At 42.9% G+C, this 57,510-nt stretch carries 54 protein-coding genes and 5 pseudogenes (1 of these 59 running past the window's edge); 32 read left to right on the top strand and 27 right to left on the bottom strand.

Features of this window, described 5'->3' with window-relative positions:
• Together crtC and MAS10914_RS0124935 are read right to left on the bottom strand one after the other, a co-directional pair.
• On the bottom strand, positions 1 to 446 hold the 5' portion of the coding sequence (gene crtC / locus MAS10914_RS0124940) for a cyanoexosortase C (RefSeq protein WP_017318671.1). Its footprint begins 439 nt before the window's first position; the window shows 446 of its 885 coding nt (coding positions 1-446); the start codon lies at positions 444 to 446; its stop codon lies off the left edge, out of view.
• A 306-nt stretch (positions 447 to 752) separates the two neighbouring features.
• On the bottom strand, positions 753 to 1,028 hold the full coding sequence (locus MAS10914_RS0124935; protein ID WP_017318670.1) for a PTPA-CTERM sorting domain-containing protein: 276 nt from the start codon (positions 1,026 to 1,028) through the stop codon (positions 753 to 755).
• 308 nt (positions 1,029 to 1,336) lie between these two features.
• On the opposite strand from MAS10914_RS0124935, the gene MAS10914_RS0124920 reads away from it, so the two are divergent.
• From MAS10914_RS0124920 to ggt, 5 genes are all read left to right on the top strand, one after another.
• The gene (locus MAS10914_RS0124920) at positions 1,337 to 2,086 is read left to right on the top strand and encodes an ATP-binding cassette domain-containing protein (protein WP_017318668.1); all 750 of its coding nucleotides are present in this window, start codon (positions 1,337 to 1,339) and stop codon (positions 2,084 to 2,086) included.
• Positions 2,083 to 2,724, top strand: coding sequence for an ABC transporter permease (locus MAS10914_RS0124915; protein ID WP_017318667.1), 642 nt, complete (start codon positions 2,083 to 2,085; stop codon positions 2,722 to 2,724). The genes MAS10914_RS0124920 and MAS10914_RS0124915 overlap by 4 nt, the downstream gene beginning before the upstream one ends.
• A 142-nt stretch (positions 2,725 to 2,866) precedes the next feature.
• Complete coding sequence (locus MAS10914_RS0124910; RefSeq protein ID WP_017318666.1) at positions 2,867 to 3,778, top strand: glycine betaine ABC transporter substrate-binding protein; 912 nt, start codon at positions 2,867 to 2,869, stop codon at positions 3,776 to 3,778.
• 24 nt (positions 3,779 to 3,802) lie between these two features.
• On the top strand, positions 3,803 to 4,540 hold the full coding sequence (locus MAS10914_RS0124905) for a phytochelatin synthase family protein (protein WP_017318665.1): 738 nt from the start codon (positions 3,803 to 3,805) through the stop codon (positions 4,538 to 4,540).
• Positions 4,541 to 4,725: 185 nt separating this feature from the next.
• Positions 4,726 to 6,525 carry a gamma-glutamyltransferase gene (gene ggt, locus MAS10914_RS0124900; protein WP_017318664.1) on the top strand — a complete coding sequence of 600 codons (1,800 nt, stop codon included), beginning with the start codon at positions 4,726 to 4,728 and terminating at the stop codon, positions 6,523 to 6,525.
• 50 nt (positions 6,526 to 6,575) lie between these two features.
• Here ggt and MAS10914_RS0124895 read toward each other — a convergent pair whose 3' ends face one another.
• Together MAS10914_RS0124895 and MAS10914_RS0124890 are read right to left on the bottom strand one after the other, a co-directional pair.
• A complete protein-coding gene (locus MAS10914_RS0124895; RefSeq protein WP_026082796.1) occupies positions 6,576 to 6,827 on the bottom strand; it encodes a hypothetical protein in 252 nt (83 codons plus the stop codon).
• Between the two features lie 255 nt (positions 6,828 to 7,082).
• Entirely contained in the window at positions 7,083 to 7,679 is a 597-nt protein-coding gene (locus MAS10914_RS0124890; protein WP_017318662.1) for a DUF1802 family protein, read from the bottom strand.
• A 96-nt stretch (positions 7,680 to 7,775) separates the two neighbouring features.
• On the opposite strand from MAS10914_RS0124890, the pseudogene MAS10914_RS33185 reads away from it, so the two are divergent.
• From MAS10914_RS33185 to MAS10914_RS0124840, 9 genes and pseudogenes are all read left to right on the top strand, one after another.
• Positions 7,776 to 8,735 (top strand): annotated as a pseudogene (locus MAS10914_RS33185) (aldo/keto reductase).
• Between the two features lie 197 nt (positions 8,736 to 8,932).
• Complete coding sequence (locus tag MAS10914_RS0124875) at positions 8,933 to 9,490, top strand: 1,2-dihydroxy-3-keto-5-methylthiopentene dioxygenase (RefSeq protein ID WP_017318659.1); 558 nt, start codon at positions 8,933 to 8,935, stop codon at positions 9,488 to 9,490.
• Between the two features lie 12 nt (positions 9,491 to 9,502).
• A complete protein-coding gene (gene mtnB / locus MAS10914_RS0124870) occupies positions 9,503 to 10,153 on the top strand; it encodes a methylthioribulose 1-phosphate dehydratase (RefSeq protein WP_017318658.1) in 651 nt (216 codons plus the stop codon).
• Positions 10,154 to 10,568: 415 nt separating this feature from the next.
• On the top strand, positions 10,569 to 11,342 hold the full coding sequence (locus MAS10914_RS0124865; protein ID WP_017318657.1) for a class II glutamine amidotransferase: 774 nt from the start codon (positions 10,569 to 10,571) through the stop codon (positions 11,340 to 11,342).
• A gap of 229 nt (positions 11,343 to 11,571) precedes the next feature.
• The gene (locus tag MAS10914_RS0124860; protein ID WP_017318656.1) at positions 11,572 to 12,720 is read left to right on the top strand and encodes a sulfate ABC transporter substrate-binding protein; all 1,149 of its coding nucleotides are present in this window, start codon (positions 11,572 to 11,574) and stop codon (positions 12,718 to 12,720) included.
• Between the two features lie 46 nt (positions 12,721 to 12,766).
• Positions 12,767 to 13,654, top strand: a complete 888-nt coding sequence (gene cysT, locus MAS10914_RS0124855) for a sulfate ABC transporter permease subunit CysT (RefSeq protein ID WP_026082795.1) — start codon at positions 12,767 to 12,769, stop codon at positions 13,652 to 13,654.
• Positions 13,641 to 14,531 carry a sulfate ABC transporter permease subunit CysW gene (gene cysW / locus MAS10914_RS0124850; RefSeq protein ID WP_017318654.1) on the top strand — a complete coding sequence of 297 codons (891 nt, stop codon included), beginning with the start codon at positions 13,641 to 13,643 and terminating at the stop codon, positions 14,529 to 14,531. The genes cysT and cysW overlap by 14 nt, the downstream gene beginning before the upstream one ends.
• Positions 14,532 to 14,585: 54 nt before the next feature.
• Entirely contained in the window at positions 14,586 to 14,849 is a 264-nt protein-coding gene (locus MAS10914_RS0124845; protein WP_017318653.1) for an NIL domain-containing protein, read from the top strand.
• Between the two features lie 86 nt (positions 14,850 to 14,935).
• Complete coding sequence (locus tag MAS10914_RS0124840; protein ID WP_017318652.1) at positions 14,936 to 15,223, top strand: NIL domain-containing protein; 288 nt, start codon at positions 14,936 to 14,938, stop codon at positions 15,221 to 15,223.
• 15 nt (positions 15,224 to 15,238) lie between these two features.
• Here the strand turns inward: MAS10914_RS0124840 and MAS10914_RS0124835 are convergent, their stop codons facing one another.
• The gene (locus MAS10914_RS0124835) at positions 15,239 to 15,826 is read right to left on the bottom strand and encodes a Crp/Fnr family transcriptional regulator (RefSeq protein WP_017318651.1); all 588 of its coding nucleotides are present in this window, start codon (positions 15,824 to 15,826) and stop codon (positions 15,239 to 15,241) included.
• A 75-nt stretch (positions 15,827 to 15,901) separates the two neighbouring features.
• Between MAS10914_RS0124835 and MAS10914_RS0124830 the strand changes: the two genes are divergently transcribed.
• The 3 genes from MAS10914_RS0124830 (at position 15,902) to MAS10914_RS0124820 (ending at position 20,538) form a co-directional block, all read left to right on the top strand.
• On the top strand, positions 15,902 to 16,921 hold the full coding sequence (locus tag MAS10914_RS0124830) for a sulfate/molybdate ABC transporter ATP-binding protein (RefSeq protein ID WP_017318650.1): 1,020 nt from the start codon (positions 15,902 to 15,904) through the stop codon (positions 16,919 to 16,921).
• Between the two features lie 510 nt (positions 16,922 to 17,431).
• A complete protein-coding gene (locus tag MAS10914_RS0124825; RefSeq protein ID WP_017318649.1) occupies positions 17,432 to 18,625 on the top strand; it encodes a substrate-binding domain-containing protein in 1,194 nt (397 codons plus the stop codon).
• 314 nt (positions 18,626 to 18,939) lie between these two features.
• Positions 18,940 to 20,538 (top strand): iron uptake porin, encoded by a 1,599-nt coding sequence (locus tag MAS10914_RS0124820; RefSeq protein WP_017318648.1) that lies wholly within the window; start codon positions 18,940 to 18,942, stop codon positions 20,536 to 20,538.
• A 271-nt stretch (positions 20,539 to 20,809) separates the two neighbouring features.
• On the opposite strand, the gene MAS10914_RS34635 is transcribed toward MAS10914_RS0124820, so the two are convergent.
• The 9 genes from MAS10914_RS34635 to cysE all read right to left on the bottom strand — a co-directional run bounded on the left by MAS10914_RS34635 (position 20,810) and on the right by cysE (position 27,777).
• Positions 20,810 to 20,977: a hypothetical protein gene (locus MAS10914_RS34635; protein ID WP_156818237.1), complete on the bottom strand. Its 168-nt coding sequence runs from the start codon at positions 20,975 to 20,977 to the stop codon at positions 20,810 to 20,812.
• 97 nt (positions 20,978 to 21,074) lie between these two features.
• A complete protein-coding gene (locus MAS10914_RS0124815) occupies positions 21,075 to 22,058 on the bottom strand; it encodes a TauD/TfdA family dioxygenase (protein ID WP_017318647.1) in 984 nt (327 codons plus the stop codon).
• A 451-nt stretch (positions 22,059 to 22,509) separates the two neighbouring features.
• Positions 22,510 to 23,304, bottom strand: a complete 795-nt coding sequence (locus tag MAS10914_RS0124810) for a phosphosulfolactate synthase (RefSeq protein WP_017318646.1) — start codon at positions 23,302 to 23,304, stop codon at positions 22,510 to 22,512.
• A 191-nt stretch (positions 23,305 to 23,495) separates the two neighbouring features.
• Entirely contained in the window at positions 23,496 to 24,104 is a 609-nt protein-coding gene (cysC, locus tag MAS10914_RS31005) for an adenylyl-sulfate kinase (RefSeq protein WP_269635095.1), read from the bottom strand.
• Positions 24,105 to 24,155: 51 nt separating this feature from the next.
• Positions 24,156 to 24,965 carry a hypothetical protein gene (locus MAS10914_RS0124800; protein ID WP_017318644.1) on the bottom strand — a complete coding sequence of 270 codons (810 nt, stop codon included), beginning with the start codon at positions 24,963 to 24,965 and terminating at the stop codon, positions 24,156 to 24,158.
• 5 nt (positions 24,966 to 24,970) lie between these two features.
• The gene (locus MAS10914_RS0124795; RefSeq protein WP_017318643.1) at positions 24,971 to 25,507 is read right to left on the bottom strand and encodes a chromate transporter; all 537 of its coding nucleotides are present in this window, start codon (positions 25,505 to 25,507) and stop codon (positions 24,971 to 24,973) included.
• An 11-nt stretch (positions 25,508 to 25,518) separates the two neighbouring features.
• Positions 25,519 to 26,088 carry a chromate transporter gene (locus MAS10914_RS0124790; RefSeq protein ID WP_033366519.1) on the bottom strand — a complete coding sequence of 190 codons (570 nt, stop codon included), beginning with the start codon at positions 26,086 to 26,088 and terminating at the stop codon, positions 25,519 to 25,521.
• 232 nt (positions 26,089 to 26,320) lie between these two features.
• A complete protein-coding gene (locus MAS10914_RS34630) occupies positions 26,321 to 26,497 on the bottom strand; it encodes a hypothetical protein (RefSeq protein ID WP_017318641.1) in 177 nt (58 codons plus the stop codon).
• A gap of 554 nt (positions 26,498 to 27,051) precedes the next feature.
• Positions 27,052 to 27,777, bottom strand: coding sequence for a serine O-acetyltransferase (cysE, locus tag MAS10914_RS0124780; protein WP_026082793.1), 726 nt, complete (start codon positions 27,775 to 27,777; stop codon positions 27,052 to 27,054).
• A gap of 390 nt (positions 27,778 to 28,167) precedes the next feature.
• Between cysE and MAS10914_RS0124775 the strand changes: the two genes are divergently transcribed.
• On the top strand, positions 28,168 to 28,635 hold the full coding sequence (locus tag MAS10914_RS0124775) for an RrF2 family transcriptional regulator (RefSeq protein ID WP_156818236.1): 468 nt from the start codon (positions 28,168 to 28,170) through the stop codon (positions 28,633 to 28,635).
• A gap of 19 nt (positions 28,636 to 28,654) precedes the next feature.
• Positions 28,655 to 28,908, top strand: a pseudogene (locus tag MAS10914_RS0124770) (cysteine synthase A); the annotation flags it as partial.
• A gap of 126 nt (positions 28,909 to 29,034) precedes the next feature.
• On the opposite strand, the gene MAS10914_RS0124765 reads toward MAS10914_RS0124770, so the two are convergent.
• Positions 29,035 to 29,475 (bottom strand): YidH family protein, encoded by a 441-nt coding sequence (locus MAS10914_RS0124765; RefSeq protein ID WP_017318638.1) that lies wholly within the window; start codon positions 29,473 to 29,475, stop codon positions 29,035 to 29,037.
• A 494-nt stretch (positions 29,476 to 29,969) separates the two neighbouring features.
• On the opposite strand from MAS10914_RS0124765, the gene MAS10914_RS0124760 reads away from it, so the two are divergent.
• Together MAS10914_RS0124760 and MAS10914_RS0124755 are read left to right on the top strand one after the other, a co-directional pair.
• Positions 29,970 to 30,893 (top strand): LysR substrate-binding domain-containing protein, encoded by a 924-nt coding sequence (locus MAS10914_RS0124760; RefSeq protein ID WP_017318637.1) that lies wholly within the window; start codon positions 29,970 to 29,972, stop codon positions 30,891 to 30,893.
• Between the two features lie 500 nt (positions 30,894 to 31,393).
• Positions 31,394 to 31,831, top strand: coding sequence for an RrF2 family transcriptional regulator (locus tag MAS10914_RS0124755; protein ID WP_017318636.1), 438 nt, complete (start codon positions 31,394 to 31,396; stop codon positions 31,829 to 31,831).
• A 62-nt stretch (positions 31,832 to 31,893) separates the two neighbouring features.
• On the opposite strand, the gene MAS10914_RS0124750 is transcribed toward MAS10914_RS0124755, so the two are convergent.
• A complete protein-coding gene (locus MAS10914_RS0124750) occupies positions 31,894 to 32,571 on the bottom strand; it encodes a cadmium resistance transporter (protein WP_017318635.1) in 678 nt (225 codons plus the stop codon).
• A 70-nt stretch (positions 32,572 to 32,641) separates the two neighbouring features.
• On the opposite strand from MAS10914_RS0124750, the gene MAS10914_RS0124745 reads away from it, so the two are divergent.
• The gene (locus MAS10914_RS0124745) at positions 32,642 to 33,310 is read left to right on the top strand and encodes a cadmium resistance transporter (protein WP_017318634.1); all 669 of its coding nucleotides are present in this window, start codon (positions 32,642 to 32,644) and stop codon (positions 33,308 to 33,310) included.
• Here the strand turns inward: MAS10914_RS0124745 and MAS10914_RS0124740 are convergent.
• Positions 33,293 to 34,090 (bottom strand): sulfite exporter TauE/SafE family protein, encoded by a 798-nt coding sequence (locus MAS10914_RS0124740; RefSeq protein WP_017318633.1) that lies wholly within the window; start codon positions 34,088 to 34,090, stop codon positions 33,293 to 33,295. The genes MAS10914_RS0124745 and MAS10914_RS0124740 overlap by 18 nt on opposite strands.
• A 273-nt stretch (positions 34,091 to 34,363) precedes the next feature.
• On the opposite strand from MAS10914_RS0124740, the gene MAS10914_RS0124735 reads away from it, so the two are divergent.
• Positions 34,364 to 35,128, top strand: a complete 765-nt coding sequence (locus MAS10914_RS0124735; protein ID WP_017318632.1) for a phosphatase PAP2 family protein — start codon at positions 34,364 to 34,366, stop codon at positions 35,126 to 35,128.
• A gap of 81 nt (positions 35,129 to 35,209) precedes the next feature.
• Here the strand turns inward: MAS10914_RS0124735 and MAS10914_RS0124730 are convergent, their stop codons facing one another.
• Positions 35,210 to 36,376, bottom strand: coding sequence for a zinc-dependent alcohol dehydrogenase (locus MAS10914_RS0124730; RefSeq protein WP_017318631.1), 1,167 nt, complete (start codon positions 36,374 to 36,376; stop codon positions 35,210 to 35,212).
• A gap of 296 nt (positions 36,377 to 36,672) precedes the next feature.
• Between MAS10914_RS0124730 and MAS10914_RS0124725 the strand changes: the two genes are divergently transcribed.
• Both MAS10914_RS0124725 and MAS10914_RS0124720 read left to right on the top strand, forming a co-directional pair.
• The gene (locus MAS10914_RS0124725; protein ID WP_017318630.1) at positions 36,673 to 37,509 is read left to right on the top strand and encodes a sulfite exporter TauE/SafE family protein; all 837 of its coding nucleotides are present in this window, start codon (positions 36,673 to 36,675) and stop codon (positions 37,507 to 37,509) included.
• 1 nt (position 37,510) lies between these two features.
• Positions 37,511 to 38,068, top strand: a complete 558-nt coding sequence (locus tag MAS10914_RS0124720) for a DUF1634 domain-containing protein (protein WP_017318629.1) — start codon at positions 37,511 to 37,513, stop codon at positions 38,066 to 38,068.
• A 344-nt stretch (positions 38,069 to 38,412) separates the two neighbouring features.
• Here the strand turns inward: MAS10914_RS0124720 and MAS10914_RS0124715 are convergent, their stop codons facing one another.
• The gene (locus tag MAS10914_RS0124715) at positions 38,413 to 38,985 is read right to left on the bottom strand and encodes an NUDIX hydrolase (protein WP_017318628.1); all 573 of its coding nucleotides are present in this window, start codon (positions 38,983 to 38,985) and stop codon (positions 38,413 to 38,415) included.
• A gap of 87 nt (positions 38,986 to 39,072) precedes the next feature.
• Positions 39,073 to 39,561, bottom strand: a complete 489-nt coding sequence (gene folK, locus MAS10914_RS0124710) for a 2-amino-4-hydroxy-6-hydroxymethyldihydropteridine diphosphokinase (RefSeq protein WP_026082790.1) — start codon at positions 39,559 to 39,561, stop codon at positions 39,073 to 39,075.
• Between the two features lie 227 nt (positions 39,562 to 39,788).
• Here folK and MAS10914_RS0124705 point away from each other — a divergent pair, with 227 nt between their 5' ends.
• On the top strand, positions 39,789 to 42,272 hold the full coding sequence (locus MAS10914_RS0124705) for a transglycosylase domain-containing protein (RefSeq protein ID WP_017318626.1): 2,484 nt from the start codon (positions 39,789 to 39,791) through the stop codon (positions 42,270 to 42,272).
• A gap of 411 nt (positions 42,273 to 42,683) precedes the next feature.
• On the opposite strand, the gene MAS10914_RS0124700 is transcribed toward MAS10914_RS0124705, so the two are convergent.
• Both MAS10914_RS0124700 and MAS10914_RS0124695 read right to left on the bottom strand, forming a co-directional pair.
• Positions 42,684 to 43,511: a hypothetical protein gene (locus MAS10914_RS0124700; protein WP_017318625.1), complete on the bottom strand. Its 828-nt coding sequence runs from the start codon at positions 43,509 to 43,511 to the stop codon at positions 42,684 to 42,686.
• Positions 43,512 to 44,272: 761 nt separating this feature from the next.
• Positions 44,273 to 44,686 (bottom strand): PPC domain-containing DNA-binding protein, encoded by a 414-nt coding sequence (locus tag MAS10914_RS0124695; protein ID WP_017318624.1) that lies wholly within the window; start codon positions 44,684 to 44,686, stop codon positions 44,273 to 44,275.
• Positions 44,687 to 44,920: 234 nt separating this feature from the next.
• Here MAS10914_RS0124695 and MAS10914_RS33180 point away from each other — a divergent pair.
• The 3 pseudogenes from MAS10914_RS33180 to MAS10914_RS35885 all read left to right on the top strand — a co-directional run.
• Positions 44,921 to 45,427: pseudogene (locus MAS10914_RS33180) on the top strand (dynamin family protein); the annotation flags it as partial.
• A 259-nt stretch (positions 45,428 to 45,686) separates the two neighbouring features.
• Positions 45,687 to 46,007 (top strand): annotated as a pseudogene (locus MAS10914_RS35890) (KGK domain-containing protein); the annotation flags it as partial.
• 136 nt (positions 46,008 to 46,143) lie between these two features.
• Positions 46,144 to 46,278: pseudogene (locus tag MAS10914_RS35885) on the top strand (HNH endonuclease); the annotation flags it as partial.
• Positions 46,279 to 46,456: 178 nt separating this feature from the next.
• Here MAS10914_RS35885 and MAS10914_RS0124675 read toward each other — a convergent pair.
• From MAS10914_RS0124675 to MAS10914_RS0124660, 4 genes are all read right to left on the bottom strand, one after another.
• Entirely contained in the window at positions 46,457 to 47,857 is a 1,401-nt protein-coding gene (locus MAS10914_RS0124675; protein WP_017318620.1) for a ferredoxin:protochlorophyllide reductase (ATP-dependent) subunit N, read from the bottom strand.
• A gap of 201 nt (positions 47,858 to 48,058) precedes the next feature.
• Positions 48,059 to 48,862: a DUF5331 domain-containing protein gene (locus tag MAS10914_RS0124670; RefSeq protein WP_017318619.1), complete on the bottom strand. Its 804-nt coding sequence runs from the start codon at positions 48,860 to 48,862 to the stop codon at positions 48,059 to 48,061.
• Positions 48,863 to 48,891: 29 nt separating this feature from the next.
• The gene (gene bchL, locus MAS10914_RS0124665) at positions 48,892 to 49,758 is read right to left on the bottom strand and encodes a ferredoxin:protochlorophyllide reductase (ATP-dependent) iron-sulfur ATP-binding protein (RefSeq protein ID WP_017318618.1); all 867 of its coding nucleotides are present in this window, start codon (positions 49,756 to 49,758) and stop codon (positions 48,892 to 48,894) included.
• 558 nt (positions 49,759 to 50,316) lie between these two features.
• Entirely contained in the window at positions 50,317 to 50,571 is a 255-nt protein-coding gene (locus MAS10914_RS0124660; protein WP_017318617.1) for a TIGR02450 family Trp-rich protein, read from the bottom strand.
• 375 nt (positions 50,572 to 50,946) lie between these two features.
• Between MAS10914_RS0124660 and MAS10914_RS0124655 the strand changes: the two genes are divergently transcribed.
• From MAS10914_RS0124655 to MAS10914_RS34625, 3 genes are all read left to right on the top strand, one after another.
• The gene (locus MAS10914_RS0124655; protein WP_017318616.1) at positions 50,947 to 52,881 is read left to right on the top strand and encodes an iron uptake porin; all 1,935 of its coding nucleotides are present in this window, start codon (positions 50,947 to 50,949) and stop codon (positions 52,879 to 52,881) included.
• A gap of 602 nt (positions 52,882 to 53,483) precedes the next feature.
• Positions 53,484 to 56,102, top strand: coding sequence for an ATP-dependent chaperone ClpB (gene clpB, locus MAS10914_RS0124650; protein WP_017318615.1), 2,619 nt, complete (start codon positions 53,484 to 53,486; stop codon positions 56,100 to 56,102).
• A gap of 44 nt (positions 56,103 to 56,146) precedes the next feature.
• Complete coding sequence (locus tag MAS10914_RS34625) at positions 56,147 to 56,329, top strand: hypothetical protein (RefSeq protein ID WP_156818235.1); 183 nt, start codon at positions 56,147 to 56,149, stop codon at positions 56,327 to 56,329.
• Positions 56,330 to 56,421: 92 nt separating this feature from the next.
• Here MAS10914_RS34625 and ilvC read toward each other — a convergent pair whose 3' ends face one another.
• Complete coding sequence (gene ilvC / locus MAS10914_RS0124645; RefSeq protein ID WP_017318614.1) at positions 56,422 to 57,417, bottom strand: ketol-acid reductoisomerase; 996 nt, start codon at positions 57,415 to 57,417, stop codon at positions 56,422 to 56,424.
• Between the last annotated feature and the right edge of the window lie 93 nt (positions 57,418 to 57,510).

Genomic DNA, 57,510 nt, shown 5'->3' with positions numbered 1-57,510 from the left:
CACAGATAATCAACGAGGTAATTTGGTGTTGGATGTACGCTCAGGAGTATCAAGAAAGTAGGGCATGGGTACTTCTTAAAGAAGCTTACACCCCAAGAACTTAAAGTAATCCCAACTAAAACCAAAAACCACAATAGAGCCTGTGGCCAGAAGGCGAAACGACAGAACGGAAAAAGACCCACACTCGTTAGAATTAGGATGTGTCCTAGTCGCCTCTGTTGGACAGGAGCAATTAGCTTAGCAAGTTGGTTTCGCTGATGCCATAACTCTTGTATTGCCAGATAAGCAGCTACAAAGACAAGTAAAGGAAACGCAACACCGTGAACAACCAAGTTTAGTAGATTTCCTAGCCAACTAGGCAGGTACCACAGACCTACTACAAGACCACATAGGACAATCCAATCGTGAGCAGTTCTTGGGCTTTTACACAACAACAGCCGACCCATATTGTCTACCTTTTACCACATTTTTACAGGACTGGGATTCTATGCATTGGTACAATCTCCAGAGCTAACCTTAAGCAGCAATGCTATCTCCCCGCTAACTGCTCTCAGTAGTATGCTAAGAGCTTTTCCACGTTACTCTAAAGACTTCCTGCCTGATCAGCTGGGTAAGACCCAATTGACAGATAAATTAAGAATGATGGCTCTCTAGTCAAAGTTTTGCCTTAAAAGTGCCATCATTTATGACTTATAGCTAGATCACCCTCAGTGGAATGACATAACAGTCTAGGTATTTAGCTGTCAGAAACTTTAGATATCAACCTCAGTAACCTCAGCGTTCTTAGCCTTACGCTTACGTAGTAAGCTCGCGCCTAAACCAATTAAACCTGGCAGTAGAGCTGGAGTGGGAACTCCTGTTGTGTTGTTTACAGAAACGCAAACTCCATTCACTAGTACTAACCCACCAGTGCAAACAGTAACACCTGGAAGAAGTTGAGCTTGAGCAGACTCCTGATGGCTCAGTGTTAACCCTGTGAACATGGCAACAGTTACGGCTGCGCTTATGCAAATAGCTTGGAATTTCATGTCTATCCCTGGTAAACTTCATAAGAAATTTCATAACAATTTAGTGTGACTTATGCTATGTCTCCATCAGCAATTTCACTGAAAATGTGGTTGGCTCTTATCTTGCACCTGGCATTTTCAACCTCTATTGGGTAAGTATGGAGTGCCAAAAAGTTATACTTAAAGCCCGAAGTGACTTATGCCAGAAGGGAAAAAAATTTCCCTTGGGCAGATCCGTTTTGGATAGACTTTATCTAGCAAAGTACAAACCTAACGCATACTGGCAAAATTCAGAAGATAATGACATAAAACCAGCTTGCAAGTGACTCATGCCGCAGGATAACCAAATCGCTGTCGAATTTCACAATGTTACCTTTAGCCGTAACAACCGCCCTCTGGTATCAAACCTCAATTTCGCTATCCATCAAGGAGAAGCACTGATATTACTAGGGCGCAGTGGGAGCGGCAAAACTACGACAATGAAATTAATCAATCGCCTATTTATACCCACACAAGGCGAGGTATTATTTGATGGCATTCCTACAACTCAATGGGATGAAATTAAATTGCGGCGCAAGATTGGTTATGTCATTCAAGAAACGGGTTTATTTCCTCATTTCACTGTTGAACGCAATGTGGGTTTGGTTCCATCTTTGGAAGGTTGGAAACCCAAGCAAATTAAAACGCGAGTTTATGAATTGTTGCATTTGGTAGGTTTAGAACCAGAAAAATTTGCTCAAAGGTATCCACATGAACTTTCGGGAGGGCAAAGACAACGGGTTGGTGTGGCAAGGGCGCTAGCAGCCGATCCGCCAGTCTTGTTGATGGATGAACCTTTTGGCGCACTCGATCCAATTACCCGGTTAGAACTGCAACAAGAATTTAAACGGTTACAGCAGGAACTAGGCAAGACAGTTGTGTTTGTCACTCACGATATCCAAGAAGCATTTGTTTTAGCATCGAGAATTGGGTTAATGCATGGGGGAGAATTGGTTGTGTTGGGTACAACCGAAGAATTTTTGCGTTCTCAACACCCAGAAGCCCTTGCATTTCTGCAATGTCTCAAACCAGCCCTATGAATATCAGTGACTTCTTCTTAATAAAATACGCCTCGGAAATCCTGGAACGCACTCTAGAACACTTGCTGCTGGTAGCAGTTTCTATTGGTATTGCCACTCTCGTAGGAATTCCACTGGGTATATTAATTACCCGGCGAAAGAACCTCCGCCAACCCATTCTTGGGATTGCGAATATTCTGCAAACCGTTCCCAGTCTGGCACTGTTTGGCTTGCTTATTCCCGTACCTATAGTTGGTGGAATTGGACCAAGCCCTGCAATTGTTGCCCTAACTTTGTATTCTCTATTACCTATAATCCGCAATACTTATACGGGGATCACTGGTGTAGATTCAGCCATTATAGAAGCTGGGCGAGGGATGGGAATGACAGATAGAGAATTATTGCTTCAGGTAGAAATTCCTTTGGCACTGAGTGTTATTTTAGCAGGGGTGCGAGTGGCGACAGTGATTGCGATTGGGATTGCCACTATTGCCGCAGCAATTGGTGCTGGTGGTTTAGGGGAGTTGATTTTTCGAGGTATTGCAGTGGTGAATAATCAGTTACTTTTAGCTGGTGCGATTCCTGCGGCGATCATTGCTTTAGTTGCTGATTTTGGCATTGGTTGGTTGGAGGGAAGATTAAAAATTACAAGAAAATAGCCATCATGAACTGCGTACACCAGGACAGATGAAAATTTATTTTTTCTTCTGCATTCTGAGTTCTGAGTTCTGAGTTCTATTTTCAAGTCAGGTGTGTTGTCATTCATGAACCGCCAAGAACGCCAAGGTGAAGAACAAAGATATGAAAAGATTTTTTGCCTTTTTCCTTTTAACTTTTGCCCTAGTGCTAGGAATTGCCAGTTGTAACCCCAGCACAAATAGCGGAGGTGGTGGAGATATTGTTGTTGCTTCCAAGGGTTTTACTGAACAAGATATTTTAAGCGAACTTTTGGCACAGCAAATAGAAGCAACTAGCAATTTAAAAGTAGAACGTCGCCGCTTTACGAGTTCTTTTGTGACTCATCAAGCGATTATTGCTGGCAAAATTGATGCTTATGTTGAATATACGGGTACAGCTTTTACTGGGATTTTGAAGCAAAAAGCGATTAGTGACCCAAAAGAAGTTTATCGACGTTTAAAACAAGCTTATGCCAAGCAGTTCAATTTGGAAGTAATGGAATCGTTGGGTTTTGAAAACACTTTTGTAATGACTATACGCGGTGAAGATGCCAAGCGTTACAATATCAAAACTCTTTCTGAAGCTGCTAAATATACACCTCAGTGGCGCGGTGGTTGTAGCTACGAATTTGTGGAAAGGGAAGATGGTTTTCCTGGATTGGCTAAAACCTACGGTTTACGCTTTGCCCATTCTCCTCGCATTATGGATTTAGGTTTAATCTATCGGGCACTGGTGCAAAAGCAAGTAGACATGGTGAATGGAAATTCCACTGATGGGCAAATTTCTCGCTTGGGTTTAGTCGTCCTGAAAGATGATAAGCAGTATTTTCCACCTTATGAGGCAGATCCAATAATACGTAAAGAAACTTTACAAAAGTATCCACAATTAAGGAAGGCGATCGCCCAACTCGTTGGCAGAATTTCGGCGGATGAAATGCGACAATTAAACTATTTAGTTGAGGGCGAGTTACGTGATATAAAAGAGGTTGTTAGCGAGTTTCGCAAAGCTAAGGGTTTAGCCGGAAGTTCAATATAATATATTTTTTTGTAAAAAATTACCATGAATAAAATTTTACTCAAAACTATCAACTTACCTTTAAAGGCTTTAGTAATAAGTGCTTTTGTAGCTAGTGGAAGTGTCTTTGCTCAAACACTGACTTTGCCAAAGAATTTAATTGCTTTTAACTCACAAGAAGGCGAAAAATTATTATTTGAAAGTCAATCAAGGAAAGATTTCTTGCCACTTAGTATGCAGTTTGTTACTCAAAACAATCAGGCATATTGTGGGGTGGCTAGTATTGTTATGGTACTGAATGGTTTGCAAATTCCTGCACCAGAAGCACAGCAGTATTCTCCCTACCGGGTATTTACTCAAGAAAACTTTTTTAATAACGAAGCTACCCGAAAAGTGTTAGCACCCGAGGTGGTTTCTCGTATGGGTATGACTCTAGAGCAGATAGGGCAATTCTTAGTTAGCTATAACGTTAAGGTCAAGGTTTACCATGCTGCTGACACTAACCTACAAGCTTTTAGAAAACTGGCATTAGAGAATTTAAAACAGCCTGATAATTATATCTTAGTTAATTATTTACGTAAAGAAATTGGGCAAGAAAAAGGTGGGCATATTTCCCCATTAGCAGCATATAACGAGAAAACAGATAGATTTTTAATCATGGATGTTTCTCGTTATAAATATCCGCCAGTCTGGGTGAAAACAGCAGATTTATGGAAGGCTATGGCAACGGCTGATTCAGTTTCCGGTAAGACACGGGGATTTGTATTTATCAGTCGAAATTAACGGCTGAAGGCAAAGGGTAAAAGTCATCCTTGTTATCCTTGATGGACAATCAGCGCACCTACTCATGCAACGCCGAAAAGTTTTGCATCTTTGCGTCTTGGCATGAGATTATAATTTGTAATCTGTGCAAAGCCACAAAGCTACCTTGAATGCATTTCTGGTTACTAGCCTAAGAACAATAAAAAATGAAAATCGGTATTTTTGACAAATGTAAACAGGTTGCATTCACAGCTTTTACCCTTGGCGTTCTATTTTCTAGCCAAGTAGCATCCGCCTTCGTTATCCCACCGCTTCGGACCAAAAAGGCAATGGTAGTCTCAGCACATCCCTTAGCAAGTGAAGCAGGGATGGCAATGTTACGCAAGGGTGGTAATGCAGTTGATGCAGCAGTCGCTACTACCTTTGCTATATCTGTAGTTGAGCCTTTTTCAGCAGGAATTGGTGGCGGTGGATTCTTGCTATTGCATCAAGCGAAAACTGGCGAAATGAAGGCGTTGGATTTTCGCGAACGCGCACCGCTAAAAGCCACAAGAAATATGTACCTAGATGCACAGGGAAAGGTGCGTCCAAATGTCAGCGTGAACGGTTATTTGGCAGCCGCGACACCAGGGACGGTGGCTGGACTGTATGAAGTCCATCGTCGTTATGGTAAGCTGCCTTGGCAAGAGGTCGTCAAACCTGCAATTTCTCTTGCTAAAGATGGCTTCATCCTCTCTCAAGAGCAGACTTGGCGTTCCATAAAAGTGTATGAGGATCGCAAGCAGGTTATTCTCAATAATCCAGCAGCGCGGGCAATTTTTACTCGTAACGGAGAATTTTTCGCTCCGGGAGAAAAGTTGGTGCAGCGAGATTTAGCACGAACTTTGGCAGAAATTGCCAAGAACCCCCAAAGTTTCTACACCGGAAATATTGCCCGTGCGATCGCGTCTGACATGGCAAAAAACGGTGGTTTAATTTCTCGTGAAGACCTGAAATCTTATAAACCAATCTGGCGCACTCCCCTTTGTGGCAATTTCCGCAAAGCTAAAATTTGCTCAATGCCACCACCTTCAGCAGGAGGCGTTCATCTATTACAGATTCTAAATATTATTGGTGATACCGATTTAAAATCTTTAGGATGGCACCACCCAGACGCTTTACACCTGATGGTGGAAGCAATGAAAATCGCTTACGCTGACCGTTCCAAATATTTAGGCGATCCAGATTTTGTCAAAGTTCCTGTCACACAACTTATTAGCTCTGCTTATGCCAAAAAACGGCTTCAAGAAATCAAAATGGAAAGGGCTACACCTTCAAATGAGGTTAAACCAGCAGATCCGCAGACATTACAGCAGTTGATTCAGGCTAACGAGGGGGAGACAAGGCGAAAAAGCTTCTTTGCGTCCTCTTCTCCTAAATATGAATCGCCCGAAACCAGTCACCTAACTGTTATAGATCAACAGCGCAATGCTGTTAGCTTAACTTTCACGGTAAACTACGGCTTTGGTTCTGGGGTGGTGGTGCCGGGAACTGGTATTCTGCTTAATGACGAGATGGATGACTTTGCGGCTGCGCCCGGAGTACCCAATGCGTTTGGACTTGTGGGTAGTCAAGCAAATGCGATCGCACCGCGCAAAACTCCTTTATCCAGCATGACTCCCACAATTGTCACTGAAAACGGTCGTCTCCGGATGGCAGTGGGTGCGCCTGGTGGTGGTACCATCATCACTCAAGTGCTGCAAGTTATCTTGAATGTACTGGAATACAATATGGATGCTGGCGCGGCTGTTTCTGCACCACGCATACATCATCAGTGGTTACCAGATGAGTTAAGAGTGGAACCCGTTGGTTTGGATGCTCTTACTCTTGCACAATTGCAGCGGCGAGGACACAAAATTAAGCAGACTGCGCCTTGGGGTAATATTAACACGATTGTCGTAACACCTGATGGAACATTAGAAGGCGCAGCCGATCCGCGTGGTGAAGGTTCCCCTAAAGGTTTTTGAACGATGGGGAGACAATAAGAAGTAAAAAGTCAAACTTTTTTGACTTTTGATTAACTCTTAACTTTAGTAGAGAGAGGACTAAACTCGTTTGCCATTGCACTTGGGATCAAAGTCCAACCTGCTTTTAACAATTTTTGGTAGGTTGCCCAACCCTTAGAACCACCTGGTATTTCGTAATCTGGAACTGCATATTGCCGAAAAGCTGTGTAAGGACGCCAAGGTTCATTGGGTGCAGTCTGTAAATGCAAAACTTTTTCCCCATTGTCTCCAGACTTCGATAACCAGCACATTCGTCGATGCATGGCAAACTCCTTATGTGTTTTATTTAGCTTTTAGATGCATAATCGCAGACGTATGTCAAGACAATCCTCACCCTTTTGGGGTACTTTTTTTATCCTTCACAACTGTTAACCTCAAAACAAATAAACGTAAGATGTAGACGCCTTAGCAACACAAGGCTACACAGATAAAAGTAGCAAGTCTCTACGTTTACCTAATCCTATCTGTGCTTCATAAAAATTTATGTATGTTTGAGTACTTTTTTAGATAATTATGTGTTATGTAGATGGAACATATAACTTATCGCTGACGATGTTGCGAATTTTGGCAACTAATTGGGTGTATGTCGAATCAGATAAAATTGGTTCTGCTCCTTGTAGCGAAATCGGTTGAGCCAAATCAATCCATGACTTGCAGCCGCCGTACTCGCTGCGATAGGGAATTTCCTGCTCTTGGGGGAGTTTGTAAGTCCGCAGCAGGAGAATATACAGTGGCTGACGCGGTTTCCATTTGAGGCGATCGCTAATAAAGTACTCGTTCCAGATATGGAACCCAAGCAGAGCATTAACTATAGACTCGTCACTGACTGGGAAAATATCCGTAATCTCAGCGCAACTGCTGATACGGACTGTTTCTGGATGCCAACCAGGTGTTACTGGAATAACGAGATTGGCATACTCGCGTTTGAGCAAGAAAGGCTGTTGATGTTCAAACGTTGGGTAAAGTAAAACCTGCTTGTGGGCGACATCAAAGCGTCCATCACGTTCGTGGATACCACCCTTGCGGAGGAGCATAATTGTTTTGCCTGTTTCCAAGGCGTTGATGGCAACTGCCCATTCTTTGAGTGCATGAGAAGTTATAGTCAGTTCTTGCATAAGCATCTACTGTAACTCTGATTTAATTGGACACCAAGACCGATACACTATGTCACTGTCTGAGGAAATGAATTAAAGAAAAGTTAAGGAATCATTATGGAAAAGCGAACATTAGGTAAATCAGATGTCAAAATCACGCCCATCCTGATGGGGACTTGGCAAGCTGGTAAAAAAATGTGGGTGGGAGTTGAGGATACAGACTCAATTAAAGCAATACGCGCAGGATTGGAAGCTGGTATTACGACAATTGACACAGCTGAAGTCTATGGTGACGGACACTCGGAACGCATTGTTGCTGAAGCTTTATCGGATGTTGGGGAGCAGGTGGAGTATGCCACGAAAGTTTTTGCTAACCATTTAAAGTACAATCAAGTGATTGAGGCTTGTGAACGTTCTTTAAAAAACCTCAAAACTGACTACATCGACCTTTACCAAATTCATTGACCCGCTGGCTCCTTCAATTCTGAAGTTGTCTCAATTGAGGAGACAATGAGCGCTCTTAACCAACTCAAAGAGCAAGGGAAAATTCGGGCTATTGGCGTTTCCAATTTTTCCCGTGTCCAACTGGAACAAGCAGCCAAGTATGGGCGTATTGATAGTTTACAACCTCCCTATTCTTTATTCTGGCGTTATGTAGAAACCGATGCAATGCCTTATTGTATCGAAAACGAGATTACCATCATTGCTTATTCACCCTTAGCTCAAGGATTGTTGACAGGGAAATTTGGATCTGGACACAAATTTGACCCACAAGACAACCGCGCTAAGAATAAGCTATTCCAGGGAGAAAACTTTGAACGTGCCCAACAAGCTTTAGAAAAATTGCGCCCCATTGCGAACCATCATCATTGTACCCTTGCCCAGTTAGCGCTGGCATGGCTCATCGCCCAACCACAGACAAGTGCAATCGCCGGTGCGCGTCATCCTGAGCAAGCAACCGCAAACGCCCAAGCTGCTTCTGTTCAACTTTCTACAGAAGAACTTCACCAAATCGATGCCATTGGGCGTCTTGTAACCGACCATTTAGACGATAACCCAGTCATGTGGAATTGGTGATTTTGAGAGGGCTGTAGGGGGCAAAGCAATTCAAAATTCTTGAATTGTTGACGCTCCCCACCCAGCCTGACGGCTCTTGGTGGGGATTGTTGGCTCAATGAGCGCCCTTGCTCAGATAGGCTCCTCAACTTTCTTCAATCAAGAATAACAAGTTAGTATAGATACCGTTGAATATATATCTTTGCCAGAGGTGAGAGATGGCGATTCTACAATTGGAAGATGGAACACGCCATACTGATTTGCAAGACATTTGCCGCGAACTAGCACCCTTAAACATCCAACTCAATCGTTGGGCTGTGGGAGAGAGTCAACAGTTGCGTCAACTATTAGCACAAGATAGCCTCAACGAGGATGAGAAAGAACAAATCTTAAAATCGCTGGATGGCTATTTTGAGCAACTCAAACAAACAGCAGGCTATCAAACCCGTGACCTCATCGTCCTGCATCCAGGAATCCCAAACCTTGATGCAATGCTGACGAAGTTTGACAAAATCCATACTCATTCAGAAGACGAAGTCCGCTACATCATTGCTGGGGAAGGCATTTTTGGTTTTGTACGACCTGATGATACCCAAGTAGAACTGACAGTGCAGCCCCAAGAGTACATTAACGTACCTGCGGGAACTGAACACTGGTTTTATCTCACTCCAGCGCGACGAATTAAAGCAGTGCGGTATTTCACTGGGACAGAAGGTTGGTTTCCTGAGTATACGGATACACAAATCCGTACTCGTCAGGCTGTTGGTCAAATATAGATGAGGAAACTCATGAATAGCTCAACCCTTATTACCCTCATTGACCCTCGTCTTGAACTTATCTCAGATGCCCGTCACTTTTACCAGCAAGGATGGATGGTGGGAACTGCGGGAAATCTGTCGGTTCGTTTACCCGATGGGAGCTTCTGGATTACAGCCAGTGGTCGGTCTAAAGGAGAATTAGAACCTGGAGATTTTGTGCCTATCCAGCCAAACGGTAAGGTAGAGCAACCCTCACCTGATTTGAAGCCTTCAGCTGAAACAGCTATTCACCAGGTTCTTTATGACCTGTTTGCCGACGCTATGAGCTGTTACCATGTTCACTCAGTAGAAGCAAGCTTGGTTTCTCGCTTTGTCAAAGGAGATACCTTGCCCTTACCACCGTTGGAGATGCTCAAAGGTTTGGGTGTTTGGGAAGAGAACCCTTGTTGTTCTATGCCCATATTTGCCAACCATTTACAGGTTTCTCGCATTGCAGATGAAATTAAAGAGCGCTTTACAACCACTCCCCCACAAATACCAGCTTTACTGATCCGCGACCACGGCGTTACAGTTTGGGCACCTTCTCCCAAAACCGCCCGCAATTACATTGAGTTAATGGAATACATTTTCCGGTATATGGTTGCAGCCAGAGGTGTGGGTGTTTGGGGAGTAGGGGAGTAGAGGGAGTGGAGGAAGTAAGGGGTGTGGGGGAGAAAACTCATGACTAATAACTCTTGAGTCTTGACTAATGACCGCAAGATTGAACTCAGAACACAGAACTCAGTAGTCAGAATAATAAACGGTAAAAAGGAACTGAGCCGCCTATTTTTAAACATGGAAGTCTGTCAAAATGTATGACTCCATACTACGTACGAGAAATACGGGGTCCTTGTTTAAATAAGCGCGCATTTATTTATGGGGATACCCAACTGAGTTCTAAGTTCCTACTCTGTGGTCTTCTTAATAACCAAACTATACTCCTACTGAACTTGATAACGAAGTTTTGTAGAGTGAAACATTCATGCCAGATCAATAAGTGAATTTGGTTTATCTTGATCCCACAGCCGTTACTCTAGAGTTGAGAGTTTCAACATCCATGTGCCAACTGCTGGGAATGAATTGCAATGTACCAACTGATATTTGCTTTTCTTTTGAGGGCTTTTCGGCGCGAGGCGGAAAAACTGACGACCATCGCGATGGTTGGGGTATTGCTTTCTTTGAAGGAAAAGGATGTCGGATTTTTTTAGATGCTAAACCTTCTGTCTTTTCTCCTGTAGCTGATTTGGTGCGACGCTATCCCATCCACTCTACTCATGTGATTGCCCATATCCGTAAAGCAACTCAAGGTGAAGTGGTTTTGGAAAACTGCCATCCCTTTCGGCGGGAACTGTGGGGAAGATACTGGGTGTTTGCCCACAACGGAGATTTACCAGATCTTCATCCCCAGGATCTGAAGTTTTATCAACCTGTGGGGAATACCGATAGTGAAAAAGCTTTTTGTCTTATCCTAGATAGGATGCGAGGATGCTTTCCTCAGGATAAACCTCCCTTGGAGAAACTTGTCCCAGTACTTAGGGATATTACCCAGATATTGGCAGACAAAGGTGTTTTTAACTACTTACTTTCGGATGGAGAACACTTTTTCGCCCACTGCTCAACAAAACTCAGCTACATCATACGTCAAGCACCCTTTGCTGCTGCTCATTTAATTGACCAAGACCTAACTGTTGATTTTAGTGAATTGACCACTCCAAGCGATCGCGTTACCGTCATCGCCACCACTCCGCTCACTGACAACGAACTTTGGACGCAAATCCAACCTGGAGAACTGCTAGTATTTCAAGATGGTTTACCCCATAAGTTTGCATAAATAGCAACCTCTTTCTTGAATCCCCAGCTAGTAAGTTGGAAATATTTCGAGTTCTAAGTTCTTTTCAAGCGGTTGTAACTGCAATATTATCCAAAAATATTCACTTTTCCTCAGGAGAAAGTGAATATTTTCTCTTGCATTTTTAACTGCTCCCCTGTAATATCTCTTACAATAAACTATAAATACGGATATTTTACCGACATACCGTAAAATTCTAGGGGAAAGTAAAATGAGTTTTTGGCAACGTGTTTTCAAGCAGCAGGGGCAAACACTCTTAAAAATAGCTGATAAATTTAGGTTTAATTCTTTAAAAGGTTTTTTATCACTTTTTTTGATAGGAATCAGCTTGAGTGTCGTTATTGCTGCTTGCTCTGGTGGTGCGAGTAACACTGGCACTAACAGTGAGAGTGGTGGTTCTGCTGCAAGCCCTGTAGCCGCCAATAAGCAGGATGTGAAAGTCACACTCGTTTCATTTGCTGTGACTAAAGCAGCTCACGACGCTATTATTCCAAAATTTGTGGAACAGTGGAAGAAAGAACGTAACCAGAATGTTACCTTTGAGCAAAGCTACGGGGGATCTGGTTCTCAAACTCGTGCTGTGATTGATGGTTTAGAAGCCGATCTTGTCCACTTAGCACTTGGCTTAGACGTAGACAGGATTCAGAAGGCTGGATTGATTGAGCCAGGATGGGAGAAAGAATACCCCAATAACGGCATTGTCTCTAAATCTGTTGCTGCATTAGTCACTCGCCCAGGCAATCCAAAAGGCATCAAAACCTGGTCAGATTTGGCAAAAGATGGTGTAGGACTAATTACCGCTGATCCTAAAACCTCTGGTATCGCTCGCTGGAATTTCCTAGCCCTCTGGAATTCAGTGATTAAAACTGGTGGAGGAGAGGACAAAGCCCTAGAATTTATTACGAAAGTTTACAAAAATGTTCCCGTCTTGACAAAAGATGCGCGTGAAGCAACTGATATATTTGCCAAGCGGAATCAAGGGGATGCTCTGATTAACTATGAAAACGAGATCATTCTGGCACAACAGAAGGGCGAGAAAGTTGATTACGTCATTCCTGATGTGAACATCTCCATCGACAATCCAATCGCAATTGTAGACAAGAATGTCGATAAACACGGTACCAGAGAAGTTGTAGAAGCTTTTGTCAAATACCTTTATACTCCAGAAGCACAGCAGGAGTTTGCTAAAGTCGGATTCCGACCTATAGAGGAGACACCACAAACGAAAGAACTTACAAATAAGTATCCTAAGGTCAAAAATCTAGGTACAGTTCAAGATTACGGCGGCTGGGATCAAATTCAAGCGAAATTCTTTGAAGATGGGGCTATTTTTGACAAAATTCAATCACAAAGACGTTAATTAGCAACCTATCCCCCAATTCCCTGAACTTCCTGACTCACAACTTATGGCTATATCTTCACCTCCATCAACCTCTCACCGAGAACTGATTCGGAGAAAACCTCCGGCTTGGAAGAGCTATCTGCTTCAATTGTGGAATCTTCCTTGGACATGGCGAATTACGTTTGCATATCTGACCGTAATGTTGCTTGTCCCAATACTTGCAATGTTTTTGAAGGCGAGTACTGAACCTCCCGCGCGGTTTTGGGAAATTGCTACAAGTCCGATCGCAATAGCAACATACGAGGTTACTTTTTTTACAGCAATAATAGCCGCCCTAATCAATGGATTCTTCGGAACTCTGATTGCTTGGGTTTTCGTCCGCTATCAATTTCCCTTGAAACGGGTGCTTGATGCCACCATAGATTTACCATTTGCGTTACCAACTGCGGTAGCAGGATTAACCCTCGCGACAGTTTACAGCGATAATGGTTGGATTGGCTCACTCTTAGCACCATTTGGCATTAAGGTATCTTTCACCCGCTTGGGCGTAGGGGTGGCGATGATCTTCATCTCTTTACCTTTTGTCGTGCGGACGGTGCAACCAGTCTTAATGGAAATGGAAAAGGAAATTGAAGAAGCCGCTTGGAGTCTCGGTGCATCTCAATGGCAAACTTTCTCCAAAGTGATTTTGCCGCCCTTGTTTCCTTCTATTTTGACTGGTGTTGCTTTAGGTTTTGCACGCGCAGTTGGGGAGTATGGCTCAACCGTAATTGTCGCTTCCAATACTCCTTTCAATGATTTGATTGCACCTGTCCTGATTTTCCAAAGATTGGAACAGTATGACTATTCTGGTGCCACTGTCATTGGCATAGTACTACTGCTCATTTCTCTGTTGATACTGCTGGGAATCAATATGTTACAAGCTTGGGGAAGAAGATATGATGCAAAGTAGTGATGAGTTTCCACAACCACATTTTCATTCAGCGACAGGACAACCAGGCAATCAAAAGCAAATCAAGCCTAAGAGTTTGGCTCCAGTCATTCTTATTGGAATAGCAGTATTCTATCTATCATTAATTCTGTACATACCTGCGGCTAATGTCTTTTTCCAGGCTTTTCACAAAGGGCTTGATGTGTTTTTTTCCAATTTGACACGCCCAGAATTTACTCATGCTGCTTGGTTAACATTAATACTGGCTATTATCACTGTACCAGTCAATATGGTATTTGGCTTGTGTGCAGCTTTGGCGCTCGCCCGCAATCACTTCCCTGGTCGTGCTTTATTGCTAAGTATTATTGACCTACCATTTTCCATCTCGCCTGTAGTTGCAGGGTTGATGATTGTACTTCTCTACGGGCGAAATGGGTGGTTTGGTCCTTTGTTAGAGACATTTGATATCAAAGTCATCTTTGCCTTTCCAGGTATGGTGCTGGCGACAGCATTCGTAAGTATGCCCTTTGTCGCGCGTGAAGTGATCCCCGTTCTTGAAGAAATGGGTAACGACCAAGAAGAAGCTGCGAAAACGCTGGGTGCTCAAGATTGGCAGATATTTTGGCGAGTGACTCTACCTAGTATCAGTTTGGGACTCCTCTACGGCGTGATTTTGACCAATGCGAGATCCATGGGTGAATTTGGTGCGATCGCCGTCGTCTCTGGAAACATTGCCCGGAAAACTCAAAGCTTACCACTATACGTGGAAGACGCTTACAAACAGTATGAAACTGAAGCAGCCTTCTCAGTTGCTGTTCTGTTGATGTTGCTTGCAGTTGTGACTTTGGTGCTGAAGGAAATTTTGGAACGGAAAGCAGGTATTAAGAAGAAACATTAAAAGAAAAATAGAGCTTTTTCCGTGTGAAAAATCAATGACAATGATTAACTTACTATGTCTGATAACACTCTCACCCACAAACGAATTCGCCTAAGAATTCCCAAGGATTACCACAAGGAACCTGTCATTTCTTGTTTGGTGTCAAACTATGGTCTGACTGTGAATATCACTGCCGCTCTGTTGGGAGCTAATGGTATTGGAGATGGTTGGTTTGATTTGGATTTACGCGGAACCTCTCCACAAATTGATAGTGCCTTAACCTATATCAATGACTTAAATCTAGAAATTTGGCACGACATTGACACAGGGAGTTGGTGAAGCATGAAGTATGAAATATGAAGTGTTGATCTCTCATTAATTTTTCCTACTTCATCCTTCTTGATTCTTAAGTTCTCCTAAGTTCTATGGTGACACCCCTCTTTAAAAGCAGCAATACTACAAAGATTCGCCTACGCTTGCACATTCCCCAGTGCTACCAGCAAGAACCTGTGATTTCTCGGCTCATTGCTACTCATGGCTTAGTCGTTAATATTACGGGGGCAATGCTAGGAAAACACACGAATGGAGAGGGACGCTTTGACATAGAAATTGGTGGAACTGTACCACAAATTTCGCGTGGTTTGGCTTACCTGGAGTCTTTAAATTTAAAAATTGTAGGTAAGCCAAACTCTGACGGAGATGGTTGGTATTGAAAAATGCATCTGAAGCTAAATCTCATAGTGCCAAAGTTCTTCTTCTTTCAAGACAATCCGATGCAGGGGGAGACGATGAATCAACCCCTGTTCCTCTAATTGAGTGAGGATGCGAGTGATTGTCACGCGAGTTGAATTGAGCATATCAGCAAGGTCTTGATGAGTTAAACGTAAATCAATGAGATGTCCCGTTTGTACTGCTCGACCAAATTTTTTGGCTAACCAACCTAAGAGTTTAATAAGCATGATTTCCACTGTCTTATAGCTGCGAATAATCATCAATTCTTCCGCCTGTTGAATGTGGGCAAGCATAACCTCTGTTAATGGAAACCACCCTTCCAGAGGCAAGATTGTCGCCTCTACCCTAGTTAGACACTCAATCTGATAGGGTTCAACCTTAGAAAAGGCTTGACCAACGATATCTCCAGGTCCCCAAACTCCTAAAGTGACAAGCGTACCGTCTTCATGCCAAGTTACAACCCGCACGACTCCGGTTTCAATTTTCCACAGAAAGTTCTGCTTAAGCGGCAAGAATGAGCGCAGCTTAAAGCTTTGTTTGGTGTTTTCACCAAATGGATTTTGAAAACGTGATGAAATAGACATTGTCGCCTGAAATACCAAATTCACGATAGATAAACCGTAGTTTATAAATATATCAGTTTCTTGGAGAAGATTACTATGGGCATTGCAGTTGAGAATGTATCCAAACAATATGGCTCTTTCCGTGCTGTTGATAATGTGAGTTTAGAGGTTCAAACAGGCTCTCTTGTCGCACTGTTAGGACCGTCTGGGTCAGGAAAATCAACTTTGTTACGGATGATTGCAGGGTTGGAAGCTCCTGATTCAGGTCACATCTGGCTAATTGGTGAAGATGCTACTTACAAGTCCGTGCAGGAACGTCACATAGGCTTTGTGTTTCAGCATTACGCCTTGTTTAAGCACTTGACAGTGCGGCAAAATATAGCCTTTGCATTAGAAATTCGTAAGGTTCCTAAAGCTAGGATTCAGGCGCGAGTGGATGAACTTTTGGAGTTAGTCCAGTTGCGGGGATTTGGAGAGCGCTATCCTTCCCAACTCTCTGGAGGTCAACGCCAACGGGTGGCGCTAGCAAGAGCATTAGCAGTTCAGCCAAGAATATTACTGTTGGATGAACCTTTTGGGGCGTTAGATGCGAAAGTCCGTAAAGAATTAAGGGCGGGGTTACGAAAACTGCATGAAGAAGTTCATGTCACAACTGTACTTGTCACCCACGACCAAGAAGAAGCCATGGAGGTTGCAGACCAAATTGTGGTGATGAATAATGGTCGAGTGGAACAAGTTGGTAGCTCCGCAGAGATTTATGACCAGCCAGCATCACCTTTTGTGATGAGCTTTATTGGTCCGGTGAATGTTCTTCCTAGTAATACTGGTATTCTCCCACAGAGAGATTTGAAGCCTCGAACGAACGAGCAGGTATTTTTGCGTCCTCATGACATTGTGATTCAGACCAATCCTGCAGAGGATACTACACCTGCCAAAGTCGATCGCGTTATTAACTTAGGTTGGGAAATTCGGGTTGAGTTGGTTCTCAAATCTGGAGAAACAGTGACTGCTTTCCTCAGCCGTGAGCAGTTTAATCAGCTCAAAATCCAGGAAGACCAGCGTGTCTATGTTAAGTCCAAGCAGGCAAAAGTTTTTCCAGCTTATGCTATGAGTTGAGAGACTGAAGTTCTTTAAAAAAAGAGTGTAAGAAGTTCCACGCTGGGTCAGACGACTCGGCGTGGAACTTCTTACTATAGGGGTTGACGATAACGATTGCCATTGTGCAAAGCGCGATGGAACGGAGTGCCCGCCTCCGGCGTTCGCGTAGCGTGCCCAAAGGGCGATGGCGCAAAGCGCCCGCCTTACGGCGATCGCCTTGATGCTCAAGCTCAACTGAGAGAAATTCCTCTTGTTCTTGAACTCCAGTACCCGAGCTTGTGTAGCATTAGATACTTTTTCTTCTTACAAAAGAATACGTAGGTATTACAAAAAATAATACTCTTAATTTATCGTTAAAACATATATTTCTTATTGTTCCTTTACAAACTTCCTGCTGTTGTGTTGCAAAAAACGCGTAAGATGTTTTATCTAATAAATTTACTGAGTATCTAGTGATATATTTTAACATCACAGTAACCTCCTGGGTGCAATACCGTAAGTACAAACACATACCTTGGGAGAATTAAGATGGAGCCTGACAAATCGAATAATCAAAAGGTTATAGTATGTAACCATTGTGGCTATGATACAAATCCTGCCACAGCTAAACGCTGTGTGAAGTGCGGTAAACCCCTAAATGTTTCTCTGATACGAGACAGCAACAAGGTCGCCAACCCTGAGCCTAAAACTTTGACAGATTGGCTGTTGACACCTTGGATAATTCGGCTTCTTTCTGGTATGGTGTTCCTGCTTTTCAGTTGGTTAATGTACTGTTTGTTCGTCACTGTCAGCAGTGTAAACAAGTCCGAGGATATTGGAGTTTACAGTTCGAGTGACAGCAATCAGAATATCTCCTCTGATGTCAAACTTTACAATTCTATGAAAGAGATACCGAATGTACCAGAAGGTACATTTAACTATGGTGGTGCTGGCATCTTTGCATCTCTGACTGCTGAAGGTTTGAACGAAGCAGTCACCAATGCTCACCCCAATTTTCGCCTCCGCTTCACTGAACCGAAAGACGGTAACCCTGGTGGCAAAAAGGGTATAGCTATGCTGCTCAATGGTCAACTGAGTTTTACTCTGTACGGAACATCTCTTGATGATGCTCATTATAGCAAGGCTCAAGAACGGGGCTTTGGGCTAAAGCAAATGCCAGTGGCTTTAGATGCGCTTGTTTTCTTTACCCATCCAGACATCTCCATTCCTGGACTTTCAGTTGCTCAACTTCAAGACATATATAAAGGTAAATTAACCAACTGGAAGCAAGTGGGAGGACCGGATGTGCCGATCATACCTTTTGCTAGGGACCCTAAGGCTACCGGTTTATTCAATGAGCTTTTCGGGAAAGAAGCTGGGCAAATAAGTCCCAGGGTGCAGTTCATTCGTGATGCCACTGATTCTATTCGTCAGGTTGCCTCTACCCCTGGGGGAATTTCCTTTGGAGGAAACTCAATAATTATTGGTCAAAAAACAATCCGCCTCCTTGCTATTGCTAAAGGTAACTCCCAAGAATATGTGCAACCCGTCGTAAATGATGGCAAGCGGATTAATGCTACCGCAGTGAGGGATGGCACTTACCCCCTCACCCGGCGTCTGTTTATTGTGTTTCGCCAGGACAACACAGTCGATCAACTAGCAGGGGAAGCCTACGCCAATATGTTACTGTCCAAAGAAGGTCAGCAGATTGTCGACAAGGCAGGGTTCATTCCCTTACGCTGAGAACATGAACTGTTCTTAACTTAACGCGAGTTCGATGAAAACAGTCTGCCAAGGAAATCATCAGGGTACAGCTTGCAGCAAAGCATGATATAGCGGTTCAATTGAATGGATGATAATCTGATTTTCTTGTGGGGTGGGCATCTTACCCGCCCCCAATCCTGGACGGGCGAGACGCCCATCCCAAAAGAACTGTATTCAACATAAATGAGAACCGCTATTTAAGATACACCCTTTCAAAGCTCTGTTGAACTCACGTTAAATCTGCAATGCCCAAAATCATAAAACCGAATTTAGGTGTGAGTAAGACAAAAACCATGACCAAACTATACTGGAAATTTCTCCTTAGTCCAGTAGTTTTCGCTGCTACATTTTTCGCTGCTAACAGTGCCTTAGCTAGTGAAGTCAGCCAACAAGTGACTTCTGTTGACCAATTGTCGCAAGAATCCCATAGCCTCGGTCAAGTCACATCCGTTTCTCAATTTTCTGACGTACAGCCCACAGACTGGGCATTCCAAGCATTGCAGTCCTTGGTTGAGCGTTATGGTTGTATTGCTGGTTATCCCAATGGTACCTATCGCGGTAACCGTGCTTTGACTCGTTATGAATTCGCAGCAGGTTTGAATGCTTGTTTAGATCGGGTGAACGAACTGGTTGCCACAGCTACTTCTGACTTAGTCAGAAAAGAAGACCTATCTACCTTGCAGCGCTTACAAGAAGAATTCTCTGCAGAACTGACTACCCTGCGCGGTCGTGTAGATAGCCTAGAAGCCCATACTGCTGAACTGGAGGCAAATCAGTTTTCTACCACCACAAAACTCAATGGTGAAGCTATCTTTGCAGTAGCTGGTGTTTTTGGTGATGATGCATCTGATAGAGACAACAATCCAAATAACAACCCAGATTTGCAAGATAACATCATATTTGCCAATCGCGTGCGTTTGAATTTTGATACAAGCTTTACTGGCAAAGACCGTCTAAGAACCCGTTTGCAAGCCAGAAATATAACTGAGTTTCAGGGTAGTGTCACAGGTACTAGGATGACTCGTTTGGGATTTGATGGAGATGAAGACAACGACCTTGGGCTAGATGACTTGTACTATCAGTTTCCGTTAAGCGATAAGATGAGAGTCACCGTTTCAGCTGCTAATACTGAATTGAATCATCTTGTGGAAACGTTAAGCCCCTTAGAAAGCTCCGGTAATGGTAGCATTTCCCGCTTTGGGCGGTTTAACCCTATATACCGAGCTGTTGGCAGTACAGGGTTAGTTATCAATTATCAGTTTAGCAAGCGCGCTAGTCTCGATTTAGCCTATATGGTTCGCGATCCTGAAGATCCTGCTGATAAAAATGGGCTTTTTGATGGTAACTACGGCGCTTTGGCACAACTCATCTTTGAGCCAATTAAAAATTTAGACATAGGCTTGACTTACGTTCACTCCTACAATGCGGGAGGTAGCAATAGTGGTGTCAACCTTACAGGTAGTACAGGTAGTGCCAATGCCATCAGACCCTTTGGTAATGTTGCGACTTCAGCAGATTCTTTTGGCTTAGAAAGCAGCTGGCGAGTGAGCCCTCAATTTACTGTCTCTGGTTGGTTAGGTTACTCATTTGCACAGTCGGAGGTTAGTAATGATAGCGCAGATATCTTGAACTATGCTATAACTCTAGCTTTTCCAGACTTGGGAGGAGAAGGTAATCTAGCCGGGATTGTCATCGGTATGCCGCCAAAAGTCACATCAAGTAGTCTGGTAGATGATAAGGACACCTCTTTGCATATAGAGGGTTTCTATCGATTACAAGTCACAGATAATATCGCTATTACCCCTGGCTTATTTATTATTACCAATCCAGAACACAACGACAACAACGATAGCATTTTTGTAGGAACAATCCGGACTACCTTCAAGTTTTAGGGCTGTAATATCAATTCTCTGTAAACTTGCACTTAATAATTGATTATCTATGATTTGTTACACCAAGGATGTTACCTAATCTCTTTGCTAAATATTAAGTGCATCTTCATGGGGAATTGGTATAAGTAGATTTCATCACCCATGCCGATAGCTAGACTATCCCAAAATTTATGTCTCAGCAGTTCCGAATTATGAAATACCTGTACAAATAGACTGAGTTGGTTGTCAACCTAAAAGTGCTTGTTGAATCTGGGAAATTGCTCACAGAGTTTTACGAGGGCTTCAGCCACTGTTTTTGCCTCAATTTGTCAAGTGGCGACCCAGGTCGTCCCAATACGGTTCGTATAGCCGAGGCAGTGCGTTGCGGTGAGTCCAGCGCTGCAGGCTGGTTTCCCGCGCCTTGGCGGCTGGCGTTCGCTGTCAGGCGTGCCGAAGGCATACCCGGAGGGGGGTTCCCCCGAGTGTGCAAACTGCCGTCCAGGCTTTAGCCTGTGGGGCTTATCCGAACCCTATTGCAGGTCGTCCTGCCCAAAGACTCACCTTGACAGAACTGAGCCACGACGGCTCAGTTTTACCCACATACGAACCATGTGACGTCGTTTACTCGGCTCATCCCATTCCACAAAAGGAGTACGCTCATGAGCAAGAATGTGGTTATTTGTAAACAAAATTTGTCCTGGTAGCATAGTAAAAGTGTGTACTAATGAAGGGCTATTGAGTACTGTTTCTAAACATTCTAACGCTTCATTTTGTTGAGCAGATAAAGTTTTTACTCCTAATTCATAAGGTCTATATAGGCGGTACTTTGAGTAACGAAAACTTAGACCGTCAGTAAACAATCCGTAAGAAAAAATTGGAATACTGTTGGACAAACGTTCCTGTAGAGAAGGCTCCTTTCCCTCCCATCGTGACTCTCTAATAAATTCTTGGTAAAGACATTTGAGGATATCTGGAGAATTTTGTTTCAGAATCTCGTGAACATTAAGGGCATTAGAAATCCTTGTATCCCCTCCCTGACGAGCGTTCTGTACACAAAGAAGACCAACAACATCAGGCATTATATTAATGTTGTGGCTACTGTCAGTATGAAGTCCACTGCTAAGATTGCTCTTAGAAAAATCTAGAGTTTTAAAAGTCCTTTGTCTGTCATTTTCTGTATTACGAATATCGTGCAAAATCCTTTGTTGTCTAATTATAGAACCTAGGTTGCTTCCAATCATAAGCAACAGCAGCCTTGCTTCTTCATGTGAAAAGCTCTTCAGATCCAAACCATTGACTAACGCCACGCCAAATTTTCCAAATAACAAATCTAATAGGTGATTAGAAAAATTGCTTATTGCAGGGTACGGAATTTGGTAACTTCCATTAACGAATTGTTCCCATGTCTTCCCATTTTTTCTAAGAAACTCCAACTCTCTTCTTACTTCATCTAATACTTCAGGTGTGAGAGAAACTTTCCACCCTTCGTTCTTTGCAATAGATGCTTTATCCCACATTAAACTTAGTTGTTGCGTGTACATAGGATACCTCCACTGTGAATTGACATTAGCTGCATTTGGAATAAGATTGGAAGTCCAATCTGCTAGTTATTGACCTTGACTGATTAGCCGTTATCTTGATAACGTTTCAGACTAAACTTTACTTTCAAGCGTCTTGAACTTGTCCAAAGCAAAAGATTGGCATTCCAAAGTAGAATTCAGTGCAAGGATAGCTGAACTCCCTGTACACCAAATATCCTTCACCACGTCGAAGAATCCAGAAGTAGCCGTTAATGAAGAAATACTGATACAACTTTGATGAAGTTTACACTCGTGTAGGCGAGAACCTTCCCTGCCCTGTAAGTCTCAAGAGTGGACTATAAACTTTATCGAACACCAGAGCCGCTACTGGGTATTCAAAAGTTTCCGATTCCCTCTTGTTGGTATTACATACAGTTTCATCCTTAATTCTTTATGCTTTTGCTTTTATTGGTCAAGCTTCCTTACCTTCAAAGAAATTCAACGTATCTGCTCTTAGACCAAGCCTCAAAGTTTCCAAGCTAATAATATCATTAAATGAAATATTAGCTAAATTTACATTTGCACCTAACTCTTTAATAAAGTGGACTTGCATATCCTTGTTGGGAGCCTCAAAAATTATATCTTTAGTATTTATACCTGAATTGATAATTTTGCTCGTCAGTTCATATCTTATCTCGCCGTTTGCCAGACAAATTCCACTTCGACCACTCTCTCGAGATTCCAAAATGACTTTTACCGATCCAGCCTCCAAATCTTCTTGAATATATTCAATCCATTGCTCAGAAGATAATGTAAGAGATGTTTGATAGTCTTTGTACCCTACCTCACTCAAAACTTTAAATTCTTTAGAAAAATCTGAAATATATTTTGCCTTTTCTCTATTTGTTAAAGCTATTATTCCATTTGATATCTCTATATATTGACAATTGTAATACTTAAAATACTCATAAAGAAAATCTATTTTTTTTTGTTTTACTGCTTTTTCAAAAAATGTTCCTCCAAAGAAAAAATTTATGCCTCTGGATGAAGCAGACTCTATCTTGTTAAGAATATTTTGGGAAACGACAGAAGTACACCACCCAAATTTTATCAAATCAATTAATTCACTAAAACTATTAACAATATCCCAAAAATACTGTGTGGGTATGCCATTATCTATTAGTATTGTCAATCCATTATTACGTGGTTTTGATTCTCTAATAGGTAACTGAAAAAATGAATTTTCTGCACTAATAATATGTGTCATTTTATCTCATCCAAACAGCGGATTTTTTCTAAAAAAATTACTAATTTTGTTCCAACATCCTTCCGAACCTATATTTTTTTAGTTTTTGGGCAATAAGAAAGTAAGAATTTTTTATGAATTCTTCAAAAAAATAGGTCGTTCTTGACAACATGAGAATTGTGACACCTAGGACAATTTATTCAGGTAGGATACTAAACTGAATCTAGGGCTAACATCATAGTATTTTTCTCATCATGGTTTGACAATCTAGTGCCTGTGCGTTTTGGAATGTAATCTAGTTGCTCTAATTCAGCAATAACCTTATTAATACATTCCTCGATACTTTCTTTTGTAGTGTGGCAGATGATCTCTGGGTTAATGGGAGCTTCATAGGGATCTTGTATTCCCGTAAAATTCTTTATTTTATCAGAGCGAGCCTTAGCGTACAGACCTTTTACATCTCGCGCCTCACAAACTTCAAGTGGTGCATCAACATAAACTTCTATAAAGTTCTCAGTGTTCATCCGAATTTCATCACGGATAGCCCGGTAAGGACTAATTGCGGCCACAATTGCCACAATTCCATTTCGACTCAGCAGATTTGCTACAAAACCAATGCGGCGAATGTTAATCTCTCTATCTTCCTTACTAAATCCTAGTTCTTTTGAAATATGGCTTCTAATCTCATCACCATCTAAGACTTCAACTAAACAATTACGTGCCTTAAGTTCGCATTCTATCCCTCTAGCAATCGTAGTTTTACCAGCACCGCTAAGACCTGTAAGCCACAAGATTACCCCTTTAACTCTCATACTTTGTATTTCCTGTTTGTAATAGGACTTGTGATTCTGCTTACTTTATTTGAATTTTATCTAAATTCCAATCATCTGCATAAATGACTCAATTTCTGAATCGATAGGAAAAATTTTTCGGTAAAGATTAGCTAATTTGTGTCGCTCTCGAAATACTTCGCAGAAACGTTTATCTTGCTGACAAACTTTCCATCGTTCTAACACTTTCATTTGGTTTCCTCTGCCATCATAAGAAGTTCTATCAAAACTACTTCCATGACCTGCTGCCTTTGGAACAACATTAAGTCCAGCATCTGTGAAAGAAAGCCCAAACTGTGCAGATAATTGTTTACGGTAGTCAATACTTGAAAACCATAAGTTGTAGTTGACCGCTATCTTGGATGTTAAAAAATTAGTTATTCCCAGATATTCCTCGGCGTAAATTTCCCACGTATCTAAAATTTCTGAATCATCTATTAATTTAGGAACTGGACCAGCTTTGTACCAACGGCTAACCAGCATATTGAATGGATCTCTTAGGACTAAAATGTTAAAAAGCCTCAAGCTTTCACCAATAGTTCTTTGACGTTCCCAGATAACATCTCTTCCATCCACGAGTCTGGTGATATTAAAATCCAGAACACCACTCACTAAACAGTGCTTATGTAAATTCCGAATTTGTTCAACATCTTCAATGTGAACCAACCAGTCTGATTCCTTGTCCCAGCTATTGTAAAACCCAGTAGTCAAGTATGGATCTGTATAAGGTGTTATATTGTTCAAAACAAAGATAGGCAGATTAAAGTGATAAGCTAGCCAAACCATAACAGCATGGTGGCCGCTGCGTTTTAAGGCAAAAAATGTAAATAAATAATCGTTCCTAAATTCCATAAGAGTTAATTGGAAAAAAAACCCTTAATTGCTCCTGTTAGCAATGCCAACAGTACTATCCAGCCTGTATTTAGTAAGCCCCGAACCGACAAGAGTAGTGCTAAAAAGCAGATGACAGCGCTCAATATATCCTTGAGGAATACTATATCCTTGCCAAGATTCCAAACAGTTGCCAACATCAAACCAATCGTAACCGGACCCAAAGCAGCATGAAATTTCTTTATCCAGGCAGGAGGGTTCGGTTGTTTTATTAACCAGGCTATGCTTGCTAACACACATGAAGTAGGACCAAACGCCCCTAGCCCAGAAGCTATTGCCCCAGGTAAACCAGCCACACGATCGCCGATGAGTACAACATGAAGCATATTCGGTCCAGGTACCAGCAACCCCAGTGCATAAGCTTCGACGAAAGCTTGATGACTCATCCACCCGTGGACAATGACAACTTGGCGTTCCATTTCTGAGATGACAGCGCTTGCACCCCCAACGCTAATTAAACCCAAATAAGCAAATGTGAAAAATAGATCAAGTAAGACGTGCATCGGCTGCAAAATCAGTTATTTTTTTGAGTTTTGCTATTCAAATGCCAAGCAAAGGGCACAACTACAACTAAAACCAAGGGAATAGGAATTCTGAAAATTCCTACTAGAATAAACGTAGCAATCGCCACTAGAAATCGAATGTAGTTAGTGATAGTAGGTTTAGCCAGCTTCCAGGTTAACTCCAAAATTAGTCCAATACTGGCTGCTGTAACTGCTGTTAGAGATGCTTGGACGATCTGTTGGGGGAGCTCTGATAGCAGCCTTGATGCCACCAGTATCGCTATCGATCCAGGTAGCACCAGAGCAAGTGTTGCCAGTATTGCTCCTTGAGTTTTTCGCCAGCAATATCCTAGATATGCTGAAAGATTCGTACCTCTATTTCCCGGAAGGTTTTGACACCAATTTAAAGCTTCCAAGCTTTGACTGTTTGTCAGCCAACCTCGCTTTAAGCAAGAAGGCAAAACGTGGGTGGGGATTGCTCCACCGAAAGCTGTTGCTCCAATCCCTGCAAATAACGCAACTAGTACACCAAGGGAAGGAGAATTTGTTTGCTGCGCTTGGTTTGATGATGCATTTGACATAAATGGTTTGTCCTCACGTGCATCTACTGAAACGATTTGCCAAACGGAAAAAAACAAATTTGCAGCAGTTTTCGACTGAGTGAGGTACATCTGTAGGCGCGAACAGCTGTATGCCCGAAGGAAGGGCACGCTGCGCGTTGGCGGAGGCTGCGCTTTGCGCTTACGCCCTTACAAGAAGTTGTATTCCATCGAAATGCAAATTGCTATAAGCCTTGGTGAAAGAAAACTTGGGTCATTCCCCCAGAAGCATCCGCACAGTTTGTCTACCATATGCAAAGAACCGGATGCTGATAGTCGAATAAACTTGAGTTAACGATAGCCCAGAGTGAAGAAAACCGATTTCTTTGAGAAAGCGCTGCGCTAAAACACCTTTATCGATATATGTTGTCTGTTCCCGATAGTAATCCATAACTATGCACCCATACATTTAACAACAGTCGTAGGCATCGCCACATCGTTCTACTGTCTTGCATCCCCCAAACAACTCTAGAAAGCTTTTCTTAACTCAACACCACAGCCCTAAAAGGCAATTGGTGTATTTCAACTTCCTCAAGTATGGTCCTGGAGATAGATGAAAAAGTGACAATCAATACATTTTTTTCTTATTAGAAATATATACTAATCGAGCAATTAAAGCAAGATATCAATCAATTGCTATGCGCCTCATGGCTAGGCATATCTTCTCATACACCCTATCCTCGTCGGCGCACTATGGTATTGAAAAGTTAAGGGCTTTGCCCGCCTTTATGAAAATTGCTACTTATGTCAGGGCAGCTATCAATTAGACTTGTCCGAAAACTCACAACCCAATTTGTACAAGGCTTTGAGAGCAAGCCTTGCTTATCTTCAAAAAACGCAACCATCAGGGTTTGATATGGTTACTAATAGTTTAAAGCCACAAAAATACGCCCCTATTTACCGATACTTGCATTGTTATTGTCACTTTTAATGAAGTTGCTAAAACTAAATTCCCGCCCCATCCAAAAACTCTTCAATGACCAAATCACTATTGCACTTGCCATTGTCCATTTGGATGTTGCTATCCTGTATTGCGTGCAAAGAGGGCTGTGCCTCCAACTGATCAATCTGTTGCTCCAAAGCTTTGACGCGTTCAAATAAGGCTCGAATCACTTCTGCTTCCACATCCCGCAGTTTATTGTGCGCCAGAACATCGGTCCTCTCCTCATCCTGACGGGTGACACGCCCTGGAACACCGACTACGGTCGTGTTGCTAGGTACATCTCGCAGCACTACCGAACCTGCTCCAATGCGGACATGATCCCCGATACAAATATTGCCCAATACCTTAGCACCTGCTCCCACAACGACATGATTGCCTAAAGAGGGATGGCGTTTCCCTGTCTGTTTTCCAGTACCACCTAGGGTAACTCCTTGGTAAATCAGGCTGTAGTCCCCCACCACTGCTGTCTCGCCAATGACCACCCCCATCCCGTGGTCAATGAAAACTCCTTTGCCAATCTTAGCGCCAGGGTGAATTTCAATCCCAGTGAAAAACCGACTGATATGGGAGATAAACCGAGGTATGAAGGGAATCTCCATTTTATAAAGCCAGTGTGCTACTCGATGGAAGAGTATGGCTTGAAGACCTGGGTAGCAGAACAATACTTCCAGCCAGTTACGCGCTGCTGGGTCACGCTCATAGATTGTTCGCAAATCAGTTAGCAGCATTCTTTGTTCCGATTTAGGGAGGCTCATAAGTAATTCATAAGGTACGGCATTGGGATAGCCAGTTCCCATAATCATCCTGAGAGGATGCTGTCTGCAAATTTAATGTGCATCAGCACTACACCTCACAACGCCATTCCCATAAGGGAGGGTATCTCCGTACAGCGCTGTACAGCGCTAGCTCTCCCACACCCAGTCTTAACAAACAAGCCTGATGCGTAAGTCCTGTGATCGATGAAGTCATTTGTGGGAATTGTGTTAGATAATCTACGGTAAGTCGATAAAATTATGATTTTTTATGTGTAGTCAGTTGGATGCTACCACATCCGAACAATGCCATAAAAAATAATTTTACATAAAAATACGTTAATTTTATCGACTATTAGTAGTATAGTGAGTACGGACTTGAATAGCCAAAACTACGCTCTTTTGGATCTGTCTTCCAAAGTTGAATACGCGCTGCTGGCACTTTTAGAACTGGCAAGCAACAAGGGAAAGAAAACCCCTCTAACTATGAGTGAAATCACTACGAAGCAACCCATACCCGAGCGTTATCTGGAACAAATTCTTACCAGTTTGCGGCGAGCAGGTGTGGTGCAGAGTCATCGTGGCTCGAGAGGAGGCTTCGTTTTAGCTCGTGAACCTTGGCAAATTACTTTGCTGGAGATTGTCACTTTTGTGGAAGGTGAACGCAAAGAGAGAGAATCCTCTGTTACTCCCTCTTTGGAAAGGAATTTGGTTCATGAAATCTGGGAGCAAGCCAACACCGCCTGTGTTGAGGTTTTGCGAAGCTACACACTTCAAGATTTGTGTCAGCAAAGAGAGGCTCGCTTCCAGCAGGGTCCAATGTATTACATTTAGACACTCTCGGAGTCACCATATGCGGATAGCAAAAGAGATCACAGAGTTAGCCGGACGGATTCCTATAGTTTGCTTAAATGAGATTCCCCAACACTCAGGGGCGATCAGTGACAAACCAGCCGCTTCTATCAAAGAGTCCATTGGAATGAGTATAGAGGAAGCAGGCTTCAACCACCCCGGAAAAACTATCCTAGAGAGCCGACATCAGGTAATACAGAAATTGCTCTAGCAATGGTGGCATCTGCCAGAGCCTACTATTTAATTGTAACAATGCTTAATATAAGGTGCCGGGTGTAGAGGTAGGAGCACAATGTCTTGTGCCTCTGGGGATGTGGAGAAAATGCCACTATTCCTCTCACTAGGCCCTACATCCTACCCTACAACCCACACCCAACTTCATTACTCAACTATGACTGTGTTTAACGAGTCTAGAGGAACTGTAAAGACATAATAGACAACCCCAATTCCAAGAAGTATGACAGCGAGGCTGGAGAGGATGACCCATCGGTCTGCTGGTTCGTAGGTATCCTCGTCGATGTCGCGGCGCACAGCAAGGTAATGCTGGTTTGAAAGCAGTACCGTTAGCAGACCAACTAATGAAAAGGCTAAACCTAACTTCCAACCATTACCAGGCGCTTGAGGTGCAAGAGGAGGACGGAGGATACGAAGGCGGACAATTAGAACACCAAACCCCATCAGGGCAATTCCACTCCTCATCCATGCTAGATATGTACGTTCGTTTGCTAAATGCTCCCGCACTTTTTCTGAACTACGTTTCTTTGACTTTTCTTTTTCTGAATTTTCTCCATTAACCTTCATAAATTTGAATGGTAGCTGCATTGACATAACTTCTTAATGTACTAGATGAAACTGACTCAAATCTTATTCCAGAAAAGTTAACTTTCCTTTTCTACATTATCGATTTTTTGTGAGGGGAGAACCGCAGCTAGGCTCTCACAAATTAGGAGAAATACTGCCAGCCGTGCGTTCTGCATTCTCCGTTCTTCTCTATTGATGGATGAATGAGTGCAAGAAGTTTAATTATTTTCGACTTCAGTTTCATAAGAGTAGAGTTTGTGGTAAGGTTGACCATGAAAGAATTGGATAGTTTTATTTATAACTCAGTATTAATTTAGGAACGTACTTATGAAGTCGCCACTGATACTACTTGACTTTCTCTTTTTAATTACGCTGAAGCAGATAAGTTGAAGCTCAATATGTCAGGGAAATTTGAATTTTAACTACGTTAATTACATCGAATTACCGTACAATTTTAGACGATTGTCAGCCTATAGCGGTGAGACTAAACATCCAAAAAGTCTTAAAGAGCTAAAATGACGCTTGAGCAGTTGCGAATTTTTTTAGCAGTTGCGGAACTGATGCACTTTACTCGTGCTGCAGAAACGCTATATATTACCCAGCCAGCTGTGAGTGCAGCCATTCAAACCTTGGAAGCAGAATACGGGGTGAAACTATTCCATAGGATTGGTCGCCATATCGAAATTACTGATGCTGGCAAGTTGCTCCAACTGGAAGCGCAAAAAATTCTTGACCAAGTTTCCTTAACCGAGCGAGGCTTGCGAGAATTGAACAATCTGCAACGGGGTGAATTAAAGCTGGGATCAAGTCTCACTATCGGTAACTACTGGTTACCAGACAAAATTAGCCACTTCAAGCGCCAATATCCGGGAATCCATATTGATTGTACGTTGGGTAATGCAGAAGAAATTTGCGAAGGGACAGCGACAGGACTTTTTGATTTTGGCTTAGTGACAGGAGAAGTCAAAGCCTCCTTAAAAAACTCTCTGGAACAGGAAGTTGTGGGGAGCGATCGCCTACAAATTGTGGTTGGCACATCTCACCCCTGGTTTAAGCGGACAGAAATTTCCCCAACAGAACTACATAGTACAAATTGGGTGATGCGGGAACCAGGCTCGGGAGCGCAGCAAATGTTTGAGCAAGCCCTACAAGATTGGGGAATTGACCCTGGTAAATTGGATGTTGTTCTCAACTTAAGCAGTAGTGAGATGGTGAAGGCAGTTGTTGAAAGCGGTGTGGGTGCAGCTGCAATTCCTGAATTGATGGTCAAAAAAGAAATACAGCTGTCTACACTTCACGCAGTTCATGTGGTAGATAGAAGCTCTGGTAAAAAGCTAGAAATTGTTCAACCTGTTTGGAAGCTCAAACACCGACAGCGGTTTCAGACCCGAATTGCGAATGCCTTTGAACAGATTTTGGCTCAATACCTTAGGCTATAGGGATCAACGCCCTACGGGCAGGGTGTAAGGGGATAAGGGGATAAGGGTGTAAGGGGATAAGGGTGTAAGGGGATAAGGGTGTAAGGGTGTAAGGGTATAAGGGGAAGAAGAAAAATTAATCCTCAATAATTCTTTTCCCCTACACCCCTATCCCCCTACACCCTTAGTTCTGGTCAGAACTCAGAACTTTGAATCAATTCAGTTGCTCTGTATCCCGACTCAACACCCAGTTGCCAAACAATCATAGCCGGGTTCCTACTGTGTGGTTTTAAGTTCAAATTTGGTGGAAAAAGCTTTTGCACTTGTTCATCATTTTTATTTATTAAAATGACGAAAAAATATAGTTGATTTTATTAATGGTATTCTTTATACTAAATGAACTACACCAAAATAAGGTTTCTAATATATTGCCTGCGTAATTGTGACCCTGATTGTGTTGTTTGGGCTGACATTCAGCTTGATTACAGGTAATAACTAAATGGGTCTATTTTTTCTGGACTATGGAACTTTCAAATAAATCCGAGTACGCGATTCTTTCCCTGATAGCGTTAGCAGCTTGCTATTTTACTGGTGAATCTTTGCAAATCCGGGAGATAGCAGCACGACAAAATATCCCTAACCGCTATTTGGAAGAACTTCTTGCGACACTAAGGCGTGGAGGTTTGATTAAAAGCATACGCGGCGTCAAAGGTGGTTATGTTCTAGCACGCGATCCCCGGAAGATTACACTTCTAGATGCTTTCCGTTGCATAGAAGGATTAGACGCTGATGTGCCTGATAAAACTTCCACTTCTAAAACAGTAGAAACTGAAGTCATTCAGGAGATGTGGGAAGAAGCACGTCAAGCAGCTTATTCTGTTTTACAGAAATATACACTTCACGACGTTTGTGAGCAACGAGCGAAACGACGTCAGATGGAACTTATGTACTACATTTAGTTCTTTGTCCTTTGTCCTTTGACAAAGGACGGGCAACAAGAGCTACCTTGATTTGTAACCATCTACTTATAGTCTTTCACGAGAATTACCAAACACAGACAGCTAGCAAGGAGCTTTATTGGATTTAAAGCATCACTTTTTAAAACAATAAAAGCACCTAATCCCATCAAAACAAAAGGCACAAGATAATTACCGTAATGAATTAGGATATCAGCTATTCCTTTTTGATTGGTTAATTTGTATGCCGAATAGCACCAAACTCCTATTAGGAGAAAGAAGACGGCTATGATGACCAAAAAACTCCCTAAGTCGGCACTAGCAAATAACGGTACGTAGACACTGATGTTATCACTACCGTTAGCAATAGTGATAGCAGCTACACTATAGGTTTCGGGAGAAAGAAAACTAGCAAAACCTGAGTCTTCTAATTGTTCTGTTTCTGCTGTAGCTTCCTCTGGAGAATCTTCTTCTTGGTTTACCAAACTGCTGATACCTATAGCAATAGGAATTAAACCTAGTAATCCAATCCAGTTTGGCGGCAAGATGAAACCACCAAATAAACCAGGGAGACTGGCAATAACAAGTGCTGTAAAACCAAGATATTGCCCAGCAACAATGTCCCTACGAGTGAAGGTAGAATTCACCTGAGAAAAAAAGAACAGTAGGATAATAATGTCATCGATATTAGTCGCAGTGAAGGCAACTATCCCCCTACTAATAGCAGAGACTAACCCACTCATACATATATGTGATGATTTTATTTTTTAGAATTTTTTAGTTAGATAACATCATAATTTCTTATCATTGAGCATGAGTCACCTTTGGACGGCTTTCACGGAAGGTGTCATCGCCTTCGTTGCCACCAACATTGATGATATCCTTATCTTGCTGCTATTTTTCTCACAAGTAGATGCCAATTTCCGACGACGGCATATTGTGATTGGTCAGTACCTTGGTTTTGCAGCTATTATCCTTGCCAGCTTACCAGGGTTTTTTGGTGGCTTGTTAGTACCACGAGAATGGATTGGATTTCTGGGATTGCTACCTATAGCAATTGGTTTAAAGCAACTGATGAATAAAGAACAAGAAACTACAGAAGTTCAGACACTCACCAGTGATTTTAAGCAGTCCTCACACAGTAACCCCATAGTATCTGTTCTCTTAAGTTTTTTACATCCCCAGGCTTATAAAGTCGCAGCAGTAACGCTTGCTAATGGTGGTGACAATATCAGTATCTACATACCCCTATTTGCTGGTAAGAGCTTTGCTAGTCTGGGAGTGACTTTGAGCGTATTTTTTCTCATGGTAGGAGTTTGGTGTGCTATTGCTTACCTATTAGCTCGTCAATCGGCGATCGCCTATATTTTAAGCCGTTATGGTAGAGCCACTGTTCCTTTTGTGTTGATTGGCTTGGGATTGTTCATCATGTATGAAAGAGGAACATTCAGCTTATTGTTTGGCTCACACTGGGGAAACTAACTTATAACTCACCATGAGCAAGAGTGTGTAAATGATAAACCGCAGTGGGCGTTGAGGCGCAAGCTGGCAAAGTTTAGCACCAAGAAGTACCCCAGGTACAGAGCCTAACCATATTGGTAATACCAAACTCCAGTCAACTGTTCCCAAGGTCAGGTGTCCAAGGGAGGTAAAAAGTAATAAAATCGCTGCTTGTGAGATATCTGTACCCACTAACTTACGAGCATCTAGCTGGAAAAAGGCAATCAGTACCAATGCAAACATCGAACCGGAGGAGACACTCGTTAGCCCGACTAAACAGCCTAAAATTGCTCCTACGCTCATTGCTAAAGCACGGCTCGACTTCGTTTTCAAGTCTAACTTTGGCAGTTCTGGTAATTTCAAATCTGGAAAAAATGTCAACAGCAACAGTTGTGTGAGTGCTGACAAGGTCACAAACAGAATCATCAATCCAACCAAGTTCAGCAGGATGTGGTCTAGGTTCTGCTCTCCTGTTCGTTTGATGAAGTGCAAAATTCCTACCCCAAACAGCGATCCCGGAACGCTCCCAAATGCCAACCATTTCACCACTTGCATATCCAGGGTTTTCTGCTGCCAGTGCTGATAGCCGCCGACAAACTTCATCAACGTAGCAGCCACAACATCAGAACTCACAGCGATCGACGGGGGAACCTGGAATAAAAAAATGAGCATTGGCGTGATGAGAGATGCTCCGCCAATTCCCGTCAAGCCTACAACTATACCAACGAAGAAGCTAAAGAGGGGTAGTAATGAGTAGTGCATACTGCTGTTCTAGTAAAGGGTTTGATGGTGTTTTATCTCTCAGGTGGAAGTCAGCGTGATAAATTCAATCCCCTTATCGTCTTAAATCCAAAATATCTATAGATTTACCGTAGTTTAACCCAAAACGAGAGTGAATGTCCAGCGTCATGGTACATACAAATATCAAACTCTTATTTGTGACTAAAGATTAATCATCGCCGTGAAGCTGCACACTGCTCAAGACTTGATGCAATATGTGACTTAGTTGTACACACACTCTTAAGTCTCTTAGAAATGTTTAATACTGATTTGAGCAAGCTCATCCAGTCCTTTCTCGAATTCTCCAAAAAACTGCTCGTTGCCCGTTGGGATTCTCTACTGTTGCTCTTGATAGGGGTTTATTTACCTTTGCAAATCTTTGGGCTGCTGGCAGTGGAGGTATGGAAGAATGAAGGTGGTTTCCCGTGGGATGTGCCTATTCTCGTGGCGATTCATTCCACAGCACGGACGCAACTGGATGTGATTGCCGTAACGCTGACTCACTTTGGGTCAAAGTGGTTTGTCTTTCCCGTTGTCGCTGTTATAGGGCTGGTGTTGTTTATCCAAAGACGGTGGCGATCGCTCACCTATCTACTCACCACTGAGATAGGAAGCGCCATCATCAACCGCACAGCAAAGGAATTCATGCATCGAGTCCGTCCCCAAATTTGGGAATCACTCGCTCCTGAGTTGGACTTCTCTTTTCCCAGCGGTCATTCCATGACAAGTATGACGCTGGTAGCAGCTCTGGTTATTTTGACGTGGGGTAGCATTTGGTGCTGGCTAGTTCTAATTGTAGGAAGCGCCTTCGTATTGGCTATTGGCTGGACACGACTTTACTTAGGGGTTCACTTTCCTAGTGATATTCTGGCGGGCTGGATGGTTTCCATAGCTTGGGCTATTGGCGTGAGTGTGATTATTAGACCTCATTTGACCAAGGTAAACATCGTTAGCGAAACCCCTGCTGCGGAGGAAACAACATTACTTCCAGAAGAAACGCAGTTAATAGGTGAAGATTAAACCAACTCCTTATAATTAAAAACCCGCCTGCGCGGGTTTTGTTTTTGTAGCCCCAAAATTCTATTGTAAGGACACTATTCCTTAGGGTTTAAGCACGATCTTGATGCAGTTGTCCTGCTTGTGCTTGAAAATTTCGTAGCCATGTGGTGCTTGCTCTAGCGGCAGACGATGGGTAATCACGAAAGATGGATCGATCTCGCCATTTTGGACGCGCTCAAGTAGCAGGGGCACGTACTTATGAACGTGCGTTTGTCCCATTTTGAATGTTAAACCTTTGTTCATGGCAGCACCCATCGGTATCTTGTCTACAAAGCCACCGTAAACACCGGGAATTGACACAGTGCCACCTTTACGACAAGCGAGGATCGCTTGCCGCAGCACATGGGGGCGATCAGTTTCTAAACGCACTGCTTGTTTGGCTTTGTCATAAAGTCCCTCTGGACCCATGCCGTGTGCTTCCATTCCCACTGCATCCATCACCGCATCGGGACCGCGACCACCCGTCATTTCTTTGAGGGCTTCACCCACATCGACTTCCTCATAGTTGAGGACTTCTGCCTTGCCCTCTTTCGCCATCTGCAGGCGTTCGGGAACTCGATCAATTGCGATCACCCGTTCAGCACCAAGCATGTAAGCACTCCGAATAGCGAATTGTGCCACCGGTCCACAGCCCCAGATGGCGACAGTATCACCGGGCTGAATGTCGCAGTTTTCTGCCGCCATATATCCGGTAGGAAAGATATCGGTCAGAAACACAACTTGTTCGTCTGGCAGTCCATCAGGAATCTTGAACAAACCGACATCGGCAAAGGGAACGCGGGCATATTCAGCTTGACCTCCAGCGTAGCCACCCAGCATATGGGAGTAGCCGAAAAGACCAGATGGGGAATGACCCATAAGTTTTTCTGCCATCCAGGCATTCGGGTTAGAGTTATCACACAGCGACCATAAATCTTTTTGGCAGAAGAAACACGATCCGCAGGAAATGGTAAAGGGGACGACAACGCGATCGCCTATTTTGAGATTTTTGACGGCACTACCCAGCTCGACAATCTCCCCCATAAATTCATGCCCCAAGATGTCGCCCTGTTCCATGGTGGGAATGTAGCCGTCATAAAGATGTAAGTCAGAACCGCAAATCGCCGTTGTCGTGATTTTAACAACAGCATCACGCGGATTAATGATTTTTGGATCGGGTACTGTTTCGACCTCGACTTTGTTGGTACCGTGCCAGCAAACTGCTTTCATTGTTTTTCCTCCTTTGTTAATTAATCTCACCCTTCCGGTGCTTGTCTTTGTTTATTAGAAATTGGAAAAAGTTATTTGTCTAAACTTCTATTCTATATTGTTTAAATTTATACTTAAAAACGAATGACTTATGCTCTTTCAAGAGTCTTAGTTTTCAAAGATTTTCATACTACTTAAGTAGTAATTACCCGAACTTAATTTTGTATAGACAAATACTTGATTAAGAAAAAGTATTTTTCAGCAGATATATTTTATTTTTTTAGTTTAATATCATTTATAAAGATAGAGGAAAAAAATTGAATATTCTAGAGTTTTCTTTACTCGTTTGGATTGGCTCATTTACCGCAGGTTTTTTAGGAGCACTAACAGGTTTAGGGGGTGGAGTTGTCATTGTCCCCTTATTGACTTCAGTCTTTGGAGTTGATATCCGCTATGCAGTTGGTGCTTCTCTGGTGTCTGTCATTGCAACTTCCTTGGGTGCCGCATCTACATATATTAAAAAAGGCTACACCAATCTGCGATTGGGAATGTTTTTAGAAGTAGCGACAACAATAGGAGCTTTAATAGGAGCTTTAATTGCCACTTTTATTTCTGTCAAAGCATTGACCATCGTTCTTGCTGTTGTTCTACTTTATTCAGCTTATCTGTCACAACAACCTAAACTTGAAAACCCTGAAAGTGAGCCACCTGATTCCCTAGGAACTTATCTCCAACTCAATAGTACTTACCCAACTTCCGAGGGAATGATGTCTTACCAAGTTTATTCTGTTCCAGCTGGATTTAGCGTCATGTTAGTCGCGGGAGTCCTTTCTGGACTACTTGGTATTGGTTCAGGAGCGTTCAAAGTCTTGGCGATGGATCAAATTATGCGTGTCCCGTTCAAGGTTTCTACAACCACTAGCAATTTTATGATTAGCGTAACCGCAGCCGCTTCTGCGGGAGTTTACCTAGCGCGTGGTTACATCGACCCAGGACTATCAATGCCGGTGATGTTGGGCGTATTGCCTGGTGCTTTTTTGGGGGCGCGAGTCCTGATAGGAGCCAAAACTCAGACTTTGAGAATTATCTTCTCTCTTGTGCTAGTGGTCATGGCGTTCAAGATGGTCTACAACAGTTTTACCGGGGGGCTTTAGAATGAATAAAACGAGTTTTGGTTTCTGGTGGGGTTCATCTACACCATTAGAAAGTGAAGTTATTAGATTCAAATTGCAGGAGAAAAAACCAGACAGTGATATTCAAGAGTTAGCCCAGCAGCGCGTCAGCATGGTGGCGAAATTCCCTAATGACTGTGAGGTTGATGCCAACAAGGAAGGCACGAAAACATTAGGTGAACTTCAACTTGAGCAGTTATTGAGTAATTTTCTAAAATATGGCGTTATATTTGCTAGCAGTGTCGTTTTAATAGGTGGCATCTTGTACTTGATTCGCCACGGTGCTGAAAGAGCAGACTATCAGTTTTTTCAAGGAGAACCGTCCGATTTCCGCTCTCCCGCAGGTGTTTTGACAGCCGTTTTGTCAGGTAGTCGCCGTGGTATCATTCAACTTGGACTGCTGCTACTCGTGGCTACTCCAATTATTCGCGTGGTTATTTCTCTATTTATTTTTATCCGACAGCGAGAATTTACATACGTTCTTATTACTTTGATAGTTCTAACTGCGCTGATTTATAGCCTTGTAGGAGCATCTTATTAAGATGAAGTAGGATGCGTTATGCTTAAAAATTAAAGATTCTTCCCTTTCTAAGATGGGATCAAAAAGATAGGATGGGAAGGCGACGAAATATGGCTAAGGAAGCGACTTTGCGGGAGATATGAGAAGTTCCAAAGATGACTATTTGACTTACCTGATTAATTGGCACTTTGTAGCGGAGTTGCTGTTGATGAAGTAATACAGTTCAGTTAACGGTAGCTGTCACCCGCGCATGGTGCAGCTATACAAGCTAAACCTGCGGAGGCTGGCTTTGTTTGGTAGCTCCAGGCTTTAGCCTGTGAGCTTATCTGAACCGTCTTGGTTAATTTTTGTAGGAAAATCCTCTACTACGACTCTAAATTTGAATGCAACTGATTCAATAATGGACGAGCTAGGAAAAAGCTAGAAATTGTTTTAGCATCTACAAGCTCTCCTTCCAGAATAGATTTCTCCAGTTCTTCTGGAGTGAAAAATACTGTTTCCAAATCCTCATCTTCGTCTTGTGCTGGTGCTACTTCCAGCTTTTCCAAATCTTGTGCTAAGTAAGCATAAATTATTTCATCAGAATAGCCCGGAGCAAGGAAAAACTCTCCTAGTTTTTGCCACTTCTGGGCGCGGTAGCCAGTTTCTTCCTCTATTTCACGTTGAATCGTCTCTAGGGGGTCTTCTTTTGGTTCCAATGTACCAGCGGGAAACTCTAACACCCTTCCCTGAACCGCGAAACGATACTGGCGCAAGAGTATTAGTTTACCTTCGGAAGTTACGGGTATAGCCAGAGCGCCACCTGGATGACGAATGCATTCCCATTCTCCCTCTGATTTGTTAGGTAATCGTAAGCGATTGACCTCAAAATCAAATTTGCGCCCTTTGTAGTACAAGCGCTGTTTCAGCAGTTGGGGTAATTCTCTACCTAATGGCATAGTCAAATTCTGTTGTTTAAAAATACACAAACTAACACTTTCGGAGGATGTTAAAATTACCGTTGTCTGTGCTTATGGTTGGTCAAATTACTTGCCCACCAATAGGTGTACTTCAGAACAGTCTACCTCTTTAAGTAGCTCTTTAATCGCATAACCAGAAATTGGTTCTATCCAATCTGGAGCGATTTCCGCCAGTGGTACCAACACAAACGCTCGCTCCCGCATTCGCGGATGAGGAATCTGGAGATTTGGTGTGTCTAAAATTAGGTCATCATATAACAACAAATCTAAATCTAGGGTGCGGGGTTCCCAACGTTCTTGTCGTACGCGCCCAAATTTCTTTTCAATTTTTAACAAAATTTCTAACAATAACTGCGGTATCATCTCTACTCGCAGTATCACAGATCCGTTTATGTAATCTGGTTGTGGTGGTCCCACAGCTTTGGTTTTGTACCAACTGGATTTGGTTTGTAAGATAATTCCCGGTGTTTGGGCTAACGTTTCTATTGCTGCTTCTAAAATGGCACGAGAATCACCAAGATTACTCCCAAGAGCAATTGCACTACTAACTTTCATCAAGCCATCTGTTTTGCTTTTGGGTGTATTTTTGTTCGTTTTAGATTCTTCCAACTTCTGTTGCTATGTACAATAATTAAATATATACTTTGTATAAAAAAAACGGAAACTTCCAATAAATATTTTGCCAATAATTTATAAAGTGATATACTATCACGGATGTGGTGCAATAATCTAAAAAATTTTCATGGTGGTTAGATTGCAACTGCTTCAAGCGAGGAATTGACGTGGCAAAGTTTACCTCCTGGTTCAAGGAACGACCAGCAAAGTCGAGTGATGCTGATGCTGATAAGGAGCACCCAGGACCGTGCCCTGGTAGTGATAACGAGAATGAGGAATCCACAAATGAGAGGACATCACCAACCAAGGGCTTAAGGCTGAACCAATTCCTGAACCAGATACTTTCCAAACTTCCTGGCAGTCATAAACCCCTTTATCGTCGTTACTGGTTTTGGGCGGGCTTGGGGATAAGTAGTGGAATTATTGCCATTAGCTATGGAATTCGGGCAATAGACCAAAGTTTACCAGATAAAGCTGAACTTAGCGCAGTTGTTCGAGAACGTACACTGACTATTAAAGCTGCGGATGGTACTATAATACAACAGCAAGGCGAAGCAACTAGAGAACAGTTAAAGATAGAGGAAATACCAGATAAACTCAAGAAAGCTTTCATCGCTTCAGAAGACAGAAGGTTTAACCAACACAACGGAGTCGATACCCAAGGAATTGTGAGAGCAGTTTTGAATAACGTGCGATCGCAAGGCGTGGTGGAAGGTGGTAGTAGCATCACGCAACAGCTTGCAAGAATTCTCTTCCTCAAACAAGAGAAAACTGTCTGGCGAAAGGTCAAGGAAGCTCGTCTGGCACACAAAATAGAAGAGCAATTGTCCAAGGACGAGATTCTGGAACGCTACCTGAATTTGGTGTACTTGGGTTCTGGGGCTTACGGCGTTGCAGATGCGGCATGGGTTTACTTTAGTAAATCTGTGGATCAACTCAGCTTGGGTGAAATGGCGATCATTGCGGCATTACCTCCCGCCCCAAATCGCTTTTCACCACAAGTGAATGCACAAGAGGCAAAACAGCGACGGAATCTGGTTTTGCAGCGGATGGTAGAAGATGGATTTATTACAGTAGCCCAAAAAGAAACAGCAAGCGCAGAACCAATCAACCTTAAACCCAGTTTGCCCAAGCGATGGCAAGTAGAAGCTCCCTACTTTATCAGCTACATCCAAAAAGAATTGCCCAAGTATGTTTCCCCCGAAGCACTCAAAGCAGGGGGTTTCACAGTGGAAACCAGCCTGAACTTGAATTGGCAGAAGGCAGCGGAAGCATCTGTGGCAAAAACGCTGCGAAATGAGGGGCGCTGGGAAAACTTTAAGCAGGCGGCTTTAGTTGCGATTGATCCCCGCAATGGTGAAATTAAGGCAATGGTTGGGGGGAAAGATTTTGAAAAAAACCAATTTAATCGCGTCACCCAAGCACAGCGTCAGCCAGGGTCAACCTTCAAAGGGTTTGTTTATGCTGCTGCTATAGCAAGTGGGATAAGCCCCTACGATAGCTACCTCGATTCACCCCTACTTATAGATGGTTATGAACCGAAAAACTTCGATGAGGGGTATCGAGGCTGGCTGACCATGAGAGATGCCCTCACTAAGTCAGTCAACATTGTTGCGGTGAGGGTGCTGATGAAAGTGGGTTTTGACCCAACCATCCAACTCGCCCACAAAATGGGGATTCAATCGGAACTCAAACCCATGTATTCCTTGGCGCTTGGTTCCTCAGAAGTCAATCTGCTGGAGTTGACCAGCGCTTATGGTTCCTTTGCAACGAAAGGCTTGCACGTAGAACCTCATGGTATTACCCGCATCCTTGACCGTCGAGGAAAGGTCATTTGGTCTGCTGACTTCAAATCTCAGCGGGCGATCGATGCTGACAGTTCTGCTATCATGACCTGGATGCTCCGCAATGTGGTGCAAAATGGTACCGGTCGCGCGGCTCAATTAGATAGACCTGTTGCTGGCAAGACTGGCACCACCGATGAAGCCCGCGATTTGTGGTTTATTGGCTATATTCCTCAGATGGTGACAGGGGTTTGGCTGGGTAATGACGATAACAAACCAACTTGGGGTAGCAGTAGTAGCGCTGCTTACACCTGGCATGGGTTTATGGAAAAAGTGGTCAAGGAAATACCCGTTGAAAAGTTTCCTGAAAGACCCAAGCTAACAGGTCGAAAAAGCACAATCAAGGCGAAACCCATCAAGCCCAAACGAATTGTGAATCGCCCCATTACCTCTAGTGACCAACAATCTGACGAAGACACTTCCAACAGGTCCTATAGACGAGGAAGTCAACAACAGAGTTCTGATGATAGTGGAGAGCGTTCGTCTAGGAGACGCAGATATAGGAGAACCTATTATCAAGAGCAGCAACAACAAGAGGAAACCTCAAGACCAAGAAGGCGCTATCGTCGATATCGTAGCGAAGAATCAAATTCCACGAGTGAGTCATCCTCACAATCGTATCGTTCACGGCGACGGCGATATAGAACAGAAGAATCTGATTCTTCAACCCCAAGAAGGAGTAGGCGACAGTATACATCCCCTGCAACCAACTCCTCGCCCTCCTCAAATTCTTCTCCTCCAGCGCGTTCTTGGCGGGAACGACTCAAACCCACACCATCTTCCTCAGAAGCAGGTTCTGACCGCTAAAGCACAGATGGAGTGTAAGTCCTGGGTTTGTAGTTGGCGCTACTCTGCGAGAAGCCGCTGCGCGTCTATAGCGCTAAAGCGCCAACTACAAACTACGCTTACCCATCATTTTTGGGTTGGCAGACTATTAGGAGTTTGGGGTGAAATCAGATGAACAACACATATGTGATGATTCCTGGTAGCTGGCAAGATTGGTTAACAGTGTTGGGCTATATATCCCTTACTGTTTTCATTATTTGGCGTGTCTATAGAACACGAGCAAAGTGATTACACTCACAAAAGAATGTTGGTGGAAAGCACTGATACTTTCCACCAACTAGCTCACTAATAGTACGAGAAAGACCTATATCATTAACCTCGGCATTGGTTGCACTGCCGAGGTTTTTCTTTTGATAAGCTTGAACAATGATCTTAAGGGTATACAGTGTTAGCAACGAACACAGGCTTATTTCTGTAATCAGCTTCCAACTGTCGTCTTACCCTCTCATCCCAGGTTATGCCGTACTCTCGTTCAATATCTGCAACAACGAACGGACGAACACTTCCTACCATCCCTACTGTCTGACCCTGGTTAACAGCCCTTTTTGGTGTTGCACTTAATAATACTAGCAAATCTTCCGCACCAAGCAAATAGTTTGCATCTAGCGTAAATAAAACCGAACTTTGGATATTGTCAACTTCACCCCTGATCACAAGTTTCTTACCATAGTATTGGCTGGGGTTTTTAGTAATTTCTCCTGTTGTGGGTGCTATCATCATCGACTTAGCAATAATCGCAGGTTTATTGATGTGGTCTTTATAGTCTTCGTCCTGCAAATTCAGCTTATAATCCCGCTCAACACTTGGAATATTTAAGTTACGAACATCACCTGTCACTTGAACTCTTGTGTTGCTGTCAGTAGGTAAATCGAAAGGTACACCTGAAGCGTTCACCACTACTATAGGTTCGCCGCTAAAAAATCGCTCGTCACTCACCGTAAAAGAGCTTAAACCGACCTTTTTAATCGGTTTGCTTATAACCGTCACGGTTTTACTCAGAAAATCTTCTGTCTTGCTGCTGACATCATATGTATTGACAACTGGTGTAGGAGCAGCGGCATTATCGTTATAACCGACTTTAACTAGCACCGCAATCAATACGAGAGATATGATTACTTTGGCATCCCAAAGCTTTTGAAGTAGAAAGTTTCTTTCGCTACTGATTTTTTCGCTAATTTGTTTGTTGTCAAGGTTATTCATACTTCAAACACTTTTTAAACTCAAAACTTTTTAATTTCTCGTTTTTTTCTTAAAAAATTAGTAGTTAACACAAATTACCCTACTAAAAATTCAAAGAATCTTTGATTGCCAGTGCAATCTACAAAGTTGTTTTCTCAAGCCATCATCAGAATGAAGTAACAGAGAAAACATGATCTAGCAATTTCTCATCAGATATTAGCCATTCTTTATGATTTTCTCTTCTCGCTTAGGTAATACAGCTAATATCAAATAAATCGGATTGCCAATACTATGGGTAGATTTATATCTTCCTGTAGCTAACAGGCTTAAGTCTGGGGATATACGAAAAAAATCCGCCTACGCTGACCACTAAAAATCTAAGCCTTTCAAGTTAAGCAGGCTTTATTTGTGTAGTTCTATTGCACTAAGTAGGCGTTCAGAGATTTTTGTCAGAAGTATAATACAGCAGAATTCAGAACTCAGAACTCAGAACTCAGAAGTAAAAAGGGCTTTCTGTCTGGCTTTTAGACGACAGCGTTGTACTTCATTTACTTGCAAGGTGCTGTATCTATGCTGCAATCGCCTGATTCATAATTCTCATTAGACATCTCCGAAAAATGACGGTCGTCAGTTGTAGTTTGGTGTATCCTGGCAAGTAAGATCCACTCAGGTCAGAAAACTGTTGATTGCCATAACTAAACTTAGCTTCATGCGCGTAAAGGCTTCCACTAAGTAGCAACTACCGTCCCCCTCTTGGAAAGAGTCTGTCACACAGAGCAGGTTTAAGAAGGAGATTGAGAGAAATTCGGAATAATTTCTAATTCTTTGTAGCCTGTTTGTTTGTCGATGGATCTGAGAAAGGTATATTCTTCGCTGGTACCGATGACGATTTCGGCGGTGGTGTAGATAATGCATCCATCGTCAAGATGTCCACCGATGGTTTTTCCTTGTGTATCGGAAATTGCAATGTGAAGATGAACGCCAGTGGTGGCTATTGTGCCGTTAAGAGAAAGAATTTCAAATTTGTCAGGTAAAACTATACTCGTGGCTTGATTAGCAAAGCGAATTGTTGCTTGTTTTAAGCTACCAATCGCAGTTAAGATAAACCCTGCTTTAATATTTTGCCTTGCGGCAAAATTCTTTAAACTTTGTTTTAAATCTTCGTCGGATTTTAATCTAAAAGCAAATATTTTCATTGGCTATCAGGAAGTCATGTATTAAATAAATATTAAATCTTAAATGACAATACGGCAGTAAGCTACATCGTAACGATGTAACTTTTTTATCAATCAAATAGAGTTATACGTTTAATGATAACTTAGTAAATGCACTGAGGCTATATGATAATAGCTATTCATAGAATATACGGAACACTCTTAGACTGTATTTTTTAGGACTCTGAATATGCCAGGACTGCCGCTTCAGTGCATCGGCAAACTTTGCTGCAAACTTCCCAAGGTTACGATTGCGAAAGTATGGTGGAAGCAGAATCAGCAATTAGGCAATTATTGAAGTTGGATTTTGAGCCAAAAGTTTCTCAAACTATTCGCAAAACTTTCCGCTAAACTATCAATCAAACGCTCAAAACTCAGTTTTTGCCAATGGCGGATAAGCAAGCAGACGGTATTTTACAGCAGTACCCGTATGCCCGTGCTTATCTAGAGCAAACTTTGGAAAAAGAAGCTGAGGAAAAGATTGTTAATAATCGGCGGTTGCTAAGTGCGGTAGAAAAAAAGATTTTGGAGTATAATTCAGCAGTTTCAGCTATCAATAACTGTTTACAGGAGATGCAATTACATGATTATCTGTTGCCGGTTATTGGACAATCTAATGTAGAAATTGTTAATATAACTACTTCGGATAACACTTTTGTTGAGTTAAATGGTGTCATAAAAACTGGAAAATTGTATTTTTTAATACGAACTTTACGCAGATAGATGAAGTAAATTTAGTTATCTACGTTCATCTGTAATAGACTTCCTTATTCCCATGCTTTGCGTGGAGATTCTTTAATTAGAGGCTTCGCCTTTACCTTACTCCAGGCTACCTATATTATATAGCAGGCAAGCCCCTACCGGAATGCGTTCTCAGGTAGAACCTGGAAGCGAGAAATAAAAAAGAGTGAGGAAAATTCATTGCTTGGTAGAGATTGTAGAACAATCTCAGAAACTCGGGATTAGTACAGAGGTTTTTAATATGCTATCTACCAAATTTAAACGATTGGATAGAGAAGATGATTTTATTGTATTAGAAAATGAAATTTTCAACGCAGTTCAAATTGTCAATCAAGTGCTTCAAGATTTTGAACCCAAGGGAAATGATTTAAAATTTTATTGCCAAGACAAATTTCTGAGAAAATATTTCAGAAAAAGGAATGTACAAGGTATATTTAATAGAGTTGAATGGCAGTTTTCCCTCAGGCAAGGAATTGAATGTGAACTAGTCATACCTAGTAACAATGGCAGACAAAAAGGCAAACTTGAGATTAAGGTAATTTTAGAATTTTGTCCAGCAAAAAAACAAGTTTCATTCATGAGTGATGTTGGGAGTATGTCTGGTTCTCTGTCCATTACAGACAGTAAGAGGTCAGAAAATTTTGAGATAAAAGTTTCGTTAGACTTTTGTCCTGACGAAATGCTTCACCAGGAAATTTATGACCAAAAATCCTTGCATTTCCATTCCTCCAACAGTGCAGGAATAGGTGTTCCACCGCGACCAATACCAATGCCAAAATTGTGGGAAAACTCATCTAGAAACTAACCTCACTATCGACCATATCATCCCTCTAACTCTTATCTCGTTCACTTCTTACATAGCTGCCTTGCCCGAAAGGCTAATCAACAGCGATCGCTTTTTTCCTCCTCTGTGCCTGCTGCGGTTCAATAAAAAAATTAGGTGCGTTACCAAAAATGTTAACGCACCCAACAAAATTTACTAATTACTAAGCAGAGGGGTGAGCGGTGAGGTTATATTTTGGCTTCTTCCTTCACCAACTTATCCCAACCCAAATCCTTCAAATTGTTATTCCGACGTAGGGGACGAGTCACCAACTCCAGAATGTCACGCGCATTGGTAAAACCGTGAATCTGAGCAAAAGTAAACTCCACAGACCACTTAGTATTGATCCCCCTTGCTTCCAACGGGTTAGCATGAGCCATACCAGTAATGACCAAATCTGGCTTTAACTCATAAATCCGCTGCACTTGATTGTAGTTGTCTGGCTTCTCCACAATCTTGGGCAGAGGTGCGCCCATCTCCTTGCAAGTCTTCTCCAGCAACTCCAACTCAGCAGCTTGGTAACGTTTATCCATGTAGGGGATGCCGATTTCGTGAACCGTCATGCCACACCTTACTAAGAACCGTGCCAGGGAGACTTCTAACAAGTTATCACCCATGAAAAACACAGACTTGCCGCGAATAATTTTCACGTACTCTTCCAAACTTTCCCAAATTTGGGCTTCCCGTTCATCCAACCCTTTCGGAGTAATACCAAACACCGAGCATATTTTCTCAATCCAAGCGCGGGTTCCATCGGGACCAATGGGGAAGGGTGCGCCAATCAGCTTACACTTGCGACGACGCATCAAGGTAGTAGCAGTCCGGCTGAGGAAGGGGTTGACACCAGCGACATAATACCCTTCTTCAAGGGTAGGTAGTTCGGTGAAGCGCTTTGCGGGGAGCCAACCAGAAACTTTGATACCTTGCTTCTTCAGTTCAAGGGTTAATTGAGTCACGACGGGATCAGGGAGGGAGCCAAACAGCACCAAAGGTGGATGATCCACGTACTCAGATTCTTCTTTAACGACTTCTTCTTTCTTCTTACCGAAGTTGAGCAGTTTGGAAATAGCGTTGCGTTCGTTCTTCTCTGTTTCCGCCACCGGAGCCTTATCCGGACAACGTGTCGCCATTGCCGCTAACACGGTATCTTCTCCTTGAGTGAAGGCGTAGTCCAAACCGTTAGCACGAGCGACGACAATAGGAATACCAATTTCAGATTCTAGCTTGGGTGCCAAGCCTTCCAAATCCATTTTGATAATTTCCGTGGTGCAGGTACCAATCCACACAATCACGCTGGGATTGCGATCGCGCTTAATCTGCAAACACAGCCGCTTTAATTCGTCATAATCATTAAGTTGTGCGGAAATATCTCCTTCTTCCAACTCTGCCATTGCATAACGGGGTTCAGCAAAAATCATCACCCCCATCGCGTTTTGCAGGAAGTAGCCACAAGTCTTTGTACCAATCACCAAAAAGAAGCTATCTTCAATTTTTTGGTAAAGCCAAGCGACGCAGCTAATTGGGCAAAAAGTGTGGTAATTTCCAGTTTCGCACTCAAAAGTTAAAGCTTCTGATTGAGCAAGAGTCATTTTGGTATTTTCTCCCCTTAATTTTTTAAAGTTATGAGTTGTAGAAACACGACGCCAGTCACCTACAAAGGAGCCAGCACGCAAAAGACGGAGAAGCCAGTGCAGGTGACTGGCGTTAGAGACTCTCCTGCATAGCGCTGGCTCCCCATGGCGCGTCTGTTATGAGTTGTTATTCTTAACTCGTAACTCCTAACCCAGTCATTAGGTTTTGGGGAAGAGACTGGCAATCTCTGATTCATCCTCATCAAAAGAACCAGAAGATAGTTCTTCCCCTAAAAACATTTCGTTATCCGCTTCACCCTTTTGGGATGCGGTTTCGTCACCCCAAACATCATCCACAACGCGAAACTCATTCTCGTCGTCTGATGTAGTTGCTACGGAAGTTTTGCTATCCACTTCCTTCAAATCATCGAAGGAAATATCACCAAACTCATCAACTGAGTCATCTGCTTGGTGGGACAAATTGTTTAAATTTTTATCGTTGAATGAGGAATTGCCGACCCCGTTTTGAGTTACTTTGAACTCGTTTGCTCCGGTAACATCATCCATCATTGGATTGAGTCCCATAAGGGTTTCCTCATCCGTATCCCCCATATCTAACTCGTGAGCAATTGCTTCTTGCCCAAAGCCATTTATCTGAGAATTTGTCAGTGTTTCATCATGGAAGTTTTCGTCAATGACATCTGATTCCCGTTGTTTTTCCATATCTACTTTGGGAAGGACGCGGTTACCGAGAACGACATCTGGATCAAAATTCAACTCCAACACCTCGACCAAGGTATCGGCATCAGGGTTCAACTTGGAAAAGGGCAGCATTAACTGCGCCAGCTTAGGTTCCAATGCGTTAACGACTCCCAGGATGAGGTACGAAGGTGGTCGCCTACCACCATCTGGAGTGTAAACAGACTCCACCTCCATATGCAGGGTAATCCAGTCACGATTCACCTGGAAAAATTGCAACCACTTTTGCTTTATAGACTCTGTAAAACTATGAAAGAAAGCCATATCGTCCCCCATCCTGGAACTAAGATGATTTATACAATCATCAAGTCTAATTCCTCTTCTAAATTAGCAACCTGTGGTTTACTCGGATTTAGATAAAAATCGGACAACAAAGAGAACAATTCGCGGTCTGGGGAGTCATTTGGTACGACACCTTCTGGACGCGCCAAAATCTGGTCAGCAATGTTGAGATAGTAATCGCAAACGTAGTTCAAAGAGGGGTCAGATTCTGCCATTTCAAACAAAGTTTTACCCTTGACGCGGGAAACACGGATATCTTCAATCAAAGGCAAAACTTCCAGAACTGGCATTGGCACGGCTTCTATATATTTTTCAATCAAGTCGCGCTTCGAGGTGCGGTTGCCAATTAACCCAGCAAGACGCAGTGGGTGAGTCCGGGCTTTCTCCCTGACCGAAGCGGCGATGCGATTGGCAGCAAACAACGCGTCAAAGCCATTGTCAGTCACAATCAAACAGTAGTCAGCATAGTTGAGAGGTGCTGCAAAACCGCCGCAAACAACGTCACCGAGAACGTCAAACAAAATGACATCGTACTCATCAAAGGCGTTGAGTTCCTTCAGTAATTTCACGGTTTCGCCGACTACGTAGCCACCGCAGCCAGCACCCGCAGGGGGACCACCTGCTTCCACACAATCCACTCCCCCGTAGCCCTTGTAGATGACATCTTCGGGCCAGACATCTTCGTAGTGGTAGTCCTTTTCTTGGAGAGTGTCGATAATTGTTGGAATCAAGAACCCGGTCAGGGTGAAGGTGCTGTCGTGTTTGGGGTCGCAACCAATTTGCAGCACTTTCTTACCGCGCTTGGCTAAGGCGACGGAGATGTTACAGCTGGTTGTGGATTTGCCAATACCACCTTTTCCATAAACTGCTAGTTTCACTTTTGTTTGCCTCTTATAGTTTTTTGTCAAACTCGTGGCTCAAACACTTACCTTCACCTAGCGCAAGATGGCGATGTGTGAGGTCTCGTGAGTGTCATTATTGTGCAAATCACACGGAAAATAAAGGGGGGTGTCAACTCTATTAGGGTTTTATCAGGCGAATTATGGATTAATCTAACATTTTTTAGGTTTTTTGTTTTCAAAATAGTTTTTAATCCCTAAAAAACTATATTTTGATTATTTAATCTAATTTTTATATAAAAAAAGTTACAAAAAACAAAAGCTCAAAATATTACTAAATCTATTGTTCGTATCAAAAAGACCTATGTGAATAGGTAGACCTCTTGGTAGAGAAATGAGTGTCAGAGGTCTGAGGGGGTCGTGGAAAGTAAATTCGGAAATCAGTTTGCAGTTTATTGTCAACTGCTAAGACAAAGTGATTACGACTTGAGAGCGACTGCGTAAAAAATGTAAATAATTATTACAGATGAAAATATTTGTGAAATTTTGTCTAAATTATCACATCTAAAGGTCTTGGGGTAGGCAAAACTAGCCACTTCACGAAACATCCTCTCGCGGTGAATTCATCTCCTGCAAAGATTGCCAACCAGCTTGCCACTGAGAGCCATCTTGTAGTAATTTTGCATTAAGCCAGAAACGAACATTAGGGTCGCAAGCGGCTACCATTTCGGCATAGACCCACTTACCTTGATTTTTGCGGTTGACCACTTGGAAGTGTCGCCAGCCATCTACTTTTTGCTGTGACGTCCACTTAGAGCCAACTAGGTAAGGAAATTTTTGTTTTTTAGCCATTCGTGATGAGTCACTAGTTTTGCTTACTAGTGACTAGCTTACCTTTTTCAACACTGGTTATGAACTGCTTTTGCTGCTTCCTCGGGTGTTGAAACTATAAATTGGACAAAACTTTGTTATATAGGAGTGATAAAAATTCCAAATAAAATTAGGTGTTAATAATTGCTGGAAAATGCTGTTAAAATTATTTAATCTCATTAAAGACTTGACTTAAAAGTTCTACAGATGTCAGCAAATTCAACGCAAAAAAAATTATGGTTTAAAGAAAAAAGGCAAATAAGATAATATTTTATATTGTAAATTCTGCCCTGATTTTACTTGACCATTTTTTTAAAAATCGCAGTAGAGTTTTCCAGAAAGGTGTGAGGAGTTTCCATGAAAAGATATCTGCTAGTTTCTGCTGGTGGCACAGGTTTTTTGTCTTTAATTATCGGATTGTTACCTGTACAAGCAACGCCTAATTTCCAGGAGAAAGATGACACGCTGAGGCTAAATTCTCCTGAAACAGAAACTGATAAAAGCAGACTTACCAAAGAAACAAGCCAGTCGAATTCCCGTATTATTACAAGTGGAACTCAGGCAGGATTCATTGTATCTCCTGGTAGTCAACAACAAAATTCACCTGCTTCTGATTCAAAGCAGGTGAAGGATTTAGGGTTAACTGTTGCTCCTAGTTCTTCGCTTCCAATCTCAAAATATTCAAATCTATTTCAGAAATCGGACATAATGGCACAGGTTACATCTGTATCGCAATTGTCTGATGTACAGCCTACTGACTGGGCATTTCAATCACTGCAATCGCTAGTTGAGCGCTATGGTTGTATTGCTGGGTATCCAAATGGTACCTATCGAGGCAACCGCGCTATGACTCGTTATGAATTTGCTGCTGGCTTGAATGCCTGTCTAGATCGAGTCAACGAACTTGTTGCCACAGCAACCGCTGATTTGGTAAGGAAAGAAGATTTAGCCACCTTGCAGAAACTGCAAGAAGAATTCGCTGCGGAACTGGCGACACTGAGGGGTCGGGTGGATGCTGTAGAAGCTCGTGCAGCAGAACTAGAAGCAAATCAGTTTTCGATGACGACCAAACTGAATGGTGAAGCCATTATTGCAGGCATTGGTGCTACAGGAGGCTCTTCTGATAGTGATGACTCTAATATCATCCTGACAAATAGAGTGCGGTTGAATCTTAACACCAGCTTTACAGGCAAAGACTTACTGATTACTGGTTTGCAAGCGCATAACTTTTTAGGCGGTGTGGATGGTAGTGGTAGCCTTCAAGAATCTTTGGGATTATCTTCAGATATACTGAGTGCCAGTAGCGCTCGTGTGGGTTTTGAACCCCAATTTCCTGGTGTTGATCCTAAAGATTTGTCGAGCGTCGGTGCCAATGACGTTGAACTTTACAAGCTGCTATATGTCTTTCCCGTTGCTGATAAATTAACTTTGTTTGCTGGGACTGCGGCGGAAGTATCGGATGCCTTTGCTGCCAATACACCTTTTTACGGTGAAGGGCAAGAGGCGATTTCTCGCTTTGCTAATTTGAACCCTGTGATACGTGTCTCCGGAGGGACTTCTGGTTCTGGTTTGGCATCGGCTGCGGGATTTATTTTTAACATTTCAAAGCAGGTGGATCTGAGAGCTTTGTATGGCAGTGTAAATGCCAACATTTCTAGTTCGGCTGCGGATATCCAGCCTGGAGTTTCTGGCACACCCCTAGGATCAGGCGTGTTTGGGGGTAGTAGCGTTGTGGCGGCACAATTAAACTTTAGACCAAGCAGTTCTTTAGATATTGGTCTAAACTATGCCAACAGTTATCACGAAATCAACATCCTAGGTACAGGATTGACAAGTAGTGATATCGGTGCATTGGCTGGCGTTTCACTGGGAACACCGGTCAAACTTAACTCTGTTGGCGCTACGGTCACTTGGCGTTTGTCCCCAAAAGTTGCTTTATCTGGCTATGGTGCAGCGCTATTTGTTAATGATTCTTCTGGTCGTGTTGATGCTTCTACCACCTTCACTAGTTGGATGGCTGGGCTTCACTTCAATGATCTGTTCAAACCAGGGAACAATGCTGGGATTCTTTTTGGACAACCGCTCTATCGCACCTCTGCCGATGGTGATGCTAGCCTTACCGATGAGGGGGTAGATCGGGCTGTTCCTTACCATTTAGAGGCTTACTACCGCTTTAAAGTGAATGATAATATCAGCATTACCCCAGGCGCATTTATCCTTTTCAATCCCGAAGGCGATAGTAGAAACGACACAACAACTGTAGGTGTACTCCGCACCACCTTCACTTTCTAAACGAAAAATCCTTTCCTGTTTTGGTATTTTCTCAAACAGAGGGGAAAAATTAAAAACATAAAAGAACGGGTTTCTTTGAGAAATCCGTTCTTTTTTTGTTGAAGGTTATAATCTGTATCAAATGCGATCGCCTTGAACACCGATCCAGTTACAGCGCAACTCATCTGAATGAAGTACTAATTTATCTGTGTCCATCTGTGGTTCATTATTTCTTTGTGTACCTCACCCAATTGCAAACCGCTGTACATACCACCTCTGTTTGCAGTAGTCTTCTTGCAAAAGTATGATGAACGGATATTTAGAACTACAGATGCACACAGATGCACACAGATGAATTGTCTGTGTGCATTTGTGGTTTGATTTTCAGAAATTTGACTTTTGCACTCTTGTTTAAGATCTCTATATGCAAAAAGATAGTCTTTGTTGCCTGGTGCGGTTCGTATCTCTTCATCAAAGGGGTGGTAATACTCCTCTATAAAGACGTGAACACCGATCCAGTTAATTGCCCTCCTCTTTCTACAATGACCATATAAGAACAAACTATAGACTTGTTCTATCTGCGCTTTTTGTGCGCTTGGAGTAGTTCTTTCTTAATAAAGCCTATGCAACCAACTAATCCAAACCAATTTACAGAAAAAGCCTGGGAAGCGATCGCGCACACGCCAGATATTGCTAAACAATATCAACAACAGCAGATTGAAAGCGAACACCTACTGAAAGCGCTGCTGGATCAAGAAGGTCTAACCAGCGGTATTTTTACCAAAGCGGGTGTTAATCTGCAAAAACTACGCGACCGCACCGAACAATTTATTCAAAGTCAGCCCAAAGTCTCTGGTAGCAGCAGTTCCGTATACTTGGGACGCAGCTTGGACACTCTACTTGACCGCGCTGACGCGTATCGTAAGGAGTTTCAAGACGAGTATATCTCAATTGAACACTTATTGCTGGGTTATGCCAAAGATGACCGTTTCGGCAGAAAATTATACCAAGAATTTGGGTTAGACGAAGGCAAGCTAAAGAATATCATTAAACAAGTTCGAGGAAATCAGAAAGTGACCGACCAAAATCCAGAAGGCAAATACGAAGCACTGGAGAAATATGGGCGTGACCTCACCGAAGCTGCTCGTCAAGGTAAACTTGACCCAGTGATTGGACGTGATGATGAAATTCGGCGGACTATCCAAATTCTCTCGCGCCGTACCAAGAATAACCCTGTACTTATTGGTGAACCGGGCGTTGGGAAAACTGCGATCGCTGAAGGACTCGCACAACGGATCGTAGCTGGTGATGTACCCCAGTCCCTGAAAGACCGCAAACTCATAGCATTAGATATGGGTGCTTTGATTGCAGGGGCAAAATTCCGGGGTGAATTTGAAGAACGCCTCAAAGCAGTCTTAAAAGAAGTTACCGAGTCCGGCGGGAATATAGTTTTATTTATTGATGAAATTCATACCGTTGTTGGCGCTGGTGCGACTCAAGGCGCAATGGACGCTGGTAACTTGTTAAAGCCGATGTTGGCGCGGGGCGAACTGCGCTGTATCGGGGCGACAACTTTAGATGAATACCGTAAATATATTGAAAAAGACGCTGCTTTGGAAAGACGCTTCCAGCAGGTTTATGTGGATCAACCCTCTGTGGAAGATACCATTTCCATTTTGCGCGGCTTGAAAGAACGGTATGAAGTTCATCACGGGGTGAAAATTTCCGATAGTTCTTTAGTTGCAGCAGCAACCTTGTCAAGTCGCTATATAAGCGATCGCTTCTTACCAGACAAAGCAATTGACTTGGTAGATGAAGCTGCGGCGAGACTGAAAATGGAGATTACCTCCAAACCAGAAGAACTCGACGAAATCGACCGCAAGATTCTGCAATTAGAAATGGAAAGGCTGTCGCTGCAAAAAGAAAGTAATGCAGCTTCTAGAGAACGGCTAGAAAGACTAGAAAAAGAACTTGCGGATCTCAAAGAAGAACAAAGGTCACTCAATAGCCAATGGCAGTCTGAAAAAGACATTATCACGAAAATTCAGTCTGTCAAAGAAGAAATTGACCGTGTGAACTTGGAAATCCAGCAAGCAGAACGCGACTACGACCTCAACCGCGCTGCTGAGTTAAAATATGGCAAGTTAACCAGTTTGCATCGTGATTTGGAAGCAGTCGAAACTGAACTTGCTCAAGCACAACGCAGTGGAAAATCTTTATTGCGCGAAGAAGTCACTGAAGCCGACATTGCGGAAGTGATTTCTAAGTGGACGGGAATTCCCATCAGTAAGTTAGTAGAATCTGAAAAAGAAAAACTCCTACATCTAGAAGATGAACTACACCACCGCGTGATTGGACAAGAGGAAGCGGTGACAGCTGTCGCAGATGCCATTCAGCGTTCTCGTGCTGGACTCGCCGATCCGAATCGTCCTATAGCTAGCTTTATTTTCCTTGGTCCTACGGGTGTAGGTAAAACCGAACTAGCGAAAGCGCTGGCGGCGTATATGTTCGATACCGAAGAAGCGCTGGTACGGATTGATATGTCCGAGTACATGGAGAAACACGCCGTTTCCAGACTTATCGGTGCGCCTCCCGGATACGTGGGTTACGATGAAGGCGGACAACTGACTGAAGCGATTCGTCGTCGTCCTTACGCAGTGCTTCTGTTCGACGAGATTGAAAAAGCACATCCAGATGTCTTTAACATCTTCCTGCAAATTCTTGATGATGGTCGAGTTACTGATGCCCAAGGTCATACGGTAGACTTTAAGAACACCGTGATCATCATGACCAGCAACATCGGTTCGCAGTACATCTTAGATGTGGCGGGTGATGACTCACGCTATGACGAAATGCGCCATCGGGTGATGGAGGCGATGCGAAATAGCTTCCGTCCTGAGTTCCTCAACCGTATCGACGAAACGATTATCTTCCATGCATTGCACAAACAGGAATTGCGGCAGATTGTGCAGTTGCAAGTAAATAGACTACGGCAAAGACTGAGCGATCGCAAGATGTCGCTCAAACTCTCCGAATCTGCTCTTGACTTTTTGGCAGAAGTAGGGTATGACCCTGTATTTGGAGCGCGTCCGCTGAAGCGAGCAATTCAACGCGAGTTAGAAACTCAGATTGCCAAAGCTATCTTACGCGGCGAATTCAATGACGGCGATACCATCTTTGTGGATATCGAGAATGAGCGGTTGTCCTTCAGGCGCTTACCTGCGGAGGTGTTCACAGCTTAATTAGGTGAATAAATAACCTCACGCAAAGGTGCAAAGTTGAAGAATTGCACCTTTGCGTTTTTTTTTGGTATAGAAATCATCGCAAAGGTGGCGATTGGGCAAAGCCCAGCGCCCTAAAGGGCGATGCTCCAGCAGGGAGCCGCGCAAGGCGCGATGGTGCGGAGCACCCGCCCAAGGGCGATCGCCTTTCTGACATCATTAAGAAGCAGCCAGACGTTACTTATTGAAAGACATTCCCAGGTGATACCTGGGAACAATCTAAAACAGAAAATTATCTGCGTTTATCCGCGTGCATCTGCGGTTAAAATCCCAAATCAAATTAATCCTTCTTCAACCAACTGAACATGGCGCGTAAATCTTTGCCCACTTCCTCAACGGGGTGTTCAGCTTCTTGACGACGCATGGAGGTAAATCCAGGTTTACCAGCTTGGTTTTCTAGAACAAATTCCCGTGCAAATTGACCAGATTGAATTTCTTTGAGAATTTGACGCATTTCTGCCTTGGTTTGCTCGTTCACAATCCGAGGTCCACGGGTATAATCGCCATATTCAGCGGTGTTGGAAATGCTGTCGCGCATTTTGGCTAAACCGCCTTCCACAACCAAGTCAACAATCAATTTGACTTCATGGAGACATTCAAAATAAGCCAACTCTGGCTGATAACCTGCTTCCACCAAAGTTTCAAAACCAGCTTTGATTAAAGCACTTAAACCACCGCACAGAACTGCTTGTTCGCCAAACAAATCGGTTTCGGTTTCTTCGCGGAAAGTCGTTTCAAGGATACCGGCACGGCTTCCACCAATACCTTTAGCATATGCCATTGCGCGATCGCGTGCTTGAGTGCTTGCATCCTGGTACACTGCAAACAGAGCGGGTACACCTTGTCCCTGTTCATATGTTCGTCGAACCAAGTGTCCTGGACCTTTAGGTGCGACCATCACTACATCCACGTTAGCAGGTGGCACGACTTGACCAAAGTGAATATTGAAACCGTGAGCAAATAATAAAACATTTCCTTCTTCCAGATTGGGTTCAATCTCGTTTTTGTAAACAGTTTTTTGCACCTCATCTGGCAACAAAATCATAATCAAGTCAGCAGCCTTGGCAGCATCTGCGACATTTTTCACAGTCAGCCCAGCAGCTTCAGCCTTCGCCACTGACTTACTGCCCGGATATAGCCCGACAATCACATTTAAACCACTATCTTTGAGATTGAGGGCGTGGGCATGACCTTGGGAACCATAGCCAATGATAGCGATGGTTTTTCCTATTAAAAGGTCTAAATTAGCATCTTCGTCGTAGTACATCCGGGCCATAATAGCTTCTCCAGTCAGCAAGCGTCCTGATTTATTGCAAGTTTATAATCTTACCGCAAAACCTGACCTCAGCCTTCAATTGTTAAAACTCTA

Origin of the sequence: Mastigocladopsis repens PCC 10914 (assembly GCF_000315565.1) — a bacterium.
GTDB lineage: Bacteria > Cyanobacteriota > Cyanobacteriia > Cyanobacteriales > Nostocaceae > Mastigocladopsis > Mastigocladopsis repens.
This window is presented reverse-complemented; position numbering and strand designations above follow the sequence as displayed.

Coding starts and splice junctions, on each gene's coding strand:
- MAS10914_RS0124935 (WP_017318670.1), bottom strand. CDS start 1,028: ATGAAATTCCAAGCTATTTGCATAAGCGCAGCCGTAACTGTTGCCATG.
- MAS10914_RS0124920 (WP_017318668.1), top strand. CDS start 1,337: ATGCCGCAGGATAACCAAATCGCTGTCGAATTTCACAATGTTACCTTT.
- MAS10914_RS0124915 (WP_017318667.1), top strand. CDS start 2,083: ATGAATATCAGTGACTTCTTCTTAATAAAATACGCCTCGGAAATCCTG.
- MAS10914_RS0124910 (WP_017318666.1), top strand. CDS start 2,867: ATGAAAAGATTTTTTGCCTTTTTCCTTTTAACTTTTGCCCTAGTGCTA.
- MAS10914_RS0124905 (WP_017318665.1), top strand. CDS start 3,803: ATGAATAAAATTTTACTCAAAACTATCAACTTACCTTTAAAGGCTTTA.
- ggt (WP_017318664.1), top strand. CDS start 4,726: ATGAAAATCGGTATTTTTGACAAATGTAAACAGGTTGCATTCACAGCT.
- MAS10914_RS0124895 (WP_026082796.1), bottom strand. CDS start 6,827: ATGCATCGACGAATGTGCTGGTTATCGAAGTCTGGAGACAATGGGGAA.
- MAS10914_RS0124890 (WP_017318662.1), bottom strand. CDS start 7,679: ATGCAAGAACTGACTATAACTTCTCATGCACTCAAAGAATGGGCAGTT.
- MAS10914_RS0124875 (WP_017318659.1), top strand. CDS start 8,933: ATGGCGATTCTACAATTGGAAGATGGAACACGCCATACTGATTTGCAA.
- mtnB (WP_017318658.1), top strand. CDS start 9,503: ATGAATAGCTCAACCCTTATTACCCTCATTGACCCTCGTCTTGAACTT.
- MAS10914_RS0124865 (WP_017318657.1), top strand. CDS start 10,569: ATGTGCCAACTGCTGGGAATGAATTGCAATGTACCAACTGATATTTGC.
- MAS10914_RS0124860 (WP_017318656.1), top strand. CDS start 11,572: ATGAGTTTTTGGCAACGTGTTTTCAAGCAGCAGGGGCAAACACTCTTA.
- cysT (WP_026082795.1), top strand. CDS start 12,767: ATGGCTATATCTTCACCTCCATCAACCTCTCACCGAGAACTGATTCGG.
- cysW (WP_017318654.1), top strand. CDS start 13,641: ATGATGCAAAGTAGTGATGAGTTTCCACAACCACATTTTCATTCAGCG.
- MAS10914_RS0124845 (WP_017318653.1), top strand. CDS start 14,586: ATGTCTGATAACACTCTCACCCACAAACGAATTCGCCTAAGAATTCCC.
- MAS10914_RS0124840 (WP_017318652.1), top strand. CDS start 14,936: ATGGTGACACCCCTCTTTAAAAGCAGCAATACTACAAAGATTCGCCTA.
- MAS10914_RS0124835 (WP_017318651.1), bottom strand. CDS start 15,826: ATGTCTATTTCATCACGTTTTCAAAATCCATTTGGTGAAAACACCAAA.
- MAS10914_RS0124830 (WP_017318650.1), top strand. CDS start 15,902: ATGGGCATTGCAGTTGAGAATGTATCCAAACAATATGGCTCTTTCCGT.
- MAS10914_RS0124825 (WP_017318649.1), top strand. CDS start 17,432: ATGGAGCCTGACAAATCGAATAATCAAAAGGTTATAGTATGTAACCAT.
- MAS10914_RS0124820 (WP_017318648.1), top strand. CDS start 18,940: ATGACCAAACTATACTGGAAATTTCTCCTTAGTCCAGTAGTTTTCGCT.
- MAS10914_RS34635 (WP_156818237.1), bottom strand. CDS start 20,977: ATGCCTTCGGCACGCCTGACAGCGAACGCCAGCCGCCAAGGCGCGGGA.
- MAS10914_RS0124815 (WP_017318647.1), bottom strand. CDS start 22,058: ATGTACACGCAACAACTAAGTTTAATGTGGGATAAAGCATCTATTGCA.
- MAS10914_RS0124810 (WP_017318646.1), bottom strand. CDS start 23,304: ATGACACATATTATTAGTGCAGAAAATTCATTTTTTCAGTTACCTATT.
- MAS10914_RS0124800 (WP_017318644.1), bottom strand. CDS start 24,965: ATGGAATTTAGGAACGATTATTTATTTACATTTTTTGCCTTAAAACGC.
- MAS10914_RS0124795 (WP_017318643.1), bottom strand. CDS start 25,507: ATGCACGTCTTACTTGATCTATTTTTCACATTTGCTTATTTGGGTTTA.
- MAS10914_RS0124790 (WP_033366519.1), bottom strand. CDS start 26,088: ATGTCAAATGCATCATCAAACCAAGCGCAGCAAACAAATTCTCCTTCC.
- MAS10914_RS34630 (WP_017318641.1), bottom strand. CDS start 26,497: ATGGATTACTATCGGGAACAGACAACATATATCGATAAAGGTGTTTTA.
- cysE (WP_026082793.1), bottom strand. CDS start 27,777: ATGCTGCTAACTGATTTGCGAACAATCTATGAGCGTGACCCAGCAGCG.
- MAS10914_RS0124765 (WP_017318638.1), bottom strand. CDS start 29,475: ATGCAGCTACCATTCAAATTTATGAAGGTTAATGGAGAAAATTCAGAA.
- MAS10914_RS0124760 (WP_017318637.1), top strand. CDS start 29,970: ATGACGCTTGAGCAGTTGCGAATTTTTTTAGCAGTTGCGGAACTGATG.
- MAS10914_RS0124755 (WP_017318636.1), top strand. CDS start 31,394: ATGGAACTTTCAAATAAATCCGAGTACGCGATTCTTTCCCTGATAGCG.
- MAS10914_RS0124750 (WP_017318635.1), bottom strand. CDS start 32,571: ATGAGTGGGTTAGTCTCTGCTATTAGTAGGGGGATAGTTGCCTTCACT.
- MAS10914_RS0124745 (WP_017318634.1), top strand. CDS start 32,642: ATGAGTCACCTTTGGACGGCTTTCACGGAAGGTGTCATCGCCTTCGTT.
- MAS10914_RS0124740 (WP_017318633.1), bottom strand. CDS start 34,090: ATGCACTACTCATTACTACCCCTCTTTAGCTTCTTCGTTGGTATAGTT.
- MAS10914_RS0124735 (WP_017318632.1), top strand. CDS start 34,364: ATGTTTAATACTGATTTGAGCAAGCTCATCCAGTCCTTTCTCGAATTC.
- MAS10914_RS0124730 (WP_017318631.1), bottom strand. CDS start 36,376: ATGAAAGCAGTTTGCTGGCACGGTACCAACAAAGTCGAGGTCGAAACA.
- MAS10914_RS0124720 (WP_017318629.1), top strand. CDS start 37,511: ATGAATAAAACGAGTTTTGGTTTCTGGTGGGGTTCATCTACACCATTA.
- MAS10914_RS0124715 (WP_017318628.1), bottom strand. CDS start 38,985: ATGCCATTAGGTAGAGAATTACCCCAACTGCTGAAACAGCGCTTGTAC.
- folK (WP_026082790.1), bottom strand. CDS start 39,561: ATGAAAGTTAGTAGTGCAATTGCTCTTGGGAGTAATCTTGGTGATTCT.
- MAS10914_RS0124700 (WP_017318625.1), bottom strand. CDS start 43,511: ATGAATAACCTTGACAACAAACAAATTAGCGAAAAAATCAGTAGCGAA.
- MAS10914_RS0124695 (WP_017318624.1), bottom strand. CDS start 44,686: ATGAAAATATTTGCTTTTAGATTAAAATCCGACGAAGATTTAAAACAA.
- MAS10914_RS0124675 (WP_017318620.1), bottom strand. CDS start 47,857: ATGACTCTTGCTCAATCAGAAGCTTTAACTTTTGAGTGCGAAACTGGA.
- MAS10914_RS0124670 (WP_017318619.1), bottom strand. CDS start 48,862: ATGGCTTTCTTTCATAGTTTTACAGAGTCTATAAAGCAAAAGTGGTTG.
- MAS10914_RS0124660 (WP_017318617.1), bottom strand. CDS start 50,571: ATGGCTAAAAAACAAAAATTTCCTTACCTAGTTGGCTCTAAGTGGACG.
- MAS10914_RS0124655 (WP_017318616.1), top strand. CDS start 50,947: ATGAAAAGATATCTGCTAGTTTCTGCTGGTGGCACAGGTTTTTTGTCT.
- clpB (WP_017318615.1), top strand. CDS start 53,484: ATGCAACCAACTAATCCAAACCAATTTACAGAAAAAGCCTGGGAAGCG.
- ilvC (WP_017318614.1), bottom strand. CDS start 57,417: ATGGCCCGGATGTACTACGACGAAGATGCTAATTTAGACCTTTTAATA.